We start from the raw sequence: 57,671 nt of genomic DNA on the forward strand, positions 1-57,671 counted from the left end.
TGTTCATGTTCACCGACACCCTCCTCGTTTTTGACCATCTTCGGCACCGGATCAAGGTGCTCTCCCACGCTCGGGTCAACGGCAACCTTGACCGCGCCTATGCTGAAGCGGTCGACCGGATCGAGGCCCTAGTCGAACGGCTGAATGGGGAGCTGCCGCGCCGTCAGAGCGGCGGACATCTGCCAAGGCGCGAGGAAGTCTGCTCCAACCTCTCGCCCGACCGCTACCTCGCGATGGTCGAGCGGGGCAAGGAGTATATCGCTGCCGGCGACATTATCCAGGTGGTGCTCGCGCAGCGCCTGTCGCGGCGGACGGCGGCGCATCCCTTTTCGGTCTACCGGGCGCTGCGCGCGATCAATCCCTCGCCGTATATGTATTTCCTCCATCTCGCTGAGTGCGACATCGTCGGCGCCTCGCCGGAGATGCTGGTGCGCGTCGAAGATGGCATCGTCGAGACCCATCCGATCGCGGGCACCCGGCCGCGCGGCCGGACCGAGGAGGAAGACGCGGCGCTCGAGGCCGAGCTGCGCGCCGACGAGAAGGAGCGCGCTGAACACATCATGCTGCTCGATCTCGGCCGGAACGATATCGGGCGGGTTGCCCTGCCGGGCAGCGTGCGGGTTACCCAACTGATGGATGTTGAGCGCTACTCGCACGTCATGCACCTCGTTTCCCACGTTGCGGGGCGGCTGCGTCCTGGGCTGACCGCCTTCGATGCACTGCGCGCCTGCTTTCCGGCGGGCACAGTCTCAGGCGCGCCGAAGATCCGGGCGATGGAGATCATTGCCGAGCTGGAGCCAGACCGCCGCGGCCCGTATGCCGGCGCGGTCGGCTACATCAGCTTCGGCGGCAACCTCGACACGGCTATCACCATCCGAACGATGGTGATGAAGGACGGCGTGGCGACGGTTCAAGCCGGCGGCGGCATCGTCGCCGACAGTGTTCCGGAACTGGAATACCAGGAAAGCATCAACAAGGCGACGGCGGTGCTGCGCGCGATCGAAGTAGCCGAAGACCCGGAGAGCGGGCTATGAGGGGCACCGATGATCCTGCTGCTTGACAACTACGACTCCTTTACGTGGAACCTTTATCAATATGTGGCCGAGCTCGGGGCAGAGGTGGAGGTAGTGCGCAACGATCAGGTCACGGTGGAGGACGTTCGAGCGCGGCGGCCGGAGCGGATCATCGTCTCGCCAGGCCCGTGCACGCCGAGAGAGGCGGGGGTCTCCGTCGAACTGATCCGCCGCCTCGGGCCGGAGATCCCGGTGCTTGGCGTCTGCCTCGGCCACCAATGCATCGGCGAAGCGTTTGGGGGGCGCGTCGTGCGGGCGCCGGAGCTGATGCACGGCAAGACGTCGGCGATCTACCACCGCGGGAAAGGCGTCTTCGCCGGCCTGCCAAACCCCTTCGAGGCGATCCGCTATCACTCTCTGATGGTGGCGCCTGAAGACCTCCCCGACGAACTCGAGGTGACCGCTTGGACTGCGTCCGGCATTATCATGGGGCTGCGGCACCGGCGCTATCCGATCGAGGGGGTCCAGTTTCATCCGGAGTCGATCATGACGGCGGTGGGGAAAGACCTGCTGCGGAATTTCCTTTCGCTGCCGGCGCCGGCGGAGGTGGCGCCATGATCGTCGAAGCGCTCGGCCTGCTGGTTGAAGGCCGCTCGCTGCGCCGCGAGCAAGCCGCTGCCGCAATGGAGGAGCTGATGAGCGGCCAAGCGTCGCCGGCCCAAGCCGCCGCGTTTCTCGTCGCCCTCCGCATGAAAGGTGAGACGGTCGAGGAGATCGCCGGCATGGCATCGGTGATGCGCGAGAAAGCAGCGCCGGTGCGTGTCACCGGCGCCGTCATCGACACGTGCGGGACGGGCGGTGACGGCCACGGCACGCTGAACATCTCGACCGCCGCCGCGTTCGTTGCCGCCGGGGCGGGACTGAAGGTCGCCAAGCACGGCAACCGAGGGATGACGAGCAAATCGGGGTCGGCGGATGTGCTCGAGGCGCTCGGCTACCGGGTCGACCTCGAGCCGGAAGCGGTCGCCCGCTCGATCGAGACGGCAGGCTTCGGCTTCATGTTCGCGCAGCGCTATCACCCGGCGATGAGGCATGTCGCCCCGGTACGCCGCGAGATCGCCGTGCGGACAGTGTTCAACCTCCTTGGTCCGCTCACCAACCCGGCGCGGCCGGTGGCGCAGGTGATCGGTGTGCCCAGCCCGGCGGTTGCCGAGAAGATAGCCGCCGCGCTCCGCTTGCTCGGCGTCCAGCGCGGCATGGTCGTCGCCGGGCCGGACGGGCTCGACGAGATCGGGCTGCACGGCCCAACCGAAGCGTTCCTGCTCGGTCCGGAGGGGATTGAACGCCGGACGATCGAGCCGGCGATGGTCGGGCTCTCTGAGGCGCCGCTCGCCGCGGTCGCGGGGGGCACGCCCCAAGAGAACGCCGAGATGATCCGCGACATCTTCGCCGGTATGGGTGGTCCGCGCCGGGATATCGTTCTCCTCAATGCCGGCGCGGCACTCTTCGTCGGCGGGCTGGCACCGACCTGGGAAGAAGGGGTTGCCTATGCCGCCGAAGTGGTCCGCGCCGGACGGGCGCGCGAGGCGCTCGAGCGCGCTGTTGCCGTGAGCCAAGCAGCGTGAGCGAGTTTCTCAGCCGCATTGTTGCCGACCGCCGCGCCGACCTCGCAGAGGCGATGAGGCGCCTGCCGCTCGAAGCGCTGCGCGCGCGCTGCGCGGCGCTGCCGCCGGCGCTCGATTTTGCGGCACCGTTTCGCCGGCCTGGCGTCCAATTGATTGCGGAGATCAAGCGCACCTCGCCCGCCAAAGGCCGCCTCAATGCCGCGCCAGACCCTGTTGCCCTCGCTCGCGCTTATGCCGAGGGCGGGGCGGCGGCGATCTCGGTCCTGACCGAGCCGCGCCATTTCCACGGCTCGCTCGACGACCTCGCGGCCGTCCGGACGGCCTTGCCGGCGATGCCGCTGCTGCGCAAGGACTTTCTGCTGGACCCCTACCAAGTGTGGGAGGGTCGCGCCGCCGGCGCCGATGCCGTGCTGGTCATCGTCGCAATCGTCGACGACGCGCTGCTGTGCTCGCTGCTCGAGACGTCACGCGCGGCCGGCGTCGCGGCGCTCGTCGAGGTCAACACGCCGGACGAGGTGGCGCGCGCGGTTGCGGCGGGGGCCGCGATCATCGGCATCAACAACCGCAACCTGCGCACGTTCGAGGTCGATCTCCGGACGACCGAACGTCTGCGCCCGCTGATCCCGCCCGACCGGATCGTGCTGTCGCTCAGCGCTATCGCCACGGAGGAGGATGTCCGCCGCCTGATCGCGTGGGGGGTGGATGGAATGCTCGTTGGAGAAACGCTGATGCGCTCGGGCGACCCGCGCCGGACGGCCGCCAAGCTGACCGCTTGGGGGCAGGCCGGCGTGACGGCGGTGTCATGAGCGTCGCGGTCAAGATCTGCGGCCTGCGCGACCCGGCCGCAGTCGAAGCGGCGGTTGAAGCGGGCGCCGAGTTCATCGGGTTTGTCTTCGCGCCGAGCCCGCGCCGTGTCGCTCCTGAGGAAGCGGCCGCGCTCCGCCGGCGGGTCCCCCGGGGAGGGCCGCAGATTGTCGGTGTCTTCGTCAACGAGGCGCCGGCGACTGTGCGCGCGATCGCCGATACGGTCGGACTGGACATCGTGCAGCTCTGCGGCGCGGAGTCGCCGCAGGCGGAGTGGGGTCGTCCAGTCATTCGGGCAATCCGGCCGGCGGGGCGCATCCCTTGGCGCGCTCTCGCGCCATGGGTGGCTGGCGGGGCGCGGCTGCTGGTCGACTCTTTCAAGCCGGGGACGTTCGGCGGGTCGGGCGAGCTCGGCGATTGGGGGCTTGCGGCGCGGATTGCGCGTCGCTGGCCGATCCTGCTCGCCGGCGGGCTGCGCCCGGACAATGTTGCCGCCGCGATCGCCGCAGTCCGTCCTTGGGGCGTCGATGTCTCGAGCGGCGTCGAAACGGCTGGCCGAAAAGACCCTGCGAAGATCCGCGCTTTCGTCGACCAGGCGCGAGCTGCTTTCCCGAAAGAAGGAGAACGCCGATGACAAGCGTGCTTTCCCGGCCGGACTCCCTCGGCCGGTTCGGTCCCTTCGGCGGACGCTTCGTCCCTGAGACGCTGATGCCGGCGCTCGCCGAGCTCGAATACGCCTTCATCGAGGCGCGTGCTGACCCAGGCTTCCAGTCAGAGCTGGACCGGCTGCTGCGCGAGTACGTTGGCCGGCCGACGCCCCTCACCTTCGCCGAGCGGCTGACCGCGCATGCGGGCGGGGCGAAGATCTTCCTGAAGCGGGAAGACCTCGCGCACACCGGCGCTCACAAGATCAACAACGCTCTCGGTCAAGCGCTGCTCGCCAAGCGGATCGGCAAGCGGCGCGTCATCGCTGAGACCGGCGCCGGCCAGCATGGCGTCGCGACCGCGACTGTCTGCGCGCGGCTTGGCCTCGAATGCGCTGTCTACATGGGCGAAGAAGACATCCGCCGCCAATCGCTGAATGTCTTCCGGATGCGCCTGCTCGGTGCGGAGGTGATCCCGGTCAGCAGCGGCAGCCGGACGCTGAAGGATGCGATCAACGAGGCAATCCGCGACTGGGTTGCCAATGTGCGGACGACCCACTACCTGATCGGCAGCGCTGTCGGGCCGCACCCCTATCCGTGGATCGTCCGCGAATACCAATCGGTGATCGGCCGCGAGGCGCGGGCCGCCATCCTTGAGTTGACCGGCAAGCTGCCGGCGGCGGTAATCGCCTGCGTCGGCGGCGGGTCGAACGCGATCGGCATGTTCTACCCCTTCGCCGAGGACGCAGGGGTCCGGCTGATCGGCGTTGAGGCGGCCGGCGCGGGCCTAGAGACCGGCAAACATGCTGCAACCCTCGTTGCCGGCGAAGTCGGCGTTCTCCACGGGGCGCGGAGCTATGTCCTCCAAGACGAATGGGGCCAAGTGCGGGAGACGCACAGCATCTCGGCCGGCCTCGACTATCCGGGCGTCGGCCCTGAGCATGCTTTCTTCCGCGAGATCGGGCGCGCTGAATACCGTGCCGCGACGGACGCAGAGGCGCTTGAGGGCTTCCAGCTGCTCTGCCGCACTGAAGGGATCATCCCCGCGCTCGAGCCGGCGCACGCCGTGCTGACGGCGGTTGAGGTGGCGCGGTCGCTGCCGGCCGACGAATCGGTCATCCTCAACCTGAGCGGGCGGGGCGACAAGGATATGCAGACCGTCGCCGCGGCGCTCGGGATCGTGCTCTAAAAGCCGCGCCCCGACCGCCAAATGCGCGTGCCGACCTCCCGCTGGGCGGCCGCTGCGCGACCATTTCGTGCCGCCGCTGCGAGACCGGCAGTACGGCCGCGGAGCGACTGACGGAGGGCGCGCTCTCGCTCCGCCTGAGGCCAAGAGCGTCTTCCGCTCGTGCAGCAGCGCCGCTGGGTTGACGCCGAATGCGGCCGCTCCTGCCCCGAAAGCGGACGAACGGCCCGCAGGACGGGTCCAGCGTTCCGTCCACGCCGCCAACCGTAAGCGCCCAAAGGGCGTCATTGCGCCGGCGGTCGCGATCGCTGCCTGGCTTCTGGGTGGGCATCCACTTGAACTGCGGTCAGCGGAGGCGGAGCGAGTAGAGATAGGCGTCGATAAGGACTAGCCCCGCCACGATCGCGGGCGCGAGCGCAAACATCCAAGTTAGGCCCGCCGTCAGCTCGATGGGGACGACTAGGGCGTAGAGCCCGATGACGACGAGCACCGGCGCAAGCTGGATCATCCGCCGGCCGGCGTGGTAGTTCACGGCGTACCAATGGCGGTCCGACTTGAGGGCGTTCGGAAAGCGCGCGCCGTACCAGCCGCGCGGAACGCGCCGCAGGTAGAGAGGGAGCGCCAAGAGAATGAATGCTGCCCCCGCTGCCACATTGATTGCGCCGAGCCAGACCGCCATCGCTCGCTCCGGGGGAGGGCGGCTCCTTGACACCGCTCGCCTTCGCCCTTAACGTGACGGCGGGATCGTAGTGGAAGGAGCACGGCATGACGATGACCACCCTGCGGCCAGAGACGGCCGCGGCCGAGGGGTTCCAGCCAGATATCATCGCGGTCGGCGCGGGGACGGCCGGCTTGATCCTTGCCTACTCGGCGGCCGAGGCCGGGGCGCGGGTGCTCTTGCTCGAAAAGACGAACCGCGTCGGCGGCACGCTCTATGTCTCGAGCGGGATGTTCTCAGCCGGCGGCACGCGGCGCCAGCGCGAGCGCGGCATCGACGATTCGCCCGATGAGCATTTCGCTGACATCCTCCGCATCAGCCGCAACACCGTGAACCGTGAACTTGTCCGCCGCTATGTCGACCTCGCGCCCGCCTTTGTCGACTGGCTGCAGGACAACGGCTTCGAGTTTGAGGAGAGCTGCCCCGTCATCATCTATGGCCACGAGCCGTATAGCAAGCCGCGGACCTATTGGGGCGCGGAGAACGGCCGTTCCTTGCTCAAGCTGCTCAACCGCCTGCTCGAGCCGCACTTTGCGAGCGGCCGTGTCCGTGTCGTCTTCAACGCGCCGGCGGAGCGGCTCGTGATGGAGGGCGATCGCGTTGTCGGGGTGGTCGCTGCTGGCCGCGACTACCGCGCGCCGGCAGTCGTTCTGACAACGGGCGGCTATTCAAGCAGCCCCGAACTGTTCGCTCGCTTCACGGGCGGGCGGCGGCTCGTCTCGATCGGCAATCCCGCCTCAACGGGCGATGGGCTGCTGCTTGGGGAGGCGGTCGGCGCGCAGCTTGTCGGCTCCGAGTATTTTCTCCCCACTTTCGGCGGGATCGAAGACCCCGATCATCCCGGACGGGTCTACACCTCCGCGCCCGACGAGTGGGATATCACTGCCCGGCTGGTGCCGCAGACGCGGATGCCCTGGGAGGTGTGGGTCAACCAGCGGGGCGAGCGCTTCATCCGCGAGGATGAGGAGAGCGTCGATAACCGCGAGCGGGCGCTGCTTCACCAGCCCGACATGCGCTTCTGGGTCGTCTTCGACGACCGCATCCTTGAAGAGTCGCCGCCGCTGATCCTCCGCTGGCCCGCGCCGGAGATCCGCGCGAAAGCGAAGGAGGGGCGGCTTGTCCTTGCCGCTGATACCATCGACCGCCTGGCGGCGAAGATGGACGTTCCTGCAGCGACGCTGCAGGCGACGATCGATGCCTACAACGCGGCGCTCGCTGCCGGCGCTCCCGACCCGCTTGGCCGCCAGCACCGGCCTCTCCCTATCGTTCAGCCGCCGTTCTACGCCATCAAGCAGCAGGGGATCGTCCTGCGGACGTGGACCGGGCTTCGAGCCGACCGCGACTTGCGCATCCTCCGGCCGGACGGCACGCCGATCGCGGGGTTATACGGAGTGGGCGAGGTGCTCGGCGCCGCCACCTTCAGCGGCGACTCCTTCTGCGGCGGGATGAGCATCGGTCCGGCGCTCGTCTTCGGCCGGGAGCTCGGCCAGCGTCTCGCTCGGCAGGTTGCCGCCGCTGCCTGAGCGGCACGCTGACTCTGCTAGCATTCGCGGCGATGGCCAAGCCGCTCGCCCTGTCGCTGGTCATTCCGGCGTATAACGAAGCCCGCCGCCTGCCGCGGACGCTCGCCGCGCTCGCGCGGGCGCTTGCCGCTCGGCCGGAGCGGTGCGAGGTGATCGTCGTCGATGATGGCAGCCACGACGGCACTGCCGATGTCGTCCGCGCTGCCCGCCTGCCCGGCCTGCGCCTGATCTCCTACCAGCCGAACCGGGGCAAAGGCTACGCCGTCCGCACCGGCATGCTGTCGGCGAGTGGGGCGATCGTCGGCTTCATGGACGCCGACCTTTCGACTGACCTCGCCGCGATCGATACTGCTCTGCGCGAGATCGCGGCAGGATGGGACATCGTCATCGGCTCGCGCGCGCTTCCGGGAGCCCAGATCATCGTTCCGCAGCCGCGCTACCGGGTCGTCGCCACGCGGATCTTCAATCTCCTTCAAGTCGCCATGTCTGGCGTGCGCGGCTACGCCGATACCCAATGCGGGTTCAAGATGATGACAGCCGCGGCAGCGCGCGACATCTTTCGCCGTGCCCGCATTGATGGCTTCATGTTCGACATCGAGCTGCTCTTCCTAGCGGAGCGGCTCGGCTACCGCGTGCGCGAGGTTCCGGTTACGTGGACGAACGACCCGGCCTCGCGCTTGCGCATCGTTCGCGACACCGCCCGCATGTTCCGCGACTTGGCCCGCATCCGATGGGCGGGGCGCACGCTCCGGCCGCGCCGCCGTCACTCGGCGATGGCGACGATGCGGAAGCCGCCCGCCTCGCCAAGCAGGCGCGCCGTCGGGACACTCTCCTCACCGGCAAGCCAGCGCGACCAGGGGCGAGGATAGGCATTGCCGATGAGGATGACAGTCGCGCCGTAGCGGCGCGCGAGCGCGATCGCCTCGGCAGGCGGCAGGTTCGGCATGACAATGGCAGGCTGACCGCTGATGGCGGCGTAGGTCCCGGGGTCGGCGGCGACGACGGTCGCTCCTGGCGCGCTCGCCTCGACGACGGCAGCCGCGGCCGCGAGCGCGCTGCGCCAGCTGCGCCACTCGCTCACCTGCTGCCAGCCGAGACCAGTGCCGGCGACGATCGCTCCTCCGAGCGCGATCAGCGCGAGCCGCTGCCGTGCTTGGGCGGGCGGGAGCCGCCGGCGTGCCGCGAGCCAGTCGGCGACGCGATGGAGGCCGAGAACCGCGCCGGCCGCGAAGGCGGGGATGAGCGCCGTCAGGCCGTGGGCGAAGGCGCCGCGCCCCCGGGGTAAAGGCAACAAACACGACGCTGACACCAGCAGCAGGCCGAGATAGACGAGCGGCGCGGGCCGCCGCTGGAGGAGCAGCCCGGCCAGTCCGACGGGGGTCCAGAAGAGATGGCCGAGCAGCGCCAGCACCGCGAGGTTGAGGCCAAGGGCGACCAGCTTTTCGCCTGCGATCGTGCCGACCCCGCGTCCCCACCAGTCGGCTGCGGTCGCGCCGCCGGGGCGAAAGAGGTCGTTGTATTCGGTCAGCCAGACCGTCGCCACGCCGATGAACGGCGGCCAGCCGAACGTCGCGGCGTTGCGGATGACCCACGGAGCGACGACTGCTCCGAACGCAGCCGCGCCGAGCAGAGCCGCTGCTGGGTCGCGACGGAGCCGAACGATGATGAGGGCAGCGAGCAGCAGGAACCCATCGGCGCGGGCGAGCTGCGCGAGGCCGGCGAACGCACCGCCAAGAAGGGCGCTCCGTCTCCCTGCGCGGTCGGCGAGGATGAGCGCGAGCGCGCCGAGCGGCGCGAACACCGTCATCGGGTCGGTGGTCGCCCAATGCGCGGCGACGCTCCCCGCAGTCAGCGCGAGGCCTGCCGCAATCCACTCGTCGGCGGGAGTGCCGCCGGCGATCCGCGTCAGCCAAGCGGCGATCGGCGCGAGGAGGGCCGAGAGGAGCAGACCGGGCAGGACGGCGGCCGGCCAGCTGTCTCCGGTCAGCAGCAGCCCGCCGGCGGCCAGCAGCGCGCCGAGCGGCATCCAGTAGTCGTGACTGGGGTGGATGACGGCATCGGGCAGCCGCAGCCAGTGCCAGATCACCGGCGCGGTCAGCCCCTCGCCCGCCGCCAGCCGCTTGGCGACCAGCAGCTGGTAGGAGGCATCGAGGTAGCCTGGTCCGTCGACCGGGAAGAGCCAGAGCAGCCGAGCGGCGACAGCGACGGCGAAGAGAGCGAGCAACCGGCTAGCTCCGGCAGGCATGGCCTCGCGATGAGAGGACCGGCGGTTACACCGCCAGCCGCGCTGCCGTCTCCTCGGCAAGGCGGGAGCGCCAATAGGCGAGGATCCGGTCGATGCTGACAGAGAGGGGGATCTCGGGCGCCCAGCCGGTGTCGGCGCGGAGCTTGCTGTTATCGCCGAGCAGGATCGGCTCGTCGCTCGGCCGAAGCCGGGCCGGGTCTTCCTCGACCGTGACCGTGACGGCGGTCTTCGAGAGGACGAGGGCGAGCACGTCCCTGATCACCGGCGCCTCGCCCGAGCAGAGGTTATACGGCTCTCCTGGCCGGCCCCGCTCGAGGAGCAGCCAGAGCGCTCGGCAGACGTCGCGCACGTCGGTGAAGTCGCGGCGCGGCGTCAGGTTGCCAACGCGGACAACGGGCGGCCGCAGTCCCGCTTCGATCTCGGCGACCTGCTTGCAGAAGGTCTGGACGGCAGTGCGCTCGCCCTGGCGCGGCCCGATGTGGTTGAACGAGCGGGTGATGTAAGTGCGCAGCCCGAAGTTGGCGAAATACTGGTAGGCGAGCAGCTCTTGCGCGACCTTGCTGACGCCGTACGGACTGAGTGGCCGCAGCGGCATCGTCTCGACGATCGGGCAGTCCTCCGGCCGGATGAAGCCATATTCCGCGCTCGAACCGGCGACATGGACAGCAGTGTGCGGCGAGCGATGGCGGACCGTCTCGAGGAGGTTGATCGTGCCGATGACGTTTGCTTGGACGGTGAGGGCGGGGGCGTCCCACGACTCTGAGGGATAGCTCTGGGCCGCGAGGTGGAAGATGCGGTCCGGCCGGCTGATCGCGACGGCGCGCTCGACGGAGGAACGGTCTTCGATATCGCCCTCGATGATCTCGATGCGGCCGATAAGGTGGCGGATAGTTGCCGGGTCGCTGCGCCAACGCTTGAAGCCGTAGACCTTCACTCCTGGCTGCTCAAGCAGGTATTCAGCCAGATGACTGCCGACGAGGCCGGTGATGCCAGTGATCAGCACGTTCATCGTTCTTTCCTTCGAACCGAGCGCCCCTGCTGGCGGATGATGCAAAAGCCGCCGTCGTTGAACAGCGCGGAGATCGCCGGCGGGCGCATCCCAAGCACAAGGCCGGGCTGAAACCGCTGCCCAGCCGCATCGGACACGGCCGCGACGCTCGGGTTTGGCGGTCTGAGAAGCTCTTGCACGTTCGACAAAGCTTGACGGATGCGGTCGCCCAGGGCAAGCAGCGTCGGCTGGCTGGCGGCCGCTCGATGCCGGACGGCGGCCGACCGGCCGCTGCCGGGTGCTGGTCGGCTTCCCGCTGACAGCGTAGACCGCCTCCGGATCGGAGAGGGAGAAACCTGCCCGCGCGGCTCCCCCGCTCGACCGGCTCGGCGCGGCGCGGCGGGGGAGACCCCGGAACCGGCCCGCGACCGGCCCGGCCGGCAGCAGAATGCCAGCGCCTCCGCTGCGGCTGGAGCAGCGCGGTCCCGATCCCAGCCAGCACGAGCGCCGCTGCGAGCGAGAAGAACTCGGCGGCGGAGGGGCCGCGAGGCCGCCTCGCGCTGGCGCCTCGCCGGCGACGGCGGCAACCGCGTCGGCGGTGTAGCAGCGGTCCGCCGACTGCTTCGCCATGGCGCGCTGGCAGATGTCGTCCGCTGCCAACCAGCTTAGCGATCCCGACGTCAGCCGGCTTCACCCGGGGCTGGCGGAGTGGGGCGCCGTTGTCGGCTCCTCGCAGCAGAACATTCGACAGCTACAGGTCGCGATGGACGATGCCGCGGCCGCGAGCGAAATCGAGGGCGGCGGCAAGGTGCTGAACGACGGGCAGGGGGAGCGATCTCGCGGGGACGGCATCGCGCAGGGGGCTGCCGGCAGCGTAGAGAGGCGATACCGTCCGATGCGCCGAAGGGACGATCGGGGAGGAGCTACCGCTGCTCAAGGCGCCCGTCGCCGCAGCCCCTGCCGGAAGCGCTCGAGGAAGGTCAAGTCGTGCTGGAACGAGGGCGGCAGCGCCGGCCATTCTCCCCTCACGCCGGCGCCGCCTTCGTCCGCCGCTCTCGCGCGGGTGCTGTCAGCGCACAGCCGTGCGCGCCGGCAGCGGCACGCCGACAGCTCTGTCTAGTCGCCGGCGAGCACCTTGAGGCGGCGCCGAACGACTGCGACCACCGGCGGCGGATCGGACTGGCGCCGAAAGCGCAGCGTGGGGAACGTCAGCCGCTCTCGGCGTACGAGGAATTGCAGCACCGTCAGCACGACGGCGAAGGCGGCGCCAAAGGCGAGCGCGGCCTGCGTGCCGAAGAGGGGCCGAACATCCCCGGTCACCTTCAGGGCAAAGACAGCGCCGGCAGCGCTTTGGCGGAGCGAGACGCGCTGCGCCGCGACGATCCCGACTGCGGCCTGGTCGACACGCGCCCGCCGGCCGGCGAGCACGACCGGCGCCCGGCTCTGGTCGAGCGTGACATCGCGCCCCGCCACCATGCCGGCTGCGGCATTCGGGCCGAGCCGGACTGTGCCGCCGGTGACCGCGCCGGCGCCGCTTTGGAGGAGGTCCACCTGCTGCGCCGAGACGCGGCCGAGGCCGGCTTGGCGGACAGTGACGACGTCGGCGTGAACATCGCGCAGGCTGCTCTGCCGGATATCGACCCGCCGGCCGACGACATCCCGCACGCCGTCCTGCTCGATCTCGCGCCGCTTCGGCAGGTCCTCGGCCGCCCGTGCGGGAGGAACTTGTCGTAGCCGCTGTCCGTTGTCATTCGTCATCATTCCTCCACCGAGCGCTCGCGGGGATGGTCGTGGCGCGCTGACTGATTAGCGCGGCGTGGTCAGTTCTACCAATCGGCGGAGGTCAGCCTCCAGCCGCCGAATATACTCGCCGTAGCCGGCGAAGTCGCCCGCCCGCAGCCGCTCGTGCGCCCGATCGTACTGCTCTTGGGCCGACCGGGCGAGCGCAGCGATGTCGCTCGAGACGGAGGGGGGCAGCCCGGTCGGCGTGGTCGGTCCGGCAGGCGGCGTGCCCGTGGGCCGCTGGCCGTCGAGCAGCCGTGCCAGCGCCTCCTCGAAGGTCGGCTCCATCACGATCCGGGTGGCGGTTGCCAGCACGACGCGCTTCAGCTCCGGAAGTTGGCTCCGCTCGGCTTGGAGGTAGATCGGCTCGACATAGAGCAGCGTCTGCTCGAGCGGAATGACGAGCAGATTGCCGCGCCCGACCCGTGTCCCCTGCTGGTTCCAGAGGGCGAACTGCGAGGAGATGACGGGGTCTTGGTTGATGCGCGCCCCGATTTGGGCCGGACCGAAGACGACCCGGTCTTTCGGGAAGCGGATCGCGACCAGCTTGCCGTACTGATCGCCGTCCGACCGCGCGGCGAGCCACGCGATCATGTTGTCGCGCCGGTTCGGCGTGTAGGGAAGGATCTGGACAAATTCCTCCCGCGTCTCCCCCGGAATGCGGAGGATGACATAGTACGGCTCCATCGGGGGAGTGCCGGCGCCGTAGACATCGGTCGGGATCGACCACTGGTCCTCGCGGTTGTAGAAGACCTGCGGGTCCGTCATGTGATAGGTCTGAAACATCGTCGCTTGGATCGTGAAGATCAGTTCGGGATAGCGCCGATGGGCGAGCAGATTCGCCGGCATCTCGCTCAGCGGCCGGATCATGCCCGGGAACACCCGCGACCAGGTCCGGATGATGGGGTCGTCTGGGTCGGCGAGGTAGAGGATGACCGAGCCGTCGTAGGCGTCGATTGTCGCCTTGACGCTGTTGCGGATGTAGCGGATCGTGCGATCGCCGCGGCGGTACGGCTCGGCATAGGGGAACTGGTCTGAGATCGTGTAGCCGTCGAGCATCCAGACGAGCCGTCCGTTATCGACGACGAGATACGGGTCGGGGTCGATGAGGAGAAACGGCGCGATCCGCGCCAGCCGCTCGCGGATGTTGCGGGCGAACAGGATCTGCGAATTCGGCCCGATGTACTGCGAGAGGACGATATTGCCATCGGCGAAACGCCAAGCGAAGAGCAGCCGCTTCCACGGCTGGTCGAGGCGGACGCCGCCGCTGCCGCGGAACTCGGTCGAGACGTTCTCCTCGCCGCGCGGGTAGTCGAACTCGAGGTCGGGCACGGTAGTGTTGACGATGACGTAGCCGTCGGTCCGCTCGCCGAAATAGATCGCCGGCCGCGTCAGCGGGATGTCGCCGACTGGCGGCACGTCGCGGATGAGAAAGCGCGGCAGCCCCTCGGGGGTCACCTCGTTGGCCGTGCTCATCGCGACGCCGTAGCCGTGGGTAAACTGCAGCCGCCGCGTCACCCAGTTTTGGGCGCGGTCGGGCAGGCGTGCCTGCACCAGTTCGCGCGCGCCGAGCATCACTTGGCGAAGCTGCCCGTTGATGACATAGCGGTCGACATCGATGTCGGGGAACTCGTAGTACAGCCGGATGCTCTGGATCTGGTTGTAGGTGTCGCGCAGGAAGCGATAGTCCCAGAGGCGCAAGTTGGCAAGCGTCTGACTGTTGCGCGCGACGTCGGCGGCGGTCAGCTCATCCCGCGGGGTAAAGGGGCGTTCCTCGATGGCGTCAAGGCCGAATGCCCGGCGCGTGAAAGCGATGTTCCGCTCAAGATAAGGCAGCTCGTTCGACAGTTCGCTCGGCTCGACGACGAAGCGCTGGACGGCAGCAGGCCACACCCCGAGCAGGATGACTGCCATCGTCACCCAGACCCCGGCGGCGACGGCAAGCGGCCAGAGAGCGCGGACCCAGAGATTAGCGAGCAGCGCAACCGCGCCGAGCGCCGTGATGCTGCCGAGGATCTCGAGCGCGGGCAGCCGGGCGTTGACATCGGTGTAGCCTGCTCCGTAGACCGCTCGGCCGGCAGAGAAAAGCACCTCGTAGCGGTCCAGCCAGTAGCCGCCCGCGACCAGCAGAAGGAGGAGAGCCGCCAAAACGGAGCCGTGCCCAATGACGGGACGGCTGCGCGCCGCGCGCAGCCCGTCGCCTGCTAGCAGGATGACATAGGTCACGACCACGGCGACAAGGGTCAGGAAGACGAGCGAGAGTGCGGTGCTGTGCGCGAGGCGGAGCAGTGGCAGCGTGAAGAAATAGAAACTGATGTCGTTGCCGAAGACGGGATCGGCGAGGCCGAAGCGCTCCGCGTTGAGGGCGAGCAGGATCGTCGCCCACTCGCTGCCGACGGCAAGCCCGATGATCAGCGCGACCGCGCCGGCGGCGAGGACGACCGCCCAGTTCGGCCCGGCGCCGGGTCCCACCCATTCCTCCCGCGGGATGTACGACGGCAGCCGCGGTCCGCCGATGCGGCGGGCGATGACGAGGTTGACAAGCACAAAGAGAAACGCGGCCGCCCCACTGGCGAAGGCGAGTGTCCAGCGCGCTGTCACTGCTGTCAGAAAGACGGCGCCGTAGCCGAGCGCGTCGAACCAGAGGAAATCGGCGACCTGGCCGCCGACGATAAGCAGCAGCAGGAACATCGCTGCGACAACAAGGGCAGCGATGCCGATGGCGCGGGCGCAGCCGCTCGGGCGCGTGCTTGGCAGCCGCGAGGGCATCCGCCCCGGGTTTGGCCAGCGCTCAAACGTCGTCATTGTCGGTCACGCTGTCGAGGGGGTCGGCGCGCCGAGCACGAGCGTGCCGCTCTCTTCACGGAGCGCTCGGCCAAGCGCGCCGGGCAACCGGCCGTCGGCGATGACGGCGCGTCCCGCTGCAAGCCCAGCCTCGACCTTCGGGATCATGCCGCTGGCGATCACGCCGGCATCGATCAGCGCGCGCGCCGTTACCGGGTCGAGAGCGGGAAGGAGCGACCCGTCCGCGCCGCGCACCCCCGCGACGTCGGTGAGAAAGATCAGCCGCTCGGCCTCGAGGGCGGCCGCGATCGCCCCGGCGGCAGTATCGGCGTTCAGGTTGTAGAGCGCGCCGTCGCGCCGGCCGAGCCCGATCGGCGCGACAACAGGCACAAGCCCGGCGTCAAGCAGCTGGCGCAGAATTGCGGGGCGGACCTCGGCGATGGCGCCGACGAAACCGAGCTCCGGGTCGGCCGGCTCGACGAGCAGCAGGCCGCCATCGGCGCCCGTCAGCCCCACGGCCGGAGCGCCGGCGCGCCCCAGTTCGGCGACGAGCTGGGTGTTGACGAGGCCGCCGAGGACGCCGAGCACCACCTCGAGGCTCATTGCGTCGGTGACGCGCAAGCCGCGGACGAAGCGTGTCGGCGCGCCGAGGCGGCGCAGCCACTCAGTGATCGCTTTGCCGCCGCCGTGGACGACGACGACGGGCAGACCGGCGCGGGCGAGCGCGGCGAGATCGGCAAGGGAGGTGTCGTGGTCGCCCAGCGTGCTGCCGCCAAGCTTGACGACAATCGGCCGCTGCGAATGGTCCGCCATCGGCACTCCTGCAGAATGGTTCACGTAATCCTACACGCTCGCGCACCGTCAAGCTGCAGCCGCTTGTCGAAACTTGCCCTGCCGAGTACAACCTAGTTCGATGCGCGTGCTGATCACGGGCGGAACGGGATTTCTCGGCCAGCAGATCGCCCGCGAGCTGATTGCGGCCGACGAGACGCCCGTGATTGCGGGACGCGCCCTCGACCGGCTTGACCCCGCGCTCGCCCGGGCGGTCGAGACGCGCTCCCTCGACCTGCGTGAGCACGAGGCGGTCGTCGCGGCGTGTGCCGGCGTCGAGGCGGTCGTCCACGCCGGCGCGCTCTCGGCGCCGTGGGGCCCGCCGCGCCTCTTCCGCGCCGTCAACATCGGCGGCACCGCATCTGTCATCGCCGGCTGCCGCCGTCATGGGGTCCGGCGGCTGGTCTATGTCTCGTCGCCGAGCGTTGTCTTCGACGGCCGCGATGTCGTGCGCGCCACTGAAGCGGCGCCCTTTCCCCGCCGCTTTCTCTCCGACTATGCGCTGACGAAGAAGATCGGCGAAGACCTCGTCCGTGAGGCAGCGGGCGACCTCGAGACGGTGATCGTGCGCCCGAAAGCGCTGTTCGGTCCGGGCGACACGGCGCTCCTTCCGCGCCTGATCGCGGCGGCGCGCCGGCGCCGGCTGCCCCTTATCGGCGATGGACGGAACCTCGTCGACCTGACCTACGTGGAGAATGCGGCGCAGGCTATCGTCCTCGCCCTGCGCTGCCCGCGCGCTGTCGGCCGGACGTACACGATCACGAATGGTGAGCCGGCGCTGCTCTGGGAGGTTATCCGCCGCGTGCTCGCTCACCTCGGCCTTCCCCCGCCCGGTCCGCGGCTGCCGCTGCGCGCAGCCCTTGTCCTCGCCCGCATTCTGGAGGCTGCTGCCGCGCGCAGCGGCCGCGAGCCGGCGCTCACCCGCTACACCGTTCTGCTGCTCGCTCGAACCCAGACCTACGACATCGCGGCGGCGCGCTGCGATCTCGGCTATCAGCCCCGGATCTCCCTCGAGGAGGGAATTGCCCGCACGCTGGCGGCGCTGCGGCAGGCGGCATGACCGCAGGTGCCTTCGACCTGCTCGACACCGGTTCCTGCCGTGCCTCCGAACATCACCCCGTGCGGGGCAGCGCGCGGCGCGCCCGTCGCTGCCGCGCCCTTGTCGGCCTGAACCGCCATCCGGAGCATGGGGTCGTTCTCTGGGAGGCGGGCTATGCGCCCCGCATTCTCGCCGTGACGGCGCGCTTTCCGTATCGGCGCTCCCGGCTCGCGACGCCGCTTCTGCTCGACGGGCGGCTGCCGCCGCTGCCGAGTTGGCCGCACGGGATCGCTGCGAGCGAGGTCCGGACGATCAGATCACATCGCTGGCCTCCCCGATCTTCCGGCGGCGCGGATCGTTGCCCCAGCCGGAGCATGGGAGGATGCCGCGGGCTGCGGCGGGGCGTGCTTCCGGCGCTGCTGCCGAGCCGGGCGCGGCGTCAGCCGATCGCGTGCTTCGAGGGCCCGACCCTGCCCGGCCTTGGCCCACCCTACACCCTGCTTGGCGACGGCAGGGTCCGGCTGGTCCGTCTCCCGGGCCACCGCCGCGGCCAGCTCGGCGCGCTGCTGCGCACCATCGATGGGCTGCTGTTGCTCGCCGCCGACGCCTGTTGGTATAGCTGCTCGCTGCGCGAGGAGCGGCTGCCGCACCCGACCACGAACCCGTTCGTCGACGATCGCGTGCTGTCCGCGCGCCGATCGGGGCGCGCTTCACTGCCCCCGGCCCGCTCTCCCGATCGTCCCGACACACTGCCCTGAAGCGTATCAGCGGCAGTTCGGCCGCTCGGCGTATCTCGAATGAGCCTCGCGCTCCAGTTCGTCCGCGCTCGGCTGCGCGGCGGCGGGCTTCTCCGCTTTCGGAACCGCCGAGCGCGGGCGATCGTCCGCTCGCCGTTCAGCACGCGCCTTCCTGCCGCGAGCGGTGGCGGGGTGCCGCGCTGCCGGGCGCGCCGGGGAATGAGCCGGCCGTTCTCTTGTTCGCCTTGGGGGGGCTTCCTATACTTCGCCGCGCTGCCTCCGCCCATCGTGGATCGAGGAGCGGCAATGCTGTGACCGCTTTCCGTTTCCGCCTTTCGTTTGACCGCGTGGGCTCTCTGCTCGCGGTGCTCGCCGCGATCCCGGCGGCGCTACCCTTGCTCAGCGCCAGCTATCTGCAGGTTCACGACGGCTTTGCCCATCTCTTTCGCCTCGTCGTCCTCGACAGCGCGATGAAGCAGGGGGTCTTCCTGCCGCGCTGGTCGCCCGAGCTCGTCTTTGGATTCGGCTATCCGATTTTCAACTTCTATAACCCGCTCGTCTCGTACGCTGCTCAGCTGTTTCACCTCCTCGGCTTCACCTATGCCGACTCCCTCCGGCTGCTCGTCGGGATCGGAGTGCTGGCAGCGGGCGGGCTGATGTACTGGTATCTCCGGCCGTGGGTGGGGACGTGGGCAGCGCTGTTCGGTGCTGCTGCCTACGTCTATGTTCCCTATCATCTGCTGAACATCTACGTGCGCGGTTCGTTCGCCGAGCAGCTTTGCTACCCGCTCTTTCCGCTGGCGCTCGGGCTGGCCGACCGCGCCTTTCGCGACGACGGCGCGGTGCGCCTGCGGCCTGCTGTCGGGCTGGCGCTCGTCGTCGCCGCGTTGCTGCTCGCGCACAACCCGTCCGTGCTCTTCTTCAGCGGCGTGCTCGTCGCCTCGATCGCGTGGCGCTGGCGGCCGCGCGGCCTCCGGTCGGCGCTGGCGTGGGCCGGCGGGCTGGCGGGGGTCTTCGCCGTTGCCCTGAGCCTGACCGCGTTCTTCTGGCTGCCGTTCCTCGCCGAGCTGCCGGACACCTGGATCGGGACGTTCCGCGGCGGCGTCGAAGATTTCTACCGTTCGCTTCAGCCGCCCGACCGCTTGGTGCAATGGGCGCTGCAGTATGACTACGACATCGTCTGGGACAGCTTTATCGCTGTCGGAACGGTCCAAGCGGCGCTGGCGCTGCTGGGCGCGCTGGCGGTGCCGTTCCTCCGGCCGGGAGCGCGCCAGCGCGCAGCCTTCGGCGTGGCGCTCGCCCTCGCCCTCGCCCTCTTGATGACGCCGGTGAGCGAGCCGTTCTGGCGCTCGCTGCCGATCGCCTCGCTGATGACGTTTCCTTGGCGGCTGCAGGGGGGAATGGGCCTTGCGACGGCAATCGCGGCGGCAGCGCTGCCGGCGGCGGCCGGCCGCTGGGCGCCCCTGCCGGCGCTTGGCCTTGGGGCGGCGATGGTCTGGGCGTCGCTCAGCAGCCTTACCCCGAATCCTCTCGCCCTCGACGACGCGATGGTCAGCCGGGCGAGCGCGACGCGCCTCGACGTGAGCGGCGCCCTCACGGGCACAACCAGCCCGCCTCAGTTCGTTCCGCGCTGGGTGGACGGCCCGGTCCAGAAGTTCGCCGTCCCAGCGGACGCGCCGACGCAGGCTCCTGCGGCTCGTCTCGCGGCGGCTGAGGCGCTCTCCTTCGACGGTTGGCGCTATCGGCTGCGGCTGAACATCGTCGAACCGGGACCGCTTCGGCTGCGCACCTTTTACTTCCCCGGCTGGCAGGCGACAGTGGACGGCGCGCCGGTCGCTGTCGAGCCGTCTGGGCCGGCGGGCGAGATCGCGCTCGAACTGCCAGCGGGCTGGCACGAGGTGACCATCGCCTTCGGGGAGACCCCGCCGCGGCGGCTTGGGGAGATCGTCTCGGCCGCCAGCCTGATCTTGCTGCTGCTCGCGGGCGCGCTGATGCTGCGAAGCCGGGGGGGCCGCCTTGCCGCGCGCGGGGCGCTCGCCGCGGTGCTGGCGCTTGCGCTGCTGCCCCGCGCGCCCGCCGCCGAGGCGCTGACCCGCACCGACATTGCCTTCGGTTCGTCCTTGCGCTTGCTCGGCTGGAAGGCAGATTACGCCGACCTCGATCGGCGCGGCGTCGTCCGGCTGGATCTGCTCTGGCTGACGGCGGAGCCGGTCGGCCGCGAGATCCGCACCCGCCTGCGGCTGCTCGACCCGGCTGGTCAGGCGGTTACGGTCCAAGATCGGCTGCCGGTCTATGGGGCGGCGCCGTCCTCGCGCTGGCTCGGCGCGACGATTGTGGCCGACAGCTACGACCTTCCCCTGCCCGACCGCCTGCCGGCTGGGAGCTATCGGCTCGAGGTCGCCGTGCGGCCGGATGGCGAAACCGAGTGGCTCGGCGCCCCTGCCATTGTTGGCGACCTGACTGTTCCCCGCTCGCCGCGCCTCCCGCCGCCGAGTTCGCCGGCGACTGTCACCGACTATCGATTTGGCGGGCTGGCGGTACTGCGCGGCTTCGACCTTGCCGGCGCGCGCGGCGGACGCATTCCCACCGTCACCGCCGGCGGCAGCCTCCGGGTCACGCTCCATTGGACAGCGCTCGCCCCGATCGATCGGGACTATTCGACCTTTCTCCACCTCTCGGACGACGCGTACCGGCCGGTCGCCCAGCAGGATAGCTTCGGCGGCTTCGACCTGCGCTTCACTTCGATCTGGGAGGTTGGCCGGCCGGTGCGCGATCAGTACGACCTTGTCGTGCCCCGTTCGACGCCGCCCGGCCGCTACTGGCTGCGGGCCGGGCTGTTTGATCGCGACGACCACGCGCGCCTTCCTGCCACGACCGCTGATGGCCGTCCGCTCGACTCGGCGACGCCGCTCACCCCGATCCTTGTCACTCCTGCCAGCCCGCTTCCTGCGCCGAGCTCCCCAGCGAGCGGTGATTGGCAGGGGGTCGGGCGGCTTCTCGGCTATGACCTTCCGGGAGCGAGCGCGGCGGCGGCGGCGGATTGCGCGGCGCTCGGCGCGGCCTGCGAGGAGGCGGTCGTGCTGCATTGGGAAGCGACCGGCCGGCCGGCGGATGATCTCGCCGTCTTCCTGCATGTTCGTGACGCGAGCGGCCGGGTCGTGCTTCAGGCAGATGGCCCGCCGCGGCTCGGGCGCTATCCCACCAGTGTCTGGTCGCCCGGCGACCGGCTGCTCGACCCGCGGCCGCTGCCGGGCCTGCGGCGGCTGCCGGCGGGCCGCTATCAGATCGTGGTCGGCTGGTACCGCCCGAGCGATGGCGGGCGTCTCCCGGTCGGCGAGGGCGACGCCGTGACCATCGGCGACTACGTCGTCCGGTGACGTTTCCCCTTCGGCCGACGCTCGCCGCGCTGCTGCTTGTGGCAGCGGCGCTGCGCTTCCTTGACCTTCAGACGGCACCGCCAGGCTTCTGGTACGACGAAGGGCTGAACGGCCGCTTTGCACGCGACATTCTCGCCGGCGATCTCCGGCTGTTCTACGGCGATCGCGAAGGACTGTTCTTCTATCTCCTCGCCGGCGCAACGGTGCTCTTCGGCGAATCGATCTTCGCGCTGCGCTGGCTGACGGCGGCGGTCGGCGTGCTGACCGTGGCGGCGCTCTTTGCCCTCGGTCGGCGGCTGCTCGGGACGCCGGCCGGCCTGATCGCGGCGGCCGGTCTTGCAGTCTCGGTGTGGCATTTCGGCGTCAACCGCTTCGCCGAGCGCGTCAATCTGCTGCCCCTTGCTGAGATCGTCACCGTCTCCTGTCTCTGGCGAGCGCTCTACCCGAAGAAGGGCGAGAACAGCCGACTCTTCGCTGTGCTGGCCGGGCTTGCTGGCGGCTTGACGCTCTACACCTATCTCGCCTCGCGCCTCTTCCCGTTCGTGCTCGGCGGCTTTCTCCTCTGGCAGCTCGTCTTCGACCGGCGGACGCTGCGCGAGCGATGGCTGGTTTGGCCGACCGTCGCGCTGGTGGCGGCGCTGGTCTTCCTGCCGCTCGGGCTGCACTACCTCCGCTTTCCGAACGACTTCATTCTCCGCCCCAGTCAGGTCTGGCCGTACGGCGGGCTGGACGGCGGGGCGCTTCTTGGCGAGCTGGCGCGGCAGTTCGGGGTCACCCTCATGATGTTCCCCGCAGCGGGCGATGCGAACTGGCGGCACAATCTCGCCGGCCGGCCGGCCTTCGACGCGGTCGCCGCTGTCGCCCTCGGGGTGGGGCTGCTGCGGGTCGTGGCCCGCCCGCGGCGCGCCTCGACGGCGCTGGTGGCGATCTGGTTCGTCGTCATGCTGCTGCCGAGCGTGCTGGCGAGCGACAACCCGCATTTCCTGCGCAGCTTCGGCGCGATCCCCTCGGCTTGGCTGCTTGCCGCCCACGGCGCGGTCTGGAGTGCTGCCTTGGCCGCCGTCACCGGCATCGGCTGGCGGCTGCCAGCCGCAGGCGGCGTGATCTGGTTTCTCGTTGTGGCGGGGCTCGCGGTCCGGACGTACTTCGTCGAGTGGCGTGTTCACCCCGAGGTCCTCGCCGCGTTTGAAGCGGAGATCCCGGCGGGCGCAGCGGCGATCAATCGTCTCCCGGCTGACCTCCCTGTCTACGGCTCGGCGTGGATCCGGCCCCATCCGGCGGTCGAGTATCTGCTTGAGCGAGGGCGCGCGGTCCGCTGGTTCTCCGGCGTTGACGGGCTGGCCCTGCCGGGCAACCGCGAGGCGGCGGTGGCGCTCTTCGGTCCGGCCGAGGTCGCAGAGACGATCCTGCAGCTGCTCGGGGCGCGTTTGGAGACCGCCGCGGTCGCGGGCGCGGACGGCGCGCCGCGCTTCCGGCTGTACCGTGTGCCGCCGCTCGCTCCGCTGCCCGCGCGCGCTGACTTCGGCGGGGTGCTGGTCCTCGAGGATGCCGCATGGGAGGTGGCCCGTGATGGGGCAGGGCTGCCGGTCGCGGAGCCGGGAACGAGCGTGCCGGTGACGCTGCGCTTTCGGGTACTCGCGCCGCCGGGCCGGCCGGACCTCGCCTTCTCGCTCCGGCTGACGGAGGGCGGGCGGACGCTCTTCCAAGACGACTCCTCGCCCTATTTCAGCGCTCTCTGGCAGCCGGGCGAACTGATCTTCGCTCACTACGCGATCGAGATCCCGTCAGACGCCGCGCCGGGCGTTCGGACTGTCGACCTCGCAGTCTACGAGCGGGACGGCCGGCTGCTCGAGGCGCACGGACCGGCCGGCGAGCGGCTGGGCGACCGGGTCATCATCGGTCGGCTCAAGACACGTTCGCGGGAGCCGCTGCCGACTGGCCCGCCCGCGGCGCTCTTCGATGATCGGGTCGCCCTCCGGTCGGCAGCGTTTGAGCCGGAGCCGTGTCCGGCGCGGGTTTGTCCCGGCACGCTCCGCCTTCTCTGGGAAGCGCGCGCTCCGCTGCATGATGACCTCGCGGTATTTGTCCATCTTGCGGGACCGGATGACCGGCCGCTCGCGCAAGCCGATGGTCCGCCGGCAGGCGGTCGCTTCCCAACCTCCGCGTGGGCGCCGGGCGAGGCGATCGCCGAGACACGCCGGCTCGAGCCGCCTGCCGATCTCCCTGCTGGACCGCTGCGGCTCCTCGTCGGACTCTATGACCCGCGGAGCGGCGTGCGGCTCGCCTTGCCTGACGGCCGGACCGCATTCGAGCTGCCGCTCGCGCCCTGAGCGCCGCCAGCCAGTGTCTTGGTCTTCGTCGGGCGACCGCGCGTAGGCGCCCGCCGAGCCAGCCGAGGGCGACGAACTGCCGTCAAGGACGCGGGGGTCGCCTGCCGGGACGCGAGGGACGATGAGCGACCGGTGCTGCAGCTTCGAGCGCCGAGTTCTATCGCCGCGGGGCTGATCGACTGGGGCGTGCCGAAGGCACTGGTCGAGGCGACGGCGGGCCAAGGAGAGGGCGGCCAAGAGCCCGGTCGCCATCCGGCGGGCAAAAGAGGTGCTGAACCGGATCGAGTTCATGGACCGACAGTCCGGCTACGAACTGGAGCAGGCGTACACGGGGGCTGATGGGGTTCGAGGATGCGAACGAGGCAGCGCGGGCGGTCCTCGAGCGTCGGCCGCCCATGTTCACGGGACGCTGAGCGCGGCGCGCCAGTCGGCGGGGTCGAGGGCGTTGCGCCGGCAGATGCGGGCGTAGAGCAGCGCCGAGGGTTTAGGCGTCCGCTTGCCGGTCGCGAAATCGACGTGGACAAGGCCGAAGCGCATCCGCAGCCCCTCGGCCCATTCGAAGTTGTCGAACGCGGTCCAGTGGAGGTACCCGCGGACGTCGGCCCCGCGGCGGATCGCGGCGTGGACAGCGCGGAGATGGTCGACAATGAAGCGCGGCCGGAGGGTGTCGCCCTCTTCGGCGACACCGTTCTCGGTGATCACGATCGGCAGCCGATACGGCTTGAGGGCGAGCAGCAGGTCGCGCAATCCGCGCGGATACACCTCCCACCCGAAGAGGGTCTTGGGCCCCCGCCGGCCGGGGAGGTGTTCGGCAAAGAGGGAGCGGGGCCGAGCGGGCGCGAACCGCACCTCGCTGCGGGTGTAATAGTTGATGCCGATGAAGTCGAGCGCGGCCGGCCGACGCGGGGGGAGGAGCGCCCGCGCCGCCATCCGCGCTGGAGCGGGGTCGTCGAGGCCGGCGAGGATAGCGTGATTGAGCAGCCGGTCGTGCAGCCACGCCATCAGCCGGTCTGCCGGGCGCGAGGAGAAGGGCGTGTAGGCTGCGACGTGATGGCTGAGACCGACCATCGCCTCCGGCTGAAGGCGGTGAATGAGGGCATAGGCGCGCCGGTGGGCTGTCAGCAGATGACGGATGACGCGGGCGGCGCTGCGCAGACTGTGATCGCCGGGCGGATGAATCCCTTCGACGTAGCCGAGATTGGCGTAGACCCCTGGCTCATTGACAGTGATCCACCAGCGGACAAGGTCGCGATACGTGGCGACGACCGTCTCGACGAAGTGGAGGAAGTCGTCGACTTGGTCGACGCGCCAGCTGCCGCGCTGCTCGAACCAGCGCGGATTAGTGAAATGGTGGAGGGTGACGAAGGGTTCAATCTGGTGCTCGCGGAGGCATTCGAGCACGCGCCGGTAGTGATCGAGCGCAGCGCGGTCGACCTCTCCCGGCGCGGGCACAACGCGGCTCCATTCGATCGAGAGGCGGTGGGCGCTATGGCCGAGCTCGGCGAGGAGAGCGAAATCCTCCTCGAAGCGGGTCCACTGGTCGACGCCGGGATGAGAGCGCGTCCCGTCGCGGATGCGGCCCGGCTGCTGCTCCCAATCCCACCAGTTGTTGGCGAAGTTGTGCCCCTCGACCTGATGGGCGGCAGTGGCGGCGCCCCAAAGAAACCCCTCGGGAAAAGCGAGCCGGCGCGGAACGCTCATCCTTTGTGCGCGAGCTCCGCCTCGCGGGCGCGAATGTCGTCGGCAATGGCGGGGAGGACGCTCACCCGGATCACGTTCGGCGGGTAGGGCAGCCCACGGTTGAAGAACCACTCCCGCAGGTAGACGCGCTCGAGGCCGTTGCGGGCGAGGTAGTAGGCGACGGAGCCGTCGTCGTCAACGTGCTCGCGAATGCCACGGAGCAAGGCGATCCGGAGCTTGTGCTGGCCGGGCGAGAGCCGCGTGTTGTTGCCGACGATGTCGGCAATGTACTGGCGCAGGCCGTGGATCTCAAGCCACCGCTCGATGATCGGGCGGCCGATGGCGTTGCGCGCGGTGACGATAATCGGGGTGCGGAACTCGCTCACCGCCTCCAGTCCATCGCGGGCATCGGGCAGCGGACGCCGGCCGAAATATTTCAGGGTCTCGAGCCCGTAGCGCAGCAGGTGGAGACCGCGTATTCGGTCCACCTCGCGCTCGCTGATCTCGGGGGGGAGCGGCTGCGTCCGTAGCGAGCGGCTGATCGCGACATTGAACCCGAGCGGCGGTCGGCAGATGACGCCGTCGAGGTCGAAGGCGATCTCCGGTTTTGCACCGTCTGGCTGGGGCACCTCGTCTCCTGCTGCGGAGGACGGCGCCAGCCGCCCTCCGCAGGAGTCTAGCACGAGGCCGGCGCTACTTTCGGCCGAGCGCCTCGCGCCGGATCGAGTCGTCGATATGCCGGTCGATGTCGATGGGCTTGGAGATGACGCCGAGCTGATAGGCGAGAGCGGCGATGTCGCGCCACTGCTCGGCGGAGACGGCGAGCAGGCCGTTCTTCTCAACCATCGGACCCTCGAGCGATTCGATCTCGACCCGCAGCATAGCGGCCTGATGGGCGCGATCTTCGCCGGGCGCATAACGCATGACGATATCGAGCGCCGCGTCGGGGTTTTGGCGGATCCATTCGGTTGCGGCAAGGGTGGCCCGCATGAAGCGGACGAGGAGCGATCGCTGCCGCTCCACGCTGTCGCGCGTGGCGATGTAGGTCAGGCCGATCGTCGGCACGCCGTACTCCTCCGGCGTGATCAGCCGCACCTCTTGACCGAGCGAGCGCAGCACGTAGGGCTCGTTTGAGCGGAAGACGGGGAGGACATCGACGCGGCCGGTGAGCAGGATGCGCGGGTCGAAGCCGACGTTCACTTCCTGGATCTTGGAGCGGTCGACGCCGGCAGCTCGGATCATCGCGAGATATTCCGCGCTCGGCATCCCCTTGTAGCCGACGACCTTGCCTTCGAAGTCTTTCGCTGTGCGGATCGGCGACTCGGCACGGACGGCAAATGCCTGATCGCTGCGCTGGCCGAAGACAGCGAACGCGACGAGCGGCAGACCGGATTCGGCGGCCAAGGTGATGACATTCATGCCGGCTGCGGTCGTGACCTGAACCACCCCGGCGGTCAGCAGGCGGACATGCTCGCCTTGGCCGGCGCTGTGCTGAATCTCGACCTCGAGGTTCTGCTCGCGGAAATACCCGCGGTCTTTGGCGACATAGGCGGCAACGAACGGCATGTTCGCTTGCGGCTTGTAGCCCGCCATGAAGACCATCCGGTCAGGAGGAGCAGGCGGGGGTGGGACATTGCCTGCTGTCGGGGCGGCCGGCGCGCAGGCGACGGCAATGAGGACGAGCAGCGCGGGCAAGATCCGAAACATGGGTCACCTCCGGACGACATAGGAGTGTGAGAACGCCTCACGAGTGCCAAGAGCAAGAAGGCGGTCGACAATCTGCCGCGGAAGAGCGGCGAGATCGTCGGGGAGATCGAGGTCGAACGCGAACGCGGGGTCGGAGTGAACGGCGAGGAGAGCGCCGGCGGCAGCGGCGGCCTGCCGATGGGCGGCGAAGCTGCCCGGACCGAACGCGGGCGACAGGAGCGTCGGCGGGGTGAGCAGCAGCGCATTCGTTCCATCGTGCCGTCGGTCTGGCGCGATAACGACATGGGGTACGTCGGCGATGGGCGCACGCCGTTCCACTAGCTGCGCGATAGCGGCTGGAGAGAGAAACGGGAGGTCTGCCGGCACGACGAGGACGGCGTCGGCGTTGCGGGCGGCGGCGACCCCGGCGGCGACAGCCGCGTTCAGCCCGAGGGTAGGGTCGGGGATGGTGAGAACGGCGGGATGCGCGACAGGCTCGCCGACGACGACAAGGCGGTCGATCGGAGAGGCGCTGAGGAGGACATCAAGGGTATGACGGAAGAGGCCGCGGGCGAGCGCTTCGCGGTCCGCCGGGCTGAGCACCCCGGCAAGGCGCGACTTGGCGCTGGGAAAGGGCTTGACCGGCACGACGGCGACGATCATCGCAGCGCTCCCAACACTGCCCGCGCGAGCTGCGCGCGTTCCTGGGGGCCGCGCATGATCGTGTTGGTGACCAGAACCCGCAGCCCGAGCGCCTCGACCGCCGGGGCGAGAGAGGCGTCGAGGGTGTCGAGGACGAAGAGGTCGACGAGGTCGCGATAGAGACGGGCAACGCCGAGCGCGCTCGGTTCGTGGCCGAGGGTGACGAGCATTTTGTCGGCCGGCCCCTTCAGGGCGCGTCCGCCGACAATCGGGCTGATCGCGACCTTGGTCGCTGGCGAGGCGGCAATCGCCTCACGCATTCCCGGAACGGCGAGGATTGTGCCGATGCTGACGAAGGGGTTGCTCGGCGCGATGATGAGGGCGTGTGCGCTTGCGATCGCCTCGCGCACAGCAGGAGTAGGGCGCGCTGTCTCCGCGCCGGCGTAGCGCAGGCCGAGCACGTCGTCTTGCTGGCCGCGGGTGACGAAATACTCTTGAAAGGCGAGCTCACCGGCCGGCGTCTGGACGATCGTCCGCACGGGCTCGTCCGCCATGGGGAGAATGCGGGCGCGGACGCCGAGGCGCTCGGCGAGCAGCGCCGTGACCTCGGTGAGCGTTTTGCCGGCGTGCAGGAGGCTGGTCCGGAACAGATGCGTCGCGAGGTCGCGGTCGCCAAGCCGGAAGGTAGTCTGCTCGCCGAGCGCTGCCAGCGCGTCGAGGACGATTGTGGTATCGCCGGCAATCCCCCAGCCGCGCTCGGGGTCAACGCGGCCGGAGAGCGTATAGAGAACGGTGTCGATATCCGGCGAGATCGCGAGGCCGTACAGGGTGAGGTCATCCCCGGTGTTGACGATAGCGACAACCTGTTCCGGGGGAACGACGGCGGTAAGACCGGCGAGGAACCGAGCAGCGCCGACGCCGCCCGCCAGCGTCACGTACACGCAATCTACTCCGTGTGCTTGGCACGCCAAGCGACTCGATGTGATGTCAGGCGGCTCCCCCAGCAGCGCTATCGTTCCGAGCGCTGCTCGAGTGCCAGAGCCATCACCCGGGCGGTTGACGGAAAGCGAGCCGGGTACTCGGCTCGCCACGCACACGCGGGGCGGCGAAGACGTATTCGGTTGCCCGGGAGTGTAGCGCGAAGGCGGGGAAGTCGTCTACTGCTGGCGGTGAGCGGCCTCCGGTGGCTCGCCCATTTGGGCTACTATGCGGACGATGTCCCCGCGCCTGCCGTGAGTTTCGCCCTGCGAGGGAGCGCATGACTGAACTGACCCTGCCCGAGGTGGTCGCGAAGACCGACCCGGGCCGCTCCAGAGGCCACAACGAGGATTACGTTGGCCATCGGGTCGAACGCCGCGAGAATGGCACGTTTCTTGCGGTGTTCGTCGTCTGCGATGGGATGGGCGGGCATCCCGCGGGAGAAGTCGCCGCCGCAATCGGCGCGACAACGATCCTCGAAGCGGCGTTTCGTCTTGACGCCGCTCCGCCGCGCGATCGCTTGCGCCACGCCGTGCTTGCGGCGAATGCCGCGATCCTGCAGGAGGGAGGGCGCGACCCTGCGAAGCGAGGGATGGGGGCGACCTGTGTCGCCGCGCTGCTTGCGGGTGAACGGCTTGTCATCGCCCATGCAGGGGACTGCCGCGGCTATCTCGTCAGCCCGACAGCAATCCGGCGGCTGACTGCCGACCACAGCTGGGTGGGCGAGCAGGTGCGTGCCGGGCTGCTGACCGAGTGGCAGGCGCAGGCGAGCCCCTATCGGAGCGTGGTGACGCGCGCGCTCGGTCTGGACCCCTTGCTTGAGCCGGAGGTGCGCGAGGAACGGCTCGGCAGGGAAGAAGTGCTGCTGCTCTGTTCCGACGGCTTGTGGGATGTCGTCAACGACGATGAAATGCAAGCGGTTATCGCCGCCGCTCCCTCGCTCTCTGCTGCCGCGGACCGTCTTATCGATCTCGCCAACGAGCGCGGCGGTCCGGACAACATCAGCGTTCTGCTCGCTCGTCAGGGGGCGGCGAGCGCCTAGCCGCTTCCGCGGCTGAGAGGAAGGTCGCTACTATTCGGGGCGCGGAGGGCTCGTGGGACGCACGCTCGTGTTGATCGGGGGGATCATCCTGCTGATTGGGTGCTCCTGCAGTTCACTCGGCGCTGCTGGCTACTATGTGGCCAATCAGCATATGGTCGACAGTCTTCTCCAGTCGCTTCCTCCCCCGACCCCCGAGCCGACCCGGCCCTTGCCCTCGAATGTCAGCCGAACACCGACGGCGACCCCGTCTCCGCTGCCTTCCCCAACGATGCCGGCCGGCGCGAACCGTTCTGCCGATGCCCAGCGAGGGGTTTTCCGTGAGCAGTGGGCTATCGCGGCGACGGCAAGCAGCGAATTTGCGAGCCCGCAGTTCTCGGCGCTCCAAGCCACCGGGCCGCCGAACACGCCGCGCTGTGGCGATTTTGAGACAGCGTGGGCGAGCGCGAAGAAGAACCCGATCGAATGGCTGGAGGTCCGGTTCGCGGTGCCAGTCCGGGCAACAGGGGTTGTCATCTATCAGACCTTCAAGCCCGGGCGGGTGGTCCAAGTCGATCTGCGTGAGCCGAACGGGACACTCCACACGGTCTTTAAGGGCAAGGACCCGACGACAACCTGTCCCGGCCAGTTTGCGCCACAGTTTCCGCCAACCAGCTTTCTGGTCAATGCGGTCCGCATTTATGTCGAAGAGCCCCCCGAGCCGGACGCCTATGCTGAGATCGACGCTGTCCAGCTGCTCGGCTACGAGCCGACCTAGGCGGCCAAGGGCAGTTGTCGCTATAGCCAGCGCTCGTGACGCTCCTCCTCGTTCTTGATTGCAGCGGAGCTGTTGCAATCGTCTCCCGAGAGGAGTAGCCGAGCAGCGCGATCGCTAGGCTGTCATGGCGAAGTCCGCCGCAGGCGGGCCGCGGCAATCCCGAGCGCGGTGAGAGGGCGCTGTTGCTGAAGGGTGCGCCCTCGTGATCGATCGGGGTTGCTTCGCCTGCTTCGCAGGCTCGCAACGGCTTTCCGTGCGAACCCTCCTCTCACTCCGCATCCTCCCAGTCTCCGCTGAGCCGGAGAGGTGCACCTCGTGTTCGTCATTGCGAGCCCGCGCCTCGGGTCGTCCTGCGAGGCATTCGGACGGGTTGCACGGGAAAGCGCTTATGTTCGTCATTGCGAGCCAGCGTGCGTTTGCTCCGGCGGATTCCCGCCAGTTGCACGGGAAAGCGCTTATTCGTCATTGCGAGGGCATGCGGATATGATAGCAAGCTGCGTGCCAAAACCAGTTGCACGGGAAAGCGCTTATTCGTCATTGCGAGGCCCGCCGCAGGCGGGCCGTGGCAATCCCGAGCAAGGCCGTGATCGATCGGGGTTGCTTCGCCTGCTTCGCAGGCTCGCAACGACGTTAGGGGGGGGAAGCGAGGATGACCGGCTCGCCTCGAGGAAGTTGCTTCGCCTGCTTCGCAGGCTCGCAACGACGTTAAGAGGCTGTACCCGCCTGTCTGCTGCCAGCCTGCTTCGCAAGCTCGCAATACCGTTCTGATCGAACTGCGCGGTCCGGTGACGGGTCGGGCCGTCCGAGGAGGCGAACAGCTACTCGCAATGACGTCCTGAGCGAACCACTCAGCTGCGAAGAATGGAACCGGCGAACGGTTTCCCGGCAGGCTGGCAGCGCTGCTCCGGGCAACCGGCCGGTCGCCGCCTCCTTTGGCGCGCTGACCGTGACGGAGCGCAACACCAAGCCGTTGCGGGAGAGGGAAGCGCGTTGTCGAGGAGCAGCAGGTCCGTACCCCGGACGCCACGTTGTTCGCGAGGCGTCTTGTCGTCCCGGCGCATGCTTCGCTGTCCCCTCTCGCTCAGGCGGCAGGCATCACCCTCGTGCGCTGCTCTCGTCCGCTGACGACTGCGCGATGGGGCCGTACGGGAGCATGAACAGCGTCGGCTCCGGCGGAAACGCCACTCTGAGCTGGGAGGCGGCCATTACGGCAGCGGTCCTGCTCGGTACGCAATCTCCCTCCGAGGAGAGCGCCATTTGCTGACGCGCGAGCGCCCTCGCGTACATCGGCGGCTTCTCCTCTGGTGAGGCGGGCGCGGGCCTAACGCCCCGCGAACGCCCCACGGGGGCGGACTGGCAGCCCGCCACGAGCGAGGAAGGAGGGCGCTGTATCGCTCGTGCTTTCCCGCCTTGCCCGGCCTCGCCCAGGCGCTGGCCGGCGCCGAGCGATCTGCAGCGGGGCGCTCCTCAGCGTAGAGGCGCCGCTGCACGGCTGGCAGGCGGAGACGGTACGGTCTCGCCAGCGCAGGAAGCCGTCTGCCTGCGGCTCGGTGACTATCGTGCTGCGCCGGGCGCGCATGGAGCGAAACAACTCGGTCGCTCTGCTACTCTTGGCAAAGGTAGGATTGCGTCCGACCATGGGATGGTCTCGGGTGAGGGTGGGGATGCAGCGCAGCCGGCTAAGGGGTGACCGATGACCCCGAACGGGGCGTGCCCGACATGCGGAGGGCCGGTCGCGCCCGGAGGCGGCGTCTGCGGTCGCTGCGGCGATCGTCTTGCGTGGAGCTGTCTGCGCTGCGGGATCGCATACCCCTCGTCTCCTCGCTTCTGTCCCGATTGTGGGCGAGCCTTCGGCGCACCTGACTCGCATGGCGAACGACGGCTCCTCACCATCCTGTTCGCCGATATCGAAGGATTTGTTGCCGCAACTGCGGGGCTTGACCCTGAAGCGGTCGCCGAGCTCACGAACCGCTATTTCGCCCGAGTGGCGGAAGCGGTCGATCGATTTGGCGGCACAATCGCCACCTCCATGGGGGATGCCGTGATGGCGCTGTTCGGCGCCCCGACGGCCCACGAGGATGATGCCGAGCGCGCAATCCATGCTGCCCTCGCAATTCAAGACCGTCTCCGCGAGATGCGCGAGACCGCGGTCGGCGACCGGCGCATTGCCCTGCGCAGCCGGATCGGCATTGCAACCGGCGAAGCGCTGTATGGGGCGGTCGGCCTTCCCGGCCACGCCGTGATGACGGCGCTCGGAGAGACGGTTGCCCTCGCCGCTCGGCTTGAGCGCGTCGCGCCGGCGGGCGGCGTGCTCGTCTCGGAAGCGACCTATCGCCTCACCACGCATCGCTTCGCCTTTCTCCCGCCGTCGCAAATACAGCTCGCCGGGTTCGCTGCTCCGATCACTGCCTATCTAGTTCGCGGCGAAGTCGGCGCTGCAGCTAGCGGCGGAGGGGCGGCGGGCAGCGGCGGCTCGTTCGTGGGGCGGAGGCGGGAGCTTGCGAGAGCGCGGCACGCACTCCGCAGCGCTCGGCGCGGAAAGACAACCGCGCTTGAGATCCTCGGGGAGGCAGGGATCGGCAAAAGCCGTTTTGTCGCGGAGCTGATCGCCGCTGCCGGGGAGGCGACGGTCATCTCCGGGCAGAGCTCGCCGTACGATCAGGCAGCCCCATTCGGCCTCGTCCGCGGTCTTGTCCGCAAGTTGCTGTCGCCGGAGACCCCGTTCCCCGCGGAGATCGATGGAGATGAGCGCGAGGTGCTGGCTGCGCTGCGCGAAGAAAGCGCGGTGCCGCAGCCGGTCTTGGAGCGCCCGATGGACGAAACGGCGCAGACCGCCGGCGCAGCGTTGGCCAAGCTGCTGGGGCGCCCGGCGCCCTCGCTCGTTGTTCTCATCGCTGAGGACCTGCAGTGGGCTGACCAGCTATCGCTCCTTGCGCTGCGTTCGCTCGTGGAACGGGTGCCCGATGCTCAGCTGCTCCTTGTCCTCGTCTCCCGCTCAGGCACCCTTGATACCAGCACGTGGTCGCCGCGAACGCGATGGCGCCGGCTTCTGCTCGACTCCCTCGATCGGGCGGCGTCGCGCACCCTCCTGCTCCATCTCGTGGGCGATGGTGTGCTCAGCGGCGAACTCGAACGGACTATTCTTGACCGAGCGGCCGGCAATCCCCTCTTCGTAAGAGAATTTGTCCGGGCGGTGACCGAGGGCGGCACCCGCGGCGGTCTCTCCGCAGGTCATCGACCCCATGATCTCCTCCCCAGCGATCTGATCCCCCTGTCGCTGCGCGGGATGATCGCCGCGCAAATCGACCGGCTGGCCGACGCCGACCGCTTGCGCCTGCGTCAAGCCGCGGTGTTGGGCGATTGCTTCGACGGGGCATTGCTTGCCGCCGTCACCGGCGAGGAGGGGAGGCTGGAGGAGCACTTGGAACGGCTTGTCGCCAGCGGGCTCCTCTCGCGGGAGCCGGACCGCCCCGGCTGGTTTGCCTTCAAGCGCCCCGTAGTTCGGGACGTCGCCTACGGGATGCTTCCTCTCGCCCTGCGGCGGAGACTGCATCGAGCGGCAGCGACCGCGCTTCAGAAAAGCGGACCGCCAAGCGACCGGCTCGGCGAGCTGCTGTTTCACCTAGAGCGTGACGAGCAGTGGGAACTGGCGGCGGCAGCGGCGTGCCGAGCGGCGGAGGCTGCCCAGCGGCGGCACGCACCCCGTGAGGCGATCGCTCTCTACGGCCGAGCGCTCGCCGTGCTGGAACGGTGTCGCGGTGAGGCAGCGCCGAGGCAGGGCGAATCAGGGGGCGGGTCGCCTCTCCCCGGGCACGACACCGCCGAAATGGCGCGCATTCGTCTTGCCCGTGCTGAGGTGGCAGCTCTTGTCGGCGACTACAGCGAGGCGATCGCGGATCTCGATGCCGCCTTCGTCTTGGCGCGGCGCGACCGCCCGCTGCGAGCCGCTCTCTATGGCCAGCTCGGCGAGGTGCGCGAACGCCTCGGCCGCTATCCTGAGGCCCTCGAGGCGCTCAACGCTGGGCTTGCCGAACTGGACCCCACCGACCATCCTGAGACGCGGGCTCGTCTCCTCTCTTCGATCAGCTTCATCTCCTATTTGCAAGGCGACCGCGAGCGTGCAGCAAGCTTGGCTGCCGAAGCGCTGCGCCGAGGAGGCGCGGGCGGCGACCACCGTCAGAGCTCGCGCGACTATCTCGCCCTCAGTCGCGCCGACACTGTCAGCGAGGAGCCGGAAGCAGCGGCTGACCTCGCTCGCCTCCAGCATGCGCTGGAGGAGGCGATCGTCGCGGGCGATGAGACCGCAGCGGCACAGCTAGAGTCGCGTCTTGGCAGCACGTACGCCCGGCGGCGCGACCTGCACCGCAGCGCCGACTATCTCCGGCGCGGCGCAGACCGCTGGGAGCGGCTCGGAGATCTCGCGGCGGCGGCGGGCGTGCTCCTCAATTTAGCGGTCGTTCAAGAGCATGCCGGCGACCTCGCGGCAGCGGCCGCAAGCGCGCGCCGCGGGCAGGAGCTCTTTGAGCGCGCGGGCGACCGCTGCGGCCAAGCGCAGGCGATGGCGCGGCTCGGCGTGATTGCAGGCGCGCGGGCTGCGGTCGGCGAGGGAATAGCGCTGCTCGAGGGCGCGCTCGAGCTTGTTACCAGCATCGAGGCCCGAACGCACTATCCCGAATACTATCGGCGGCTTGCCGAGCTCACCCGTGCCGCTGCGCTGCCAGACCGGATGTCAGAAGCAGCCCAGGCCGCCTTGGAGTGGGCGCGGCAGATCGGCAACCGCTACGAAGAAGCGCACGCTCAGCGGCTGCTCGGGCTGGCTGCTGCTCGAGCCGATCGTCAGCAGGAGGCGACCACGCTGCTGCAGGCCAGCCTCGCCCTCTTCGAGAAGATGGGCGCTCCGAGAGAGGCCGAACAGGTGCGCCGCGATCTCGCCGCGCTTCACCCGTCGGTCTGAACTGCTACCGCCCCGCCACGCCGTCAATGGGTGTGACCGTGCTCCTGCTGGCGCTGAAGGGCGCGGTAGATCTTCTCGGCGGTTAGCGGCAGGTCGACAATGCGCACGCCGACCGCATCCTCCACCGCGTTGGCGATCGCGGCCGCGGTCGGCACATTGGGGGTCTCGCCGATCGCCTTGGCAGCAAAGGGACCAGGTCCGAGCGGCGCGGGCAGGAGAACGATCTCTAGGTTGGGGATATCGCCCATAGCTGGCATCTTGTATTCAGCGAGGCTTTGGGTCGTGACATACCCGTCGACGACCGGCAGCTCCTCCATGAGGGCGTAGCCGAGCCCTTGGATGACGCCGCCGGCGATTTGCCCTTCATGGCCGAGGGGATTGATCACTTGGCCGGTGTCGTGCGCTGAGACGATGCGGAGCACTTCGACCTTGCCGGTCTCGCGGTCGACCCGCACCTCGGCAACTTGAGCGCAGAACCCGGTGACGTGGGGCGCCCCTGCGGCGTCGTAGGTCTCTTCCACCTCCACAGGCCCGATGAGCGCGAAGGGGTCGGCAAGGCAGCCGTCCGGCTGGCGGAGAGAGCCGCTTTCCCACTGCAGGTGGTCGGCGGGGAGGCCGAGGGCAGCGGCGGCACGGCGGCAGATCGTTTCGCGGAGCGCTGTCGCCGCCGCGAGCGATGCCTGCCCATACACATGAGTGACTCGGCTGCCGCCGACACCGAAGTCGAACGGGAAAGCGAGCGTGTGGCTTGTCTCGATGCGCACTGCCGCCGGCGGAACGCCGAGCGCTTCGGCGGCGACCTGCTGCATGACGGTGTGGGAGCCGGTGCCGGTGTCGGGCGCGCCGGTCCGCAGGTAGAACCCGCGCTCATCGAGGCCGGCCTGGATTGTGCAGGTGCCGGCACCGGCGCCATGCTCGGCAATGGCAATCCCCCGTCCGACATTCTCGGGAAGGGGCGTGCCCCAGCCGGCGGCCCGGGCAGCGGCTTCGAGGGTCTCCACCGCGCGCACCTGCTCCCACCGCTCGCCTGCCGGGGTCATCTCTCCGTCTCGGATCAGGTTCCGGCGGCGAAATTCGACCGGATCCATCTCGATCGCGCGCGCGAGCGCATCGATGTGGCTCTCGAGAGCAAACACGGCTTGGGGAAGCCCCGGCGCGCGCATGTGCCCCGCGGGGAAGGTGTTGGTGTAGACGATCAGCGCCTCGATGGAGACGTTCTCCATCCGATACGCTCCGCCGAGCCGGCTGTTGCCCATCAGCTCAAGGGTCGGCGACGGCTTAAACGCGCCGTAGGCACCGCTGTCGAAGATGGCGCGCACTTGGTGGGCAACGATCGTCCCGTCGCGTTTTACGCCGGTCTTCATCGTGATCTGCGCAGCGTGACGGCTCGCTGCGGCGGTCAGCTCTTCGACGTAGCTCATCACCATGCGAACGGGACGCCCGCAGGCTTTGGAGAGGTAGTAGGCGACCGGGGCATCCATCACCGAGCCTTTTCCCCCAAAATCGCCGCCAAGCGTCGTGACATGGATCTTCAGCCATTCTTTCGGGATGCCGAGCGCCTTTGCGAGCTGCTCCTGCGCTTGAAACGGCGTCTTGTTGGTCAGCCACACTTCTGCTGTCCCGTCGGGCGCTGTCGAGACGAGGCATGCGTGCGGTTCGAGATAGCCCTGATGCTGGCGGGGAACGGTGTAGCGACGCTGGATGATGACGTCGGCGCGGCGAAATCCTTCGTCAATGTCGCCATAGGCATAGACCCGCCGAGAGAGCACATTTGGCTGGGCAGGGGGGGGGCCGGGAAAGCCATCGTAGCTTGCGAGGTCGGGATGAAGAACCGGCGCCCCAGGGGCGAGCGCGTCACGAGGGGTGAGCACTGCCGGAAGCTCCTCGTACTCGACCACGATCGCCTGGGCGGCGGCTTCGGCAGTCGCGCGGTCTTCGGCGGCGACGGCAGCGACACGCTCGCCGACGAAGCGGACGGTATCGACTGCTAAGATCGGGAGGTCGCGCAGCCGGCGTCCCACGCGACCGGGGGGAATGTCTTTGCCCGTGATCACGGCCAGCACCCCGGGCATCGCGCGTGCTGCCGAGGTGTCGATCGAGACAATCCGCGCATGCGGGAGGGTGCTCCGAACGACGGCACCCCAAGCGGTGTTCGGCAAGCGGATGTCGGCGGTGTAGAGCGCCCGTCCGGTCACCTTCAGCGGGCCTGCCACTTGGCCGACCGGTTGACCAACCGTTTTGAGCTCCATCGTGCGTTCCTCGGAGTGGGGTGGGAAGATTGTCTTGGCTCGCCGGCTCCCCGCGCAACTGGCAGGCGTTGATGCTAGACTGAGGCACGCTGCTGCTCGATGAGGAGGCCAATGCCCCAGCAGATCACGGTGACGGTGAACGGCCTTCCGTATACGCTCACTGTGCCTGCCGATCGGATGCTGATCGACGTCCTGCGCTACGACCTCGCCCTGACGGGGACAAAGGAGGCGTGCGGGGTCGGCGTCTGCGGCGTCTGCACGGTTTTGCTCGATGGCGAGATGGTCAGCAGCTGCCTCGTTTTTGCGATCCAAGCCGATGGCCGGGCGGTCACTACCATCGAGGGGCTGGGCGACCCGGAGCATCTCTCCCCGCTGCAGCGCGCGTTTATCGAGCAGGGAGGGTTTCAGTGCGGGATCTGCACGCCCGGCCAGATCGTCGCGGCAACGGCACTGCTGAGGGAGCACCCTGCGCCGAGCGAGGATGAGATCAAAGCGTGGATGAGCGGCAATCTCTGCCGCTGCACCGGCTATTACCAGATCCTGCGGGCGATTAAGGCAGCGGCATCGTGAGCGACTTCGCGGTGTTCCGGCCGCACACGGTTGAGGAGGCGGTGGCGCTGCTCGCCCAGTACGGGGAGGAAGCGCGGCCGCTGGCGGGAGGAACGGCGCTTGCGCTCCTTGTCAAGCAGCGCCTCGTCCACCCGACGGCGCTTATCTCGCTTGCTGCGATCCCGGAGCTCCGCGGGGTCCGGCGCGAGGCAGATGGGCTTCACCTGGGCGCAATGACGCCCCACGCTGAGGTGGAACGGCTGGACGGCGCAGCGGGAGTGCCCCCCCTGCTGGTCGAGACCTATCGCCGTGTCGCGACACGGCGTATCCGCAACCAAGCAACCGTGGGCGGTGGCCTAGCGCACGGCGACCCCGCTCAGGACCCGCCGGCCGCCCTGCTGGCGCTCGACGCGCTTGTGCGTCTCGTAGGGCCGGCAGGCGAGCGCGTCCTCCCCGTGGAGGCGTTCTTCGTCGACTACTATCAGACGGCGCTGCAGCCGGGCGAGCTGCTCACCGAGGTGATCATTCCGCCGCAGCCGGAACGAGCGGCTGGCGTCTATCTGAAATTCCTGCCCCGCACGGTGGATGACTATGCCACGGTTGCCGTCGCAGTGCGGCTGTCGTTGGCGGGACGCGAATTGACCGATGTCCGCATCGCCTTTGTCGCGGCAGGGCCGACGCCGATCCGGGCGCGAGCGATCGAGGCCATGCTCGACGGGGAAGTTCCCCGGCCCGGGCTCCTGCGCGAGGCAGGGGAGCGGGCGAAAACGATCGTCGACCCGCTTGATGACGTGCGAGGCTCAGCGGCGTACAAGCGCGAGATGGCAGCCGTTTTCTTACGCCGGGCGCTCGAAAGCGCGGTGGAGCGAGCGAGGGCAGGGAGATGAAGTTTGAATACGCCGTCCGGGTCTCCTTGCCGGCGGCGCAGGTGACGGCCTTTGTGTTCGATGTGCCGGCAGTAGCGGCCTGTGTGCCGGGGGTTGAACGGGTCGAGGCCGAAGGGGGCGGAGTTTACCGCGGCGTGATGAAGGTCGTCATCGGGCCGGTCGCGCTCACGCTCACGGGCCACGTGCGCGAGGAGGTCCGCGACGCGGCGACGGGGACGGTACGCCTGCGTGCTGAAGCGGCCGACCGCCGCGTCGGAGGCTCGGTGCGGGCGACGCTGCTGCTCAGCATTGTCGCGCTCCATGACGATGAAACAGAAGTGCGGATCGTCTCCGAGGCCTACTTGCTCGGCAAGCTCGGCGAATTTGGCCAGCCGCTGATCCGGAAGAAGGCCGACCAAGTGTTCAGCGCATTCAGCGAAACGCTTCGCCAGCGCCTCAGCAGCGCACCGCAGAGCAGCGGCCTTGACCTGCTAGCTGCCCAGTGAGGCGTCGTAGCGAGCCATTGCCCGCCCCATCCGGCGGACGCCCTCGGCGAGCTGGTCCGCGGGCAGGAAGCTGAACGAAAGGCGGAAGTATTCCGGCTGGGGGTCGCTCACGAAGAACATGCGGCCGGTGTTAATGACGACCCCTTCCTCAGGACACAGGTTGCCCATCTCAGTGGCGTTGCCGCGCTTCAGCCGCAGCCAGAGAAAGAACCCGCCGGCAGGGGTCCGCCACGTGACATAGGGAGCGCAGTGCTCCTCTAACGCCGCGACGATCGTTGCAAGCTTGTGGCGATAGACTGTGAGCGCGTTCGCAAGATGGGGCGCGAAGGCGCCAGCCTTGAGGAAGCGCCCGACGAGGCGCTGCATCATCGGGGTGGTGCCCATGTCGGTCCGCATCGCATTGAGCGTGGCGGCGATCGGGGGGGAGGCCATCATCCAGCCGACGCGCAGCCCCGGGCCGATCGACTTGCTGAAAGTCCCCAGTTCGATCGTGTGCTGCGGCGCGAGCCGGAAGATCGACTCCGGGCGGACATCGCCGAGCCGGATGTCCCCGTAGGCATCGTCTTGGAGGATGATGAAGTTGTAGCGCTCGGCCAATTCGGCGAGCCGCCGGCGGCGCGCGTTCGAAAGGACGGTTCCCGTGGGGTTTTGGAAGTTCGTGATCGTATAGAGCAGTTTGACCCGCTCGCCTGCCGTGCGCAGGCGGAGTAGGGTCTCTTCTAAGGCGTCAACGATCAGGCCATCGTCATCGAGAGGGACGGTGACGATATTCGCGCGCTCGATCCGGAAGGTGCCGACCGAGCCGGGGAAGGTGGTCTGCTCGACGATGACGGTGTCGCCCGGATCGAGAAAGGTTTGGGCGGCAAGCGCCACCCCTTGGGAGATACCGTTGGTGATCGTGAATTGGTCGATCGTCGGTTCAAAGCCGTCACGCTCCAGCACATGGGCGGCGATGCCTTCGCGCAGGCCTGTATACCCGGCCACGCCGCCGTAGTTCCACGCCGCATGACGATCTTCGAGTAAGACTTCCCGAAACGCCTCGCCAAACCACTCGACCGGATAGGTAGCGGGGTCGGGGATCCCGCCTCCGAAGCGGATGAGCGAGTCGTTGATGACCGGCAGCGCGCCGAAACGGGGAGCATACGCGGTGCGGGCGGCGTAGAGAGACGCCGGATCAAAGAGCGCTTTCTCGACCATGGGAACCTCTCGGCGCGGAAGGGCGCGTCGAGAGTATACCCAAGGCCGGCTTCCGACAAGCTACAATCGAAGCGAGAGGCAATGATGCCGTTCAATCCCTACGAACTGGGCGATATTCCTGCCGACCTGGCGGCGCGCTACGATCAGCTTGCCCGCGAGCTCCTCGCCAGCCGCGAGCGGGCGCTGGCCGCGCGGGACCAACGCTGGATCTACCCGGCGTTCGATCCCGAGGGGCTGGTTCTCGATGCGGCGCATGAAGCCGACCGCGCTCATCCCTACTTTGCCCTGATCGACTCGCTGCTGCAGCAGACGTTTGTCCCCTATGCCGCCGGCCACGACGGCGACCTCGGCCTCGTTGGGATTGTCGGCCCGGTGGTGGTGATCCACAAGACGGCCGGCTGCGGCGACTGCGGTGGGGCAGTGACGACAGACCTCGGCATCCAGGCATTTCTGCGCCGCTACTTCGAGAACCCCTACCTGCTGGTCATTGCGCTCGATGATGACGCCATCGAGTCCCCCCTCTCGATTGAGGAACTTGTCGGGGCCGCCGCGGCACAGCTGCGCTAAGGCTGTCAGGAAGAGGGGCCCACGATCGCTTTCAGGCGATCCTCGAGCGTCTTCTCGTCGAGCGGACCGAGGTAGACCGACTGGATGATGCCCGCCCGGTCGACGAAGACTGTGGTGGGGAGGCCGCGGACCCGGTAGCGGCTCACGACGTCGCCGTTCTTGTCCAGAAGCACCGGGAAGGTCAGGCCGAATTCCTCGACGAAGGGACGGACTAGGGCTTCCCCCTCTTGGACGTCGACTGCCAGCACCGTCAGCCCGGTCGCCCCGTAGCGGAGGAAGGCAGTCTGCAGGAGCGGCATCTCCTCGCGGCAAGGAGCGCACCAGGTCGCCCAGAAGTTGATCACGACCGGCCTGCCCCGCAGGCTCGAGAGCGAAAGCGAGCGGCCATCGAGCGTCGGCAGGGTGAAGTCCGGCGCTGTGCCGCCGATCGCGGGGGCGCCGCTAGCCGGCTGGCATGCACTGAGCAGGAGCGCACCGAGCGCCAGCAGCGTGCGGATCACAAGGTGAGGCCGGGGCCAAAAAGCTGGGTGAGGAACCCTGCCAGCCAGAGCAGCTGGCCGCTGAAAAGCAAGATACCCATCACGACGAGCACTGCTCCGCCGAGGCGAGGAACAAGAGCGAGCAGCGGACGGGCGCTTCGGAGGAAGCGGATAACTTGCTGAAAGGCAAGGGCACTCACAATAAAGGGGATGCCAAGCCCGAAGGCGTAGAGGGCGAGCAGCATCATCCCCTGCCAGACGGTGCTCTCCTGACTGGCGAGACCAAGAACGCCAGCAAGAAAGGGGCCAATGCAGGGGCTCCAGCCGACGCCAAAGGCGGCTCCCATGAGATACGGGCCGACCCGGCCGGCGGGTTTGGTCCACGCAAGGCGGGCGTATCGTTGCAGGAGAGGGATCTGGAAGAGCCCCATCATCTGCAGCCCGAGGATGATGATCACCACGCCGGCAACCTGCATAACGACGGGCTGATATTCGATGAGGAAACGGCCGACAAGCGAGGCGGTGGCGCCGAAAAGGGTGAAAGTGGTCGCAAGACCGGCGACGAAGAGGAGTGCGCCGGCGACAACGCGGCTCCGCATGCCGCTCGAGTTCTCCTGAAGCGCGTCCACCGTTGTTCCGCCCAAGTAGCTGAGATAGGCGGGCAGCAGAGGAAGAACGCAGGGGGAGAGAAATGAGAGGAGACCCGCAACCACCGCGAGGCCGATCGAGACGAGGTTCAGCTCCATGTCAGTCGTTCATCCTTCTGGCGGGGAGTATACTACCCTCGCGTACGGCCCGAGCCACATATCCCCGGCTTTCTCAGGGAGAAGCGACGTCGATGCGCGATACCGCGGAGCGCTGGCGGGAGACGGGGTGAGCGTCGACCCTGCGATGTCCGCTAAGCAGGCAGCAGTCGCTCGCGCTGCGCAGGAGATCCAGAACGGGATGATGCTCGGTCTTGGGACGGGCAGCACGGCGGAACTGCTCTTCCCGATCTTGCGTCAGCGTCTTGCGGAAGGGTGGCAATTGACTGCGGTGGCGACCTCGGAGCGGACTGCCGCGCTGGCGGCGGCGATTGGGGTTCCACTCCTCCCGCTCCGGCATGCCGTGCAGGTGGACCTGACTATCGATGGCGCGGACGAGGTCGACCCCGCCCTGCGCCTCGTCAAAGGGCGCGGCGGGGCGTTGCTGCGCGAGAAAATGGTTGCCCAAGCGTCCCGCCGCGCGATTATTGTCGTCGACGACTCGAAGCTGGTGCCGACGCTCGGCACTCGCGCTCCCCTCCCGGTAGAGGTGGTCCAGTTCGGCTGGGAAGCGGTGAGCGAGCGGTTGGCCGCCCTTGGAGCGAGCGAGGTGACGTTGCGCGAGCAGGCGGGGAAGCCGGTCCTCACCGATAGCGGAAATTATCTCCTCGACTGCCGCTTCCCGGGCATCGCTGACCCAGAGGCGCTCGACGTGGCGATCCACCGAATTGCGGGCGTGGTCGAACATGGGCTCTTTCTCGGCCTCGCCGACACCGTCATCGTCGGCAGCGCCGACGGGTCGACGGCCGTACTGTCCCAGAGTAAGGAGCGTCTGTGACGTCCGCCCTCGAGCGCATCGAACAGTACTTTCAAGAGAGAGCTATCCGCTACCGTCGCACCGACGATGCTATCGAGGTGTCGTTCTACGGTTATCCGATTGCCGAGCGCTACCGGATTGTCTACCTCGAACGAGCGGATGCGGTGCTCGTTTCCAGCCACGGCATCGCTTATCCCCGGCTGAGTCAGGAAGAGCGGGTGCTGCGAGCGGTGCTGACTTGGAACCATGAGGCAATAGGCGCGTGCTGGAGCTACGACCAAGAGACGCGCGGGATCTGCGCTGACACGACCCTCTATCTCGCGGGAGAGCCACTCAGTCTCGCTCAGTTCGACCGCCACTTCAACGGGCTAGTCACGCAGGTGCGCAGGAGGCTGCCCGACCTCCTGCGCCTGATCGTTGAAGAGCCGGAGAGCGCCCTTGACCCTGCTGTCAAGGCGCAGCTCGAAACGATCCTCCAGCAGCAGGAGCAGACGGATGATGACCGCGGCGAGGATGGCTCGGAGACAGCCCGCGACGGCAGCGACCCGCCTGGCCCCTCTGCCGAGCATTGAGCGTTCCTTTCCCCGCTAGAGCGGGCCGCCGAGTTCGACAACCGCTTGGGCGCGCCGAACGGCGCCATGCCGGTCGAGGGCAGTGAGCCGCAGCGTCGCCGGGCCGCGCAGGTCGCCCGGTTTCCACACCGTCAGCGGGCGGTTGATCACTGGCCCGTTCCCGCGCGCCAGCAGCGTCCACTCTTTGGGCTCTTTCCCAGCGCCGACATGCAGTTCCCAGCGGATCAGGTCGTCGCCGGTCACCGTGCCGATAATCTCGACCCGGTCGGTAATCGGCCGCGTGATCGGCGCGAGGTGGACAGAAACTGCTGTCCAAGAGAGGGAGGAGATAGCGCTGCCCACGCTCTGAAGCCAGCCTGTCGCCTCGGGCGGGAGGACGACGGCCACCCTCGTCTGCCCGCCCTCTTGGATTGGCCGGTGGACGGGGCAGATCATCGTCGGTGCCTGCCCTTTAACAACCACTTCTCGAGCGAGCGGACAGAAGGCGGTAGGACGTTGTCCCGAAATGGCGCAGACGGTGGCGTACTCAATGTCTGAGGGGAGGGTGAAGCGCTTCACCTCCCTACCGGCGAGCGCCGCCGTCATGAAGGCGTTCCAGATGGGGGCAGCGGTCGTCGAACTGAACGCGGGCTTCATCGGCTGGTTATTGGTGTTGCCGACCCAGACGCCGACAGCGAGCTGGGGCGTGTAGCCGATGGTCCAGAAGTCGCGGTAATCGTTCGTCGTTCCGGTCTTGACGGCGGCCGGCCGGCCGCTCACAACGAGCGGACTGGCGACCCCGAACATCGGCGCGCGCGCGATGTTGTCGGTGAGGATGTCGGTCACCAGAAAGGTCTCAGCTTCTGGAACGACCCGCTGGGTGCGCGGTTTGTAGTGCTCTTCGATGATATTGCCCCACGGGTCGCGCACTTCGATGATGACGGTCGGCTCGATTGTGCGCAGCCCCGGCGTCTGGCGGAAGGGCGGCACCGAGGAGCCGGCCATCACGCCGCCGTTGGCGAGAACGCTGTAGGCATAGGTGAGGTCGAGCAGCTTCACCTCGCCGCTGCCGAGAGCGAGCGACAGCCCATAGCGGTTCTGGGCGCGCAGGTCGGTGATCCCTAGCCGGTGAGCGAGGGCTACGACGTCGTTCACGCCCGCAAACTGCAGCGCCTTCACAGCGGGAGGGTTGAGCGACTGGGCAAGCGCTTCACGCGCGCGGACGGGACCGCGGTACTTGCCGTCGGCGTTTTGGGGAATGAAGTCGCCGTTTCGTCCGTCGGGATAGCGGCTGGGGATGTCGAGCAGCATCGTCGCGGGGGAATATCCCTTCAGGAAGGCGGCAAGATACGCGATCGGCTTGAAGGCGGAGCCGGGCTGACGCGGGCTGAGAGCGACATTCACCTGACCGCGGATCGAGTCGTCCCAAAAGTTGGCGGAGCCGACCATGGCGAGGATCTCGCCCGTGGACGGCTCGATCGCCACGAGCGCCGCGTTCGTCGCATTGATGGCTGCAAGCCGCTTGACGCCGTCGGCGACTGCTTGTTCGGCCTTGCGCTGCAGGTCGAGGTCGAGGGTGGTGATCACGCGGAAGCCCCCCTGCTCGATCAGCCGCCGGCCGTAGGTCGCTTCTAAGCGGTCGCGGACGTAGTTGACGAAGTGAGGGGCGATGATCGGCGAACTCGGCGGTTGAAACCGCAGCTCCGCGGCCTTCGCGGCCTCTGCCTCTGCAGCGCTGATCATCCCGCGCCGCACCATCAGGTCGAGCACATCGGCTTGGCGCGCCTTCGCGGCGGCGGGGTCGGTATAGGGGGAGTAGCGGGATGGCGCCTGCACTAAGCCGGCGAGCAAGGCCGACTCAGCGAGCGTCAGGTCGACAGCGCTTTTGCCGAAATAGGTGCGCGCGGCGGCTTCGACGCCGTAGCTCAGGTTGCCGTAGTAGACCTCGTTCAAATACCACTCGAGGATCTGGTCCTTGGAATAGCGGCGGGTGATCTCGAAGGCAAGCACGGCCTCGCGCAGCTTGCGGTCGAATGACTGGACCGCTCGCTCTTCAGGCGGGATGATGACGTTCTTGACAAGCTGCTGAGTGATGCCGCTTCCCCCCTCGACGATCTCGCCGGCGCGCAGGTTGTTCAGTGCGGCACGAATAATTCCGCGAAGCGAGACGCCGGGATTGGAGTAGAAATCAGCATCTTCAGTCGCAATTGTGGCGTCACGGAGCGACTGCGGGATGCGCGAGAGCGGAACGATCGTTCGCTTGCCGCCCGACGGGTCGAAGATCTCGAAGAGGAACGTGCCATTGCGGTCGTAAATCTTGGTACTCGAAGGCGGGATGCGGCGCGCCACCGTTTCTGGGGGGGCGAGCGTCCCGACGTAGTCGTTGTAGGCCCAGACTGCGGCGGCGAGGAGCGCCCCTAGGAGAACGAGGCTGCCTGTGAGACGGGCGAGACAGCTTCCGCCCCGCCCCGGAGGCACTGCTGCTGCCTTGGGCGCGCGCTTCGCCTGCGTCGGCGGAGAGGGAAGCGTTGCGGAAGAGCGCGCCATCAGAACTGTTTGCGGACGACGACGTAGTGCGACAGCCCAAACCATTTGAGCGGGGAACGCTCGAGGGCGTAGAGGACGCGCCGCAGCAGCGCGCCGAGACGGGGTCGGCGCGCGGCGATGTTGTCGAAGCCCGGGTAAATCGCCGTCTCGACAACGACCCGGCCCGGAAGGCCGCGGAACAGTCGGCGAATAGCGCCGGGAAGGTAGGCGCGCACATGCGGCGCGAGGCGGTTGCGCAGCGGCGAGGGAAGGTAGCCGAGAAGAGGGATGTTGCCGAAGACATAGCCGCGGCCTGGCAGGTAGGCCCCGTGCGTTTCAAAGGGAAAGAGCCGGTTTGGCGCAAAGATCACGATCGTGCCGCCCCATTTGGTGACGCGGTGCGCTTCGCGGATCGTCTCGCGATCGTCGAAGACGTGCTCGATCACTTCGTGGAGCAGCACCATGTCGAAGGTGTTGTCGGCAAACGGCAGAAACTCCGAGGCGGCTTGAACGATGAAAGGCAGCGTTCGTCCGGCTTCGACGGCGCGCGCGCGGTCGAACTCGACGCCGTACGCTTCGTCGGTGAAGCGCCGAAAGGCGTGGACATACTTCCCAATCCCGCAGCCGATGTCGAGCACGCGCCGGCCTTCGAGGGGGCTGAACTGGCGGATCAAGGCGAGCCGGCGCTCTTGGCCGAAGCGCCAGACAGAGCTTGGGTTTCCTAGCGCGATCGCGCGATCCTCGTCGTTCACTCGCCGTTCCCCTTGCCGCGCTTCATGATACTGTAGAGAAGCAGCTGACTGACCGCAAGAAGTTGCAGCCAATCAGACAGGATCGCGCATGCCTAGCGCCTAACCGGCTCGGGAAGGCGCAGCGGGTGGTCCTGAAGGTAGACGGCACCCGGGGTGCGGAGCGCGATCTCCGCCTTGGCGAGTTCCCCGCCGATGTGGAGCGCGTGGTCGATCTGGGAAAAGTACGGCTTGATCTGGAGCGCCAGCTCGGCCGCGCTTGTGCCGCGAAACTCCTGCAGGCGGACGCCCTGCGGCGAATAGTGGACGACGACGATCGCGCCGTCTTCAACTCGAATGACGAATGAGCCGCGGGGGTCGCGCTCCTCTTGGCGCGGCCGGCGCGGGGTGCGGCGCTGCCGCTGCTCGATCACGTCGCGGGCGAGGTCCCAGGCGTCGTCGGCGATGTAGGCCGCGTGGATCAGCGTAGAGAGAGAACCGAGCTTCAGCTGCCCGACGCTGTCGGCGATTAGGCGCTGGAGACGGCGCAGCGTGAAGGCGGTCTCAGGCCATGAGCGGTAGAGATCGACCGACCGCAGGTAGGCGGTGAGGAGAAGCGCTCCTGCCCGCCGGCGCGCTTGAATGAGCATGAGGTTGGGGGCGGTCGGCCGCGCTGGGTCGCGGTGGGGGTCCCAGAGGGCGGCAGTGGCGGCGTGGGTGCCGGGGTGGTCGCGCAGCGTGGCGATGAGGCTGGCGATCTGATCCCGGCCGCCGTAGTCGAAAAGCCGCTGTCCTTCGGTGTCGGCCAGCTCCGGCGGCGGGGTGGGCGAAAGGAGGAGCGGATAGGCGATCTCTTCGAGGTAGTTCGGCGTCACCGGCAGCCACGGCGGCAGGTGAGGTGCCTCGGGGCGCTCGTCGCTGACAACGAGCAGCAGGTCCGCAAGGTCTTTCTGGCGGCCGCCGAACGGCCCATCGTGAATGACGCCAAACTGCATCACAAGGCGCAGCGCCTCGACCCAGACGTCAGCGACGCGCCGGCCGCGCGCGACCATCCCCGGCCCTTCCGCGGGAAAGACATCTGCTTGGGGTTCGGTGATCGGAAAAACGCGGGGCGGCGCGAAGGGGGGGAGGTAGGGCAGCGCGCGCAGGGTCTCCCGCAGACGCTCTGGATCGAGAGGCCCGCGGCGGTCGATCAGCTGGACAGAGCGCCGGAAGTCCTCGATTGCGTCGCGCGGGAGGGCGCGGTCGATCAGGCCGACATCGCCGATGATCCGGTATTCCTCGTCAATGCCGTTCTGGGCGAACTTGAGGAACGCCTCTCCGCTGCCAGTGAGGTCGACCCCGCAGACGACGATGTAGCGCACGACCGGGTCGGCGAGCACGTTACGGATGATGTGGTTGATGCCGTCGCGCGAATACAGATTGCCGATTCGGCCGTATTCGCTCGGCTGGAGCACGCGCGCTACTTTCTCCTGCGGTGTCCAGAGCGTGCAGATGCCGATGGGGTTCGCGGGGTCGCCAACGGTGAGCGTTTGGTAGGTGTAGGTCGTGCCTTGCGCGTTGAGAACCATCGCCAAATTCTAGAGCGAAGCGCCGCGCTCTTGGCAGCCTCTCGCCTTCCTGCGCCGGCGGCGTGCGGCAAAGCGGAGGAGACGAAAGCGGGACGCTCGATCCTCGTGCCGGTGCGGCAGCAGGAGGTGCTCCCTCGAGCGCGAAGCTGTGCCCTGCCTCCTCTCGCTCGCCGGAGGAGGGCGCTTCAGCGAGTAAAGCGCCCCTTGATGAGGTGCACGCCTTCCTCTGCTGCTCGGCGCAGGGGGTGATTAGTCGGCGAAGGCGGCGGCGATGATCCGCGCCTGCTCAGCGGCATGCCGAAGCGTGGAGCCTTCGGCTGGGCTGGCTTTCTCGCGGCGGCCGATGTAGCGCAGCCGGACGCCCGCCGGCAGCAGGGTCCACAGCCGCGGGAAGACGAAGCTGTAGGCGCCCATGTTGCGCGGCTCTTCTTGGAGCCAGACGACCTCATGCACGTTGGGATACTCCGCGAGCAGCCGCGCCAAATGACCGGTGGGGAAGGGAGCGATCTCCTCGAGCCGGACGATCGCCACGTTCGGGTGCTTCGGTCGTGCCGGGTTGGTCAGCAGCTCGATCGCGACCTTTCCGCTTGCGAGGATGAGCCGCCGCACCTCGGCACGCCGCGCTGCTGCGTCGGGGTCATCGATCACGGGGAGGAAGCTGCCGGAGGTCAGGCGCTCGAGGGTCGCTGCTGCGGCTGGGTTGCGCAGCAGGCTCTTCGGCGAAAACAGGATCAGGGGGCGGGCCTCGCCGCGCCGGATGAAGGCGGCTTGCCGCCGCAGCACGTGGAAATACTGGTCTGCCGTGCTCGGAATGACAACGCGGATGTTGTCTTCGGCAAAGAGCTGGAGAAAGCGCTCAATCCGCGCGCTTGAGTGCTCCGGGCCCTGGCCTTCGTAGCCGTGAGGAAGCAGCAGCACGATCGCAGAGCGCTCTCTCCACTTCGCCCACGAGGAGACGATGAACTGGTCGATGATCGGCTGGGCGACGTTGGCGAAGTCGCCGTACTGCGCTTCCCAAAGGACAAGCGCCTCGGGGGCGCCGACGCTGTAGCCGTATTCGAAGCCGAGCGCACCGGTCTCCGAAAGCGGGCTGTTGTAGACGGCGAAGCTCGCCCGGGCTTGGGGAAGCAGGTGCAGGGGCGAAAATTTCGCTCCTGTCAGCCGGTCGTGCAGCACGAGGTGGCGGTGGGAAAAGGTGCCGCGCTCACTGTCCTCGCCGGCAAGCCGGATGGGAGTGCCGTCCGCGAGGATGCTCGCAAACGCGAGCGCTTCGGCATGGCCCCAGTCGATCAGCTTGCCCGGCTCGAGGACGGCACGGGCGCGCTGGAGCTGCTGGTCGAGCTTCGCGACTGGCGTGAAGCCCTCGGGTCGGCGCAGCAGTTCTGCGTTGAGCGCGCGCAGCGTCTCGAGGGGAACGGCCGTGTCGACATTCGTCTGGCTGGCGCGCGGCCGCTCCGCGACCGCCGGGCCGCTCGGCGCGCCGCCTTCTGCCGCGGCACGCAGCTCGGCATCGATCTGGGCGAGGAGCTGGTCCGCCTCGCCCGGCCGGATCACTCCGCGCTCCTCAAGCCGGCGCGCCCACAGTTCACGGACGGTCGGGTGCTGGGCGATCTTGGCGTAGAGCAAGGGCTGGGTATACGCCGGCTCATCGCCCTCGTTGTGGCCCCAGCGCCGATAGCCGACCACGTCAATGACGACATCACGGTGGAAGCGCTGCCGGAAGGCGTAGGCGAGGCGAAGGGCAGCAGCGCACGCTTCGACGTCGTCGGCATTGACATGGAAAACAGGGACGTCGAAGCCTTTCGCGAGGTCGGAAGCATAGAGGGTGGACCGGCCCTCGACGGGGTCGGTCGTAAAGCCGACTTGGTTGTTGGCGATGAGATGGATCGTTCCGCCGGTGGTGTAGCCCTCAAGCCGGGCGAGGTTCAGCGTTTCGGCAACGACGCCTTGGCCGGGGAAGGCGGCATCGCCGTGGATCAGGATGGTCAGCGCGCGATGGGGGTCATGGCGCGGCGCTCCGCCGCGAGAGCGATCGTCCTGCAGGGCGCGCGTATATCCTTCGGCGACCGGATTGACGAATTCCAGATGGCTCGGGTTCGGCCGCAGATGCACCAGCGGACCGCCGGCATCCGCTGAGCGCCGCCCGATCGCGCCGAGGTGATACTTGACATCGCCGGGGTCGTCGCTTGCGGCGCCGCTGCCCCGCGCTGCCTCAGCAAAAGCATGAAAAGTGACCGCGAACGGCACCCCGGTGACGAAGGTGCGGGTTGCGAGCCGCCCGCGGTGCGCCATGCCAAGCACGACGTGCTGAATCCCGTCGCGCTCTGCGAAGCGGACGACGTCGTCGATCATCGGGATCAGGATGTCGAGCCCTTCTCCAGAGAACCGTTTCTGGCCGACAAAAGCGCGATGCAGGATCCGCTCAAACGCCTCGACGCGCGTCAGCCGCTCGAGCAGCAGACGCGCCTCGTCGTCATTCAGGCCGGGCGCATATTCTCGCGACTCGATGGCGTTAGCGAGCCATTGCCGTTCTTCGGCGGAGACAAGGTGCGCGAATTCGTAGCCGATCCGCGTGCAGTACACCTCGCGCAGGGCGGCGATGGCGGCAGCGGCGTTCGGCGACCCTTCGACGAGCGGTCCGCGCACGATCGCGGCGGGGAGATGGCGCAATTCTTCCTCGGAGATGCCGAACTGGGCCAGATCAAGACCGGGGTCTTCCACCGGGCTCTGCCCAAAAGGATCGAGAGGGACAAGGGCGTGGCCACGCTGGCGGATCGCCTCAGCGAGCAGCACGGCGCGCGCGGCGGTCATGTAGGTCGCTTGGGGGGTTGCTGCGAGGCGCACCGCTGCCCGTTCAGCATGGGGCTGCCCGCTCGCCTCTGGGGCGCTCTGGGAGATGTCCGCTGGCCGACGACGGCTCTCGACGTCGAGGTCGTGCCCGGAGAAGTCGCCATGGTTCATGCTTCGCATCCGTCAACGCTGACGTTCGGTCAGCAGATTCCTAGGGTCGTCTTCATCATACTCCAGTTTTGGTAGGGTGGCGACTGCTCGCTCTCTCCATCCCGCATGCCGGCGGAGAATGGCGCGGAGGAGCACGGCCTGGGGAGGGGCGCTCCTCTCCCCCTCGTGTCGGCCTGAAAGGCGGCGGCGCGGTCCCTTCGGCTGCTGTTTGGCCGCCTCCCCGCTCCGCGCGCCGGACCTGCCCAGCGGCGAAGTCGGGCGTCTCGGCGGGACGAGCGTGCTGGCGGAGCGCGCCGAGCGGCGCCATCGGCTGCAGGGCTGACGGGACTAGCCGATTTAGGCCGAATGGCAGATTGATCAAATGCCCGAGGCGCGGTATGTTTTACGTAGTTTGGTCGTGATGCGCGCCGAAAGGGAGCGGCGCGCGTTGACGATCGAAGAGAACGAGCGCGCGTCAGCGCCGATGCGATGAAAGGAGAGAGCATGGTCGACCGCGGTTTCCTCGGAACGATGCCGCTCGCCACGGAGCGAGACAGCGACGCGTATCTCGACTTTGTTGAAGGCATCCGAGTTTTCAACGCGGCGCAGGTCGGTCCGGTCTTCCAGCAGAAGGGGACCGAAGCGATCGAAGAGTATCGGGCGAAGACCGGCAAGCCCGTCACCACCCTTGCTGAGGTGAAGCAGATCGTCGAGCACGAGCCGGTGGTGGCGACCCGCAACCGGGTGTGGCGGTGGAGCCAAGAAGGCATTTGGAACGGCGCCCGCGAAGCGTATAAGGGGCGGGAAGCGGAGCTGCTGGCGGAGCTGGACCGCTACGACAAGATGGGGCCCGGCTCGGTGCAGTGGGACCCGAACTTCCAGTATCCGGAGTACTTCGCGAAGGTCGATTTCCACATCCAGCCGGGCGGCTACTACGCTGACCCGCTCGCCGGCTACATCTACCACTACGGCACGAAGGTGTTCTTCACCGGCCGCAACAACAACGATGATGTCCAGCGCGGGCTGTGCCAGCTACTGCCGACGCCGGCCGATGGGCAGGTGCGGCGCATCCTTGACCTTGCCTGCTCGGTGGGGCAGTTTACGACGGCGTTCAAGGAGCGCTTCCCGCAGGCCGAGGTCTGGGGGATCGATGCCAGCGCGCCGATGGTGCGCTATGCCCACAAGCGGGCGGTGGACATGGGGCTGGAGGTGCACTTCGCCCAGCGCCTTGCGGAGAACACGGGCTTTCCGGACAACTACTTCGACATCATCAACGCCTTCATTCTGTTCCATGAGGTGCCGGGAGACATCGCCGAGCGGATTGTGGCGGAGGCGGCGCGGATGCTGCGGCCGGGCGGCATCTTCTGCGTTGAGGATTTCGCGAACCGGAAGCTTGGCGAAGTGGCGCCGATGGCGGAGTACTCGGGGTTCATTGACAGCACGTACAATGGGGAGCCGTACGCGCCGGCGTTTGTGCATTCGGACTTCACGGGGCTGCTGAAGAAGTATTTCCGTGAGGTGAACCCGAACTACACGGACAAGTCGTGGCTGCCGATTCGGGTGGCGGTGAAGTAAGGCGCATTACGGGCTGGAGCGCTGCCCCCTCGCCAATCCGGCGAGGGGGTTTTTGCTGTGCCGGCGTTTGCGCCCGGCATTGACGGCTGAGCAAAGCTCAAGTAAAGTCTTCTCATCGTCGAACGTCTCGACGACAGGGCGAATTGAGCGAAAGAGGGAACAATGGTCGATCGCGGACATCTCGGAACCATGCCGCTCGGCGCAGAGCGGGATGACGACTCCTATCTCGATTTTGTTGAAGGCGTGCGCATTTTCACCCAAGCTCAGATCTCGCCGATCGTGGCCCAGAAATCGAATGAGGCGGTTGCGGCTTACGAGGCGCGAACCGGCGAAAAAGTAACCACTATTGAGAAGCTTCGCGAAGTGCTCGACCCGGTGCCGGTGGTCGCGACGCGAAATCGTCTCGCCCGCTCCAGCCAAGAGATGATGTGGCAGAAGGTGATCGAGACGTACCGCAAGCGCGAGCCCGAACTGCTGCGCGAACTCGAGATCGCTGACCGATCGGGCCCGGGCACGGTTGAGTACGACCCCAACTTCCAGCTGCCCGACTACTTCACCAAGGTTGAGTTTCACATTCAGCCGGGGAACTACCACGCTGACCCGCTTGCCGGCTACATCTACCACTACGGCACGAAGGTGTTCTTCACCGGCCGCAACAACAACGATGATGTCCAGCGTTCGGCGGTGATGTCGTCGCCGCTTCCGAAGGACGGCGTCGTGCGGCGCATTCTTGACCAAGCCTGCTCGATCGGCCAGAGCACGACGGCTTGGAAGGAGCGCTTCCCGCAGGCGGAGGTGTGGGGCATCGATGCTGGCGCGCCGATGGTGCGCTATGCCCACAAGCGGGCGGTCGATATGGGGCTGGAGGTGCACTTCGCCCAGCGCCTCGCAGAGGACTGCAAGTTCCCCGACAACTACTTTGACATCGTCTACGCCTTCATCATGTATCACGAAGTGCCGCAGCACATCATGAAGGCGATCATCCGCGAGACCCACCGCGTCCTCCGGCCGGGCGGCGTCTACATCATCGTCGACTTCCCGACCCGCGGTCCGAACGGCAGGGCGAGCAATCCGGCATCAGACTACTTCCGCGATTTCGACACCCACGACAACGGCGAGCCGTATGCGAGCGACTTCGTCTACTCCGATTTCCACGGCGAGCTGCGCAAGGTCTTCAGCGAGGTGATCGAGAACTACGAGGGCGCAAAGACCTTCTTGCCGATGCGGGTGTGCTACAAATAGCTCATCCGTCACGCACCCTCGCTTGAAAGGAAGAAAGGCTGGGACTTAGCGGTCCCAGCCTTTGTTGGCAGAGAAGGGAGAGAGATGGACCGCGGCTTTCTCGGGACGTTGCCTCTGGCGGATGAGCGGGATGACGACTCGTATCTCGACTTTGTCGAGGGCGTGCGAATCTTCACCCTTACCCAACTGACGCCCGTGATCAAGGAGCGGACTGCGGCGGCGATCGCCGAATATGAGGCGCGCGTCGGCCGCAAAGCTGCCTCGATCGACGATGCGCGCGCCGCGCTCGACCCCGTGCCCGTGATCGCGACGCGCAACCGCCTGATGCGCTCGAGCCAAGAGATGATGTGGCGGCGGATTGCGGAAGTCTATCACCGCCGCGAGGCCGAACTGCTCGCCGAACTCGACCGCTACGACCGGCTTGGGCCGGGCACGGTCGAATGGGACCCGAACTTCGTCTACCCCGACTACTACGCCAAGGTCGAGTTTCACATCCAGCCGGGGAACTACCACGCTGACCCCTTGGCGGGCTACATCTACCACTACGGCACGAAAATCTTCTACACCGGCCGCAACAACAACGATGACGTTCAGCGCGAATGGGTCAATCTCGCTCCTGTGCCGGCAGATGGGGTCGTTCGCCGCGTCTTGGACCAGGCCTGCTCTGCGGGGCAGAGCACAACGGCGTTGAAAGAGCGGTTCCCGCAGGCCGAGGTCTGGGGGATCGACATTGCCGCGCCGATGGTGCGCTATGCCCACAAGCGGGCAGTCGATATGGGCATCGAGGTACACTTCGCCCAGCGCGCCGCCGAAGACACCAAATTCCCCGACAACTTCTTCGACATCGTCTACTCGCGGATCCTCTTCCACGAGCTGCCGCCCGACATCGCCGAACAGGTCGTCCGCGAGAGCTACCGCATTCTGCGCCCGGGCGGGCTGTTCATCGTGATCGACTTTGCCAACCGCCCGCCGGGGCTCACCTCGCCGGCAGAGGACTACTTCCGCGATTTCGATACCCACGACAACGGCGAGCCGTACGCGAGCCTCTTCGTCTACTCCGATTTCACGGGGATGCTCCGCCGCGCCGGCTTCCGCAACGTCATCGAGAACTATACGCCGCACATGTATCAGCCGATGCGCGTCTGCGAGAAGTAGCGAGCTTCAGCTGCCGCGCAGCACGCGGCCGGGGAGGACAGCGCGCTGGCCTTCCGGCGCGACGACAACGCGGCCGTTGACGATCACCCACTGCACCCCCACTGGGAACCGGTGGGGGTGCTCATACGTTGCGCGGTCGCTGATGGCTGCCGGGTCGAAGATGACAAGGTCAGCAAATGCGCCCGGTGCGAGGACCCCGCGATCGCGGAGGCCGAACCGGCGCGCAGGCATGCTCGTCATCCGCGGGATGAGCGCTGCCATCTCGCGAAGCGAGCGGCCCTTGAGCAAGCGGGGGAAGGTGCCGTAGCCGCGCGGATGCGGCTGTCCGCGTCCGAGACGGCCCTGCGGCGCCCGCGCGGCGCTGTCGGTGCCGAAAACAGTCCAAGGATGGGCGATCGCCGCCGCGACATCGTCATCGCTCAGGACATGGAAAATCGCTCCGACCATCCCCTCGGCAGCGAGCAGCAGGTCGATCACCTCATCGAGAGGATGCCGGCCGCTGGCGGCCGCGAGCGCTGCCACTGAGCGGCCCGCAGCGTCGGGGCGGCCGCGAGCGCCAGTGATGACGATGCCTTCCCAGCCTGCGTCGAGGGCGAGGCTCGGCCAGCCGCCCTCCTCGAAGGCGGCGCGAATGCGCGGCCGAACAGCAGGGTCGCGCAGCCGGGCGAGCAAGGCGTCGGGCCCGCCATCGTGGAGCCACGGCGGCAAGGTCGCGGCCAGCAGCGTGCTCGCAGCCGTGTAGGGGTAGACATCCCACCCGAGGTCGACCCCGCTGGCGCGCAGGGCGTCGAGCCACGCCAGCGTCGCGGCGAGCGTTCCCCGCTGCAGCGCGCCGCTCGCCTTCAAATGGGAGATCTGCAGCCGCGCTCCGCTTGTGCGCGCTGTCGTCACTGCCTCGTCGATGGCGGCGCGCAGCCCTCGCCCCTCATCGCGCAGGTGGGTTGCGTAGATCCCGCGGCCGGCAACGACCTGGGCGAGCGCGGTGATCTCCGCTGGCGATGCGAACGCGCCGGGCGTATAGGCGAGCCCGGTCGACAATCCGATCGCGCCCTCGCGCAGCGACCGATCGAGCAGCCGCTGCATCGCTCGGATCTCCGCAGCATCAGCTGGGCGTGCCGCAGCGCCGATGACAGAGTGCCGCAGCGCGTCGTGCCCAACGAGCATCGCGATATTGATCGCCACGCCTTCCGCTTCGACCGCACTCAAGTACTCTCCGACTGACCGCCAGCGGAGGGAAACGCCCAGGCGGTCGAGTTCGGCGGCCGTGAGGGCGACCGCCGGCCCGGCCAGCGGGGCGAGGCTGGCGCCGCAGTTGCCGAGTACTTCGGTTGTGATGCCCTGCCGGACTTTGCTCTCCATGGCGCGGTTCAGAAACAGCGCTGAGTCCGAATGACCGTGCACGTCGATAAAGCCCGGGGCGACAACGCAGCCGGTTGCGTCGAGAACCGCTGCGGCGCGCTCGGGGGCGGTTCCGATCGCGGCGATCCGGTCGCCGCTGACGGCGACATCGCAGCGCTGCGCCGGCGTTCCGGTGCCGTCAAGAACAAGGCCGCCCGTGATGAGCAGATCGACCATCGCGCGTGACGATAGCAGTTGTCTCCTGGGCCGGCGAGCCGCTTGTTCGCTGTGGAAGGAGCCTGGTAGCCTCAACCGATGGCTGAGCAGGAGTGGGAAGCGCGCTGCCGCGAAGTTGAGCAGCTGCTTAGCGCGCTCTCGCCGCCGGATGACGACAGAGTGCGCTGGGCCCTCGGCGCGGCCCGGCTGTGGTGGGAAGCTGCCGCGTGCGCGCATTGGTCGGGCGACGACGCTGGGCGCGAGCGCGCGCTGGGTCACGCTGCGGCCGCCTTCGACCAGCTGGCTGTCGCGCTTCGCGACGAGTACGAAGGGCACCCCCTTGTCGACGTTGAGGTCATCCTCGACGGGATCCTAATCGCGTGGGCAGCAGGACGGGACGAGGTGGCAGAACGGCTGGGACGGCTGCCGACCCAGCGCTTCCGGCCGCGTGGCCGCGCCAAGCCGGACGAGCCGCTGATGTTCGCCACCTTCGC

46 protein-coding genes (2 of these 46 cut by a window edge) are annotated in these 57,671 nt (G+C 68.1%); 25 read left to right on the plus strand and 21 right to left on the minus strand.

Annotated features, from left to right (window positions below; genetic code table 11):
- The 6 genes in view from trpE to trpB are tightly spaced (at most 9 nt apart) and all read left to right on the plus strand, a layout consistent with a single transcriptional unit that may run on beyond the window.
- Window positions 1-1,034 carry the 3' portion of an anthranilate synthase component I gene (trpE, locus tag NZ773_06805; protein ID MCS6801633.1) on the plus strand. It extends 400 nt beyond the left edge of the window, so 1,034 of the gene's 1,434 nt are visible here — the last part of the coding sequence; its start codon lies beyond the left edge, outside the window; it ends in the stop codon at window positions 1,032-1,034.
- A gap of 9 nt (window positions 1,035-1,043) precedes the next feature.
- Entirely contained in the window at window positions 1,044-1,631 is a 588-nt protein-coding gene (locus NZ773_06810; GenBank protein MCS6801634.1) for an aminodeoxychorismate/anthranilate synthase component II, read from the plus strand.
- A complete protein-coding gene (gene trpD / locus NZ773_06815) occupies window positions 1,628-2,638 on the plus strand; it encodes an anthranilate phosphoribosyltransferase (protein MCS6801635.1) in 1,011 nt (336 codons plus the stop codon). The genes NZ773_06810 and trpD overlap by 4 nt, the downstream gene beginning before the upstream one ends.
- Window positions 2,635-3,444 carry an indole-3-glycerol phosphate synthase TrpC gene (gene trpC / locus NZ773_06820; protein MCS6801636.1) on the plus strand — a complete coding sequence of 270 codons (810 nt, stop codon included), beginning with the start codon at window positions 2,635-2,637 and terminating at the stop codon, window positions 3,442-3,444. Before trpD ends, trpC begins: the two co-directional genes overlap by 4 nt.
- The gene (locus NZ773_06825) at window positions 3,441-4,076 is read left to right on the plus strand and encodes a phosphoribosylanthranilate isomerase (protein ID MCS6801637.1); all 636 of its coding nucleotides are present in this window, start codon (window positions 3,441-3,443) and stop codon (window positions 4,074-4,076) included. The genes trpC and NZ773_06825 overlap by 4 nt, the downstream gene beginning before the upstream one ends.
- A complete protein-coding gene (gene trpB / locus NZ773_06830) occupies window positions 4,073-5,275 on the plus strand; it encodes a tryptophan synthase subunit beta (protein ID MCS6801638.1) in 1,203 nt (400 codons plus the stop codon). The genes NZ773_06825 and trpB overlap by 4 nt, the downstream gene beginning before the upstream one ends.
- A 343-nt stretch (window positions 5,276-5,618) precedes the next feature.
- On the opposite strand, the gene NZ773_06835 is transcribed toward trpB, so the two are convergent.
- Complete coding sequence (locus NZ773_06835) at window positions 5,619-5,951, minus strand: SdpI family protein (protein MCS6801639.1); 333 nt, start codon at window positions 5,949-5,951, stop codon at window positions 5,619-5,621.
- 86 nt (window positions 5,952-6,037) lie between these two features.
- Here NZ773_06835 and NZ773_06840 point away from each other — a divergent pair, with 86 nt between their 5' ends.
- Both NZ773_06840 and NZ773_06845 read left to right on the plus strand, forming a co-directional pair.
- Window positions 6,038-7,513: an FAD-dependent oxidoreductase gene (locus NZ773_06840; GenBank protein ID MCS6801640.1), complete on the plus strand. Its 1,476-nt coding sequence runs from the start codon at window positions 6,038-6,040 to the stop codon at window positions 7,511-7,513.
- A gap of 32 nt (window positions 7,514-7,545) precedes the next feature.
- Complete coding sequence (locus tag NZ773_06845; GenBank protein ID MCS6801641.1) at window positions 7,546-8,382, plus strand: glycosyltransferase family 2 protein; 837 nt, start codon at window positions 7,546-7,548, stop codon at window positions 8,380-8,382.
- Here NZ773_06845 and NZ773_06850 read toward each other — a convergent pair.
- From NZ773_06850 to argB, 6 genes are all read right to left on the minus strand, one after another.
- The gene (locus NZ773_06850) at window positions 8,277-9,758 is read right to left on the minus strand and encodes a hypothetical protein (GenBank protein MCS6801642.1); all 1,482 of its coding nucleotides are present in this window, start codon (window positions 9,756-9,758) and stop codon (window positions 8,277-8,279) included. The two genes, NZ773_06845 and NZ773_06850, sit on opposite strands and share 106 nt — an antisense overlap.
- 25 nt (window positions 9,759-9,783) lie before the next feature.
- On the minus strand, window positions 9,784-10,767 hold the full coding sequence (locus NZ773_06855) for a GDP-mannose 4,6-dehydratase (protein ID MCS6801643.1): 984 nt from the start codon (window positions 10,765-10,767) through the stop codon (window positions 9,784-9,786).
- A gap of 730 nt (window positions 10,768-11,497) precedes the next feature.
- Window positions 11,498-11,764 carry a hypothetical protein gene (locus NZ773_06860; GenBank protein MCS6801644.1) on the minus strand — a complete coding sequence of 89 codons (267 nt, stop codon included), beginning with the start codon at window positions 11,762-11,764 and terminating at the stop codon, window positions 11,498-11,500.
- A gap of 98 nt (window positions 11,765-11,862) precedes the next feature.
- Window positions 11,863-12,507: a hypothetical protein gene (locus tag NZ773_06865; protein ID MCS6801645.1), complete on the minus strand. Its 645-nt coding sequence runs from the start codon at window positions 12,505-12,507 to the stop codon at window positions 11,863-11,865.
- A gap of 45 nt (window positions 12,508-12,552) precedes the next feature.
- Entirely contained in the window at window positions 12,553-15,333 is a 2,781-nt protein-coding gene (locus tag NZ773_06870) for a UPF0182 family protein (protein ID MCS6801646.1), read from the minus strand.
- 6 nt (window positions 15,334-15,339) lie between these two features.
- The gene (argB, locus tag NZ773_06875; protein ID MCS6801647.1) at window positions 15,340-16,125 is read right to left on the minus strand and encodes an acetylglutamate kinase; all 786 of its coding nucleotides are present in this window, start codon (window positions 16,123-16,125) and stop codon (window positions 15,340-15,342) included.
- Between the two features lie 100 nt (window positions 16,126-16,225).
- Here argB and NZ773_06880 point away from each other — a divergent pair, with 100 nt between their 5' ends.
- The 4 genes from NZ773_06880 to NZ773_06895 all read left to right on the plus strand — a co-directional run bounded on the left by NZ773_06880 (window position 16,226) and on the right by NZ773_06895 (window position 23,626).
- The gene (locus tag NZ773_06880) at window positions 16,226-17,203 is read left to right on the plus strand and encodes an NAD-dependent epimerase/dehydratase family protein (protein MCS6801648.1); all 978 of its coding nucleotides are present in this window, start codon (window positions 16,226-16,228) and stop codon (window positions 17,201-17,203) included.
- A complete protein-coding gene (locus NZ773_06885; protein MCS6801649.1) occupies window positions 17,200-17,940 on the plus strand; it encodes a hypothetical protein in 741 nt (246 codons plus the stop codon). The genes NZ773_06880 and NZ773_06885 overlap by 4 nt, the downstream gene beginning before the upstream one ends.
- A 290-nt stretch (window positions 17,941-18,230) precedes the next feature.
- Window positions 18,231-21,296, plus strand: a complete 3,066-nt coding sequence (locus NZ773_06890; GenBank protein MCS6801650.1) for a hypothetical protein — start codon at window positions 18,231-18,233, stop codon at window positions 21,294-21,296.
- Window positions 21,293-23,626 (plus strand): glycosyltransferase family 39 protein, encoded by a 2,334-nt coding sequence (locus tag NZ773_06895; protein MCS6801651.1) that lies wholly within the window; start codon window positions 21,293-21,295, stop codon window positions 23,624-23,626. The genes NZ773_06890 and NZ773_06895 overlap by 4 nt, the downstream gene beginning before the upstream one ends.
- Window positions 23,627-24,025: 399 nt before the next feature.
- Here the strand turns inward: NZ773_06895 and NZ773_06900 are convergent, their stop codons facing one another.
- From NZ773_06900 to cofD, 5 genes are all read right to left on the minus strand, one after another.
- The gene (locus NZ773_06900; GenBank protein ID MCS6801652.1) at window positions 24,026-25,327 is read right to left on the minus strand and encodes a glycoside hydrolase family 1 protein; all 1,302 of its coding nucleotides are present in this window, start codon (window positions 25,325-25,327) and stop codon (window positions 24,026-24,028) included.
- On the minus strand, window positions 25,324-25,935 hold the full coding sequence (locus tag NZ773_06905) for a hypothetical protein (protein ID MCS6801653.1): 612 nt from the start codon (window positions 25,933-25,935) through the stop codon (window positions 25,324-25,326). The genes NZ773_06900 and NZ773_06905 overlap by 4 nt, the downstream gene beginning before the upstream one ends.
- 64 nt (window positions 25,936-25,999) lie before the next feature.
- Complete coding sequence (locus tag NZ773_06910; protein MCS6801654.1) at window positions 26,000-27,013, minus strand: ABC transporter substrate-binding protein; 1,014 nt, start codon at window positions 27,011-27,013, stop codon at window positions 26,000-26,002.
- Between the two features lie 3 nt (window positions 27,014-27,016).
- Window positions 27,017-27,655 carry a 2-phospho-L-lactate guanylyltransferase gene (gene cofC, locus NZ773_06915; protein MCS6801655.1) on the minus strand — a complete coding sequence of 213 codons (639 nt, stop codon included), beginning with the start codon at window positions 27,653-27,655 and terminating at the stop codon, window positions 27,017-27,019.
- Window positions 27,652-28,575 carry a 2-phospho-L-lactate transferase gene (cofD, locus tag NZ773_06920; protein MCS6801656.1) on the minus strand — a complete coding sequence of 308 codons (924 nt, stop codon included), beginning with the start codon at window positions 28,573-28,575 and terminating at the stop codon, window positions 27,652-27,654. Before cofD ends, cofC begins: the two co-directional genes overlap by 4 nt.
- A gap of 317 nt (window positions 28,576-28,892) precedes the next feature.
- On the opposite strand from cofD, the gene NZ773_06925 reads away from it, so the two are divergent.
- From NZ773_06925 to NZ773_06935, 3 genes are all read left to right on the plus strand, one after another.
- On the plus strand, window positions 28,893-29,654 hold the full coding sequence (locus NZ773_06925; GenBank protein MCS6801657.1) for a protein phosphatase 2C domain-containing protein: 762 nt from the start codon (window positions 28,893-28,895) through the stop codon (window positions 29,652-29,654).
- 52 nt (window positions 29,655-29,706) lie between these two features.
- Window positions 29,707-30,408, plus strand: coding sequence for a discoidin domain-containing protein (locus tag NZ773_06930; GenBank protein MCS6801658.1), 702 nt, complete (start codon window positions 29,707-29,709; stop codon window positions 30,406-30,408).
- Window positions 30,409-32,101: 1,693 nt separating this feature from the next.
- On the plus strand, window positions 32,102-35,362 hold the full coding sequence (locus NZ773_06935; protein MCS6801659.1) for an AAA family ATPase: 3,261 nt from the start codon (window positions 32,102-32,104) through the stop codon (window positions 35,360-35,362).
- A gap of 23 nt (window positions 35,363-35,385) precedes the next feature.
- Here NZ773_06935 and NZ773_06940 read toward each other — a convergent pair whose 3' ends face one another.
- The gene (locus tag NZ773_06940; protein MCS6801660.1) at window positions 35,386-37,611 is read right to left on the minus strand and encodes a xanthine dehydrogenase family protein molybdopterin-binding subunit; all 2,226 of its coding nucleotides are present in this window, start codon (window positions 37,609-37,611) and stop codon (window positions 35,386-35,388) included.
- Between the two features lie 111 nt (window positions 37,612-37,722).
- Here NZ773_06940 and NZ773_06945 point away from each other — a divergent pair, with 111 nt between their 5' ends.
- The 3 genes from NZ773_06945 to NZ773_06955 are packed head-to-tail and all read left to right on the plus strand — an operon-like array spanning window position 37,723 to window position 39,532.
- Entirely contained in the window at window positions 37,723-38,181 is a 459-nt protein-coding gene (locus tag NZ773_06945; protein MCS6801661.1) for a (2Fe-2S)-binding protein, read from the plus strand.
- A complete protein-coding gene (locus NZ773_06950) occupies window positions 38,178-39,047 on the plus strand; it encodes a xanthine dehydrogenase family protein subunit M (protein ID MCS6801662.1) in 870 nt (289 codons plus the stop codon). Before NZ773_06945 ends, NZ773_06950 begins: the two co-directional genes overlap by 4 nt.
- Window positions 39,044-39,532 (plus strand): SRPBCC domain-containing protein, encoded by a 489-nt coding sequence (locus NZ773_06955; GenBank protein MCS6801663.1) that lies wholly within the window; start codon window positions 39,044-39,046, stop codon window positions 39,530-39,532. Before NZ773_06950 ends, NZ773_06955 begins: the two co-directional genes overlap by 4 nt.
- On the opposite strand, the gene NZ773_06960 is transcribed toward NZ773_06955, so the two are convergent.
- Entirely contained in the window at window positions 39,518-40,729 is a 1,212-nt protein-coding gene (locus tag NZ773_06960) for a PLP-dependent aminotransferase family protein (GenBank protein ID MCS6801664.1), read from the minus strand. The genes NZ773_06955 and NZ773_06960 overlap by 15 nt on opposite strands.
- A gap of 81 nt (window positions 40,730-40,810) precedes the next feature.
- Here NZ773_06960 and NZ773_06965 point away from each other — a divergent pair, with 81 nt between their 5' ends.
- Entirely contained in the window at window positions 40,811-41,296 is a 486-nt protein-coding gene (locus NZ773_06965) for a NifU family protein (protein MCS6801665.1), read from the plus strand.
- Between the two features lie 5 nt (window positions 41,297-41,301).
- Here NZ773_06965 and NZ773_06970 read toward each other — a convergent pair whose 3' ends face one another.
- Window positions 41,302-41,796: a TlpA family protein disulfide reductase gene (locus NZ773_06970; GenBank protein MCS6801666.1), complete on the minus strand. Its 495-nt coding sequence runs from the start codon at window positions 41,794-41,796 to the stop codon at window positions 41,302-41,304.
- The gene (locus NZ773_06975; protein MCS6801667.1) at window positions 41,793-42,521 is read right to left on the minus strand and encodes a cytochrome c biogenesis protein CcdA; all 729 of its coding nucleotides are present in this window, start codon (window positions 42,519-42,521) and stop codon (window positions 41,793-41,795) included. Before NZ773_06975 ends, NZ773_06970 begins: the two co-directional genes overlap by 4 nt.
- Before the next feature lie 127 nt (window positions 42,522-42,648).
- Here NZ773_06975 and rpiA point away from each other — a divergent pair, with 127 nt between their 5' ends.
- Window positions 42,649-43,356, plus strand: a complete 708-nt coding sequence (gene rpiA / locus NZ773_06980) for a ribose-5-phosphate isomerase RpiA (protein ID MCS6801668.1) — start codon at window positions 42,649-42,651, stop codon at window positions 43,354-43,356.
- A complete protein-coding gene (locus NZ773_06985; protein ID MCS6801669.1) occupies window positions 43,353-43,907 on the plus strand; it encodes a hypothetical protein in 555 nt (184 codons plus the stop codon). The genes rpiA and NZ773_06985 overlap by 4 nt, the downstream gene beginning before the upstream one ends.
- A 15-nt stretch (window positions 43,908-43,922) precedes the next feature.
- Here the strand turns inward: NZ773_06985 and NZ773_06990 are convergent, their stop codons facing one another.
- The 4 genes from NZ773_06990 to NZ773_07005 form a co-directional block, all read right to left on the minus strand.
- Window positions 43,923-46,433 carry a PBP1A family penicillin-binding protein gene (locus tag NZ773_06990; GenBank protein MCS6801670.1) on the minus strand — a complete coding sequence of 837 codons (2,511 nt, stop codon included), beginning with the start codon at window positions 46,431-46,433 and terminating at the stop codon, window positions 43,923-43,925.
- Window positions 46,433-47,164 (minus strand): class I SAM-dependent methyltransferase, encoded by a 732-nt coding sequence (locus NZ773_06995; GenBank protein MCS6801671.1) that lies wholly within the window; start codon window positions 47,162-47,164, stop codon window positions 46,433-46,435. Before NZ773_06995 ends, NZ773_06990 begins: the two co-directional genes overlap by 1 nt.
- Before the next feature lie 92 nt (window positions 47,165-47,256).
- On the minus strand, window positions 47,257-48,711 hold the full coding sequence (locus NZ773_07000) for a thymidylate synthase (protein ID MCS6801672.1): 1,455 nt from the start codon (window positions 48,709-48,711) through the stop codon (window positions 47,257-47,259).
- 249 nt (window positions 48,712-48,960) lie between these two features.
- Entirely contained in the window at window positions 48,961-51,672 is a 2,712-nt protein-coding gene (locus NZ773_07005; protein MCS6801673.1) for a 2-oxoglutarate dehydrogenase E1 component, read from the minus strand.
- Between the two features lie 483 nt (window positions 51,673-52,155).
- On the opposite strand from NZ773_07005, the gene NZ773_07010 reads away from it, so the two are divergent.
- The 3 genes from NZ773_07010 (at window position 52,156) to NZ773_07020 (ending at window position 55,623) form a co-directional block, all read left to right on the plus strand.
- Complete coding sequence (locus tag NZ773_07010; GenBank protein ID MCS6801674.1) at window positions 52,156-53,226, plus strand: class I SAM-dependent methyltransferase; 1,071 nt, start codon at window positions 52,156-52,158, stop codon at window positions 53,224-53,226.
- Window positions 53,227-53,388: 162 nt separating this feature from the next.
- Window positions 53,389-54,468: a class I SAM-dependent methyltransferase gene (locus NZ773_07015; protein MCS6801675.1), complete on the plus strand. Its 1,080-nt coding sequence runs from the start codon at window positions 53,389-53,391 to the stop codon at window positions 54,466-54,468.
- Window positions 54,469-54,552: 84 nt separating this feature from the next.
- On the plus strand, window positions 54,553-55,623 hold the full coding sequence (locus tag NZ773_07020) for a class I SAM-dependent methyltransferase (GenBank protein MCS6801676.1): 1,071 nt from the start codon (window positions 54,553-54,555) through the stop codon (window positions 55,621-55,623).
- Window positions 55,624-55,629: 6 nt separating this feature from the next.
- Here the strand turns inward: NZ773_07020 and NZ773_07025 are convergent, their stop codons facing one another.
- Window positions 55,630-57,198 carry a D-aminoacylase gene (locus tag NZ773_07025; GenBank protein MCS6801677.1) on the minus strand — a complete coding sequence of 523 codons (1,569 nt, stop codon included), beginning with the start codon at window positions 57,196-57,198 and terminating at the stop codon, window positions 55,630-55,632.
- A gap of 78 nt (window positions 57,199-57,276) precedes the next feature.
- Between NZ773_07025 and NZ773_07030 the strand changes: the two genes are divergently transcribed.
- A protein-coding gene (locus tag NZ773_07030; protein ID MCS6801678.1) for an immunity 49 family protein crosses the window boundary here: on the plus strand, window positions 57,277-57,671 show its 5' portion. The gene runs 349 nt beyond the window's last position; the window shows 395 of its 744 coding nt (coding positions 1-395); the start codon lies at window positions 57,277-57,279; its stop codon lies off the right edge, out of view.

The sequence above is a fragment of the Dehalococcoidia bacterium genome (assembly GCA_025054935.1).
Taxonomy (GTDB): Bacteria; Chloroflexota; Dehalococcoidia; order SpSt-223; family SpSt-223; genus JANWZD01.

What these genes read in the sequence shown, in the direction of transcription:
- NZ773_06810 (MCS6801634.1), top strand. Translation starts at nt 1,044, where the DNA reads ATGATCCTGCTGCTTGACAACTACGACTCCTTTACGTGGAACCTTTAT.
- trpD (MCS6801635.1), top strand. Translation starts at nt 1,628, where the DNA reads ATGATCGTCGAAGCGCTCGGCCTGCTGGTTGAAGGCCGCTCGCTGCGC.
- NZ773_06825 (MCS6801637.1), top strand. Translation starts at nt 3,441, where the DNA reads ATGAGCGTCGCGGTCAAGATCTGCGGCCTGCGCGACCCGGCCGCAGTC.
- trpB (MCS6801638.1), top strand. Translation starts at nt 4,073, where the DNA reads ATGACAAGCGTGCTTTCCCGGCCGGACTCCCTCGGCCGGTTCGGTCCC.
- NZ773_06835 (MCS6801639.1), bottom strand. Translation starts at nt 5,951, where the DNA reads ATGGCGGTCTGGCTCGGCGCAATCAATGTGGCAGCGGGGGCAGCATTC.
- NZ773_06840 (MCS6801640.1), top strand. Translation starts at nt 6,038, where the DNA reads ATGACGATGACCACCCTGCGGCCAGAGACGGCCGCGGCCGAGGGGTTC.
- NZ773_06845 (MCS6801641.1), top strand. Translation starts at nt 7,546, where the DNA reads ATGGCCAAGCCGCTCGCCCTGTCGCTGGTCATTCCGGCGTATAACGAA.
- NZ773_06850 (MCS6801642.1), bottom strand. Translation starts at nt 9,758, where the DNA reads ATGCCTGCCGGAGCTAGCCGGTTGCTCGCTCTCTTCGCCGTCGCTGTC.
- NZ773_06855 (MCS6801643.1), bottom strand. Translation starts at nt 10,767, where the DNA reads ATGAACGTGCTGATCACTGGCATCACCGGCCTCGTCGGCAGTCATCTG.
- NZ773_06860 (MCS6801644.1), bottom strand. Translation starts at nt 11,764, where the DNA reads ATGGCCGGCGCTGCCGCCCTCGTTCCAGCACGACTTGACCTTCCTCGA.
- NZ773_06865 (MCS6801645.1), bottom strand. Translation starts at nt 12,507, where the DNA reads ATGATGACGAATGACAACGGACAGCGGCTACGACAAGTTCCTCCCGCA.
- NZ773_06870 (MCS6801646.1), bottom strand. Translation starts at nt 15,333, where the DNA reads ATGACGACGTTTGAGCGCTGGCCAAACCCGGGGCGGATGCCCTCGCGG.
- argB (MCS6801647.1), bottom strand. Translation starts at nt 16,125, where the DNA reads ATGGCGGACCATTCGCAGCGGCCGATTGTCGTCAAGCTTGGCGGCAGC.
- NZ773_06880 (MCS6801648.1), top strand. Translation starts at nt 16,226, where the DNA reads ATGCGCGTGCTGATCACGGGCGGAACGGGATTTCTCGGCCAGCAGATC.
- NZ773_06885 (MCS6801649.1), top strand. Translation starts at nt 17,200, where the DNA reads ATGACCGCAGGTGCCTTCGACCTGCTCGACACCGGTTCCTGCCGTGCC.
- NZ773_06900 (MCS6801652.1), bottom strand. Translation starts at nt 25,327, where the DNA reads ATGAGCGTTCCGCGCCGGCTCGCTTTTCCCGAGGGGTTTCTTTGGGGC.
- NZ773_06910 (MCS6801654.1), bottom strand. Translation starts at nt 27,013, where the DNA reads ATGTTTCGGATCTTGCCCGCGCTGCTCGTCCTCATTGCCGTCGCCTGC.
- cofC (MCS6801655.1), bottom strand. Translation starts at nt 27,655, where the DNA reads ATGATCGTCGCCGTCGTGCCGGTCAAGCCCTTTCCCAGCGCCAAGTCG.
- NZ773_06925 (MCS6801657.1), top strand. Translation starts at nt 28,893, where the DNA reads ATGACTGAACTGACCCTGCCCGAGGTGGTCGCGAAGACCGACCCGGGC.
- NZ773_06935 (MCS6801659.1), top strand. Translation starts at nt 32,102, where the DNA reads ATGACCCCGAACGGGGCGTGCCCGACATGCGGAGGGCCGGTCGCGCCC.
- NZ773_06940 (MCS6801660.1), bottom strand. Translation starts at nt 37,611, where the DNA reads ATGGAGCTCAAAACGGTTGGTCAACCGGTCGGCCAAGTGGCAGGCCCG.
- NZ773_06945 (MCS6801661.1), top strand. Translation starts at nt 37,723, where the DNA reads ATGCCCCAGCAGATCACGGTGACGGTGAACGGCCTTCCGTATACGCTC.
- NZ773_06955 (MCS6801663.1), top strand. Translation starts at nt 39,044, where the DNA reads ATGAAGTTTGAATACGCCGTCCGGGTCTCCTTGCCGGCGGCGCAGGTG.
- NZ773_06960 (MCS6801664.1), bottom strand. Translation starts at nt 40,729, where the DNA reads ATGGTCGAGAAAGCGCTCTTTGATCCGGCGTCTCTCTACGCCGCCCGC.
- NZ773_06965 (MCS6801665.1), top strand. Translation starts at nt 40,811, where the DNA reads ATGATGCCGTTCAATCCCTACGAACTGGGCGATATTCCTGCCGACCTG.
- NZ773_06975 (MCS6801667.1), bottom strand. Translation starts at nt 42,521, where the DNA reads ATGGAGCTGAACCTCGTCTCGATCGGCCTCGCGGTGGTTGCGGGTCTC.
- NZ773_06990 (MCS6801670.1), bottom strand. Translation starts at nt 46,433, where the DNA reads ATGGCGCGCTCTTCCGCAACGCTTCCCTCTCCGCCGACGCAGGCGAAG.
- NZ773_07000 (MCS6801672.1), bottom strand. Translation starts at nt 48,711, where the DNA reads ATGGTTCTCAACGCGCAAGGCACGACCTACACCTACCAAACGCTCACC.
- NZ773_07005 (MCS6801673.1), bottom strand. Translation starts at nt 51,672, where the DNA reads ATGAACCATGGCGACTTCTCCGGGCACGACCTCGACGTCGAGAGCCGT.
- NZ773_07010 (MCS6801674.1), top strand. Translation starts at nt 52,156, where the DNA reads ATGGTCGACCGCGGTTTCCTCGGAACGATGCCGCTCGCCACGGAGCGA.
- NZ773_07015 (MCS6801675.1), top strand. Translation starts at nt 53,389, where the DNA reads ATGGTCGATCGCGGACATCTCGGAACCATGCCGCTCGGCGCAGAGCGG.
- NZ773_07020 (MCS6801676.1), top strand. Translation starts at nt 54,553, where the DNA reads ATGGACCGCGGCTTTCTCGGGACGTTGCCTCTGGCGGATGAGCGGGAT.
- NZ773_07025 (MCS6801677.1), bottom strand. Translation starts at nt 57,198, where the DNA reads ATGGTCGATCTGCTCATCACGGGCGGCCTTGTTCTTGACGGCACCGGA.